This is a genomic window from Streptomyces sp. NPDC031479 (assembly GCF_055581065.1).
The window spans coordinates 1-56,505 of sequence record NZ_JBVIKC010000044.1; the positions used below are offsets into that span (position 1 = coordinate 1).

52 protein-coding genes and 2 pseudogenes (1 of these 54 only partly in view) are annotated in these 56,505 nt (G+C 72.6%); 23 read left to right on the top strand and 31 right to left on the bottom strand.

Going from position 1 to position 56,505, the window contains the following annotated elements:
* Positions 1-35 precede the first annotated feature (35 nt).
* Both ACZ5D2_RS32890 and ACZ5D2_RS32895 read right to left on the bottom strand, forming a co-directional pair.
* A complete protein-coding gene (locus ACZ5D2_RS32890) occupies positions 36-284 on the bottom strand; it encodes a type II toxin-antitoxin system antitoxin (protein WP_468934481.1) in 249 nt (82 codons plus the stop codon).
* A complete protein-coding gene (locus ACZ5D2_RS32895; protein ID WP_468934484.1) occupies positions 281-1,192 on the bottom strand; it encodes an SPFH domain-containing protein in 912 nt (303 codons plus the stop codon). Before ACZ5D2_RS32895 ends, ACZ5D2_RS32890 begins: the two co-directional genes overlap by 4 nt.
* A gap of 243 nt (positions 1,193-1,435) precedes the next feature.
* Here ACZ5D2_RS32895 and ACZ5D2_RS32900 point away from each other — a divergent pair, with 243 nt between their 5' ends.
* A complete protein-coding gene (locus ACZ5D2_RS32900) occupies positions 1,436-3,721 on the top strand; it encodes a transglycosylase domain-containing protein (RefSeq protein WP_371676870.1) in 2,286 nt (761 codons plus the stop codon).
* A gap of 110 nt (positions 3,722-3,831) precedes the next feature.
* Here the strand turns inward: ACZ5D2_RS32900 and ACZ5D2_RS32905 are convergent, their stop codons facing one another.
* The 3 genes from ACZ5D2_RS32905 to ACZ5D2_RS32915 form a co-directional block, all read right to left on the bottom strand.
* Positions 3,832-6,033, bottom strand: a complete 2,202-nt coding sequence (locus ACZ5D2_RS32905; protein ID WP_371676869.1) for a SpoIIE family protein phosphatase — start codon at positions 6,031-6,033, stop codon at positions 3,832-3,834.
* Positions 6,034-6,285: 252 nt separating this feature from the next.
* Positions 6,286-6,993 (bottom strand): cytidylyl-2-hydroxypropylphosphonate hydrolase, encoded by a 708-nt coding sequence (fomD, locus tag ACZ5D2_RS32910; protein WP_468934488.1) that lies wholly within the window; start codon positions 6,991-6,993, stop codon positions 6,286-6,288.
* Between the two features lie 102 nt (positions 6,994-7,095).
* Positions 7,096-8,499 carry a class II fumarate hydratase gene (locus tag ACZ5D2_RS32915; RefSeq protein WP_371676867.1) on the bottom strand — a complete coding sequence of 468 codons (1,404 nt, stop codon included), beginning with the start codon at positions 8,497-8,499 and terminating at the stop codon, positions 7,096-7,098.
* 131 nt (positions 8,500-8,630) lie between these two features.
* Here ACZ5D2_RS32915 and ACZ5D2_RS32920 point away from each other — a divergent pair, with 131 nt between their 5' ends.
* Positions 8,631-10,160 carry a ricin-type beta-trefoil lectin domain protein gene (locus ACZ5D2_RS32920; RefSeq protein WP_371676866.1) on the top strand — a complete coding sequence of 510 codons (1,530 nt, stop codon included), beginning with the start codon at positions 8,631-8,633 and terminating at the stop codon, positions 10,158-10,160.
* A gap of 178 nt (positions 10,161-10,338) precedes the next feature.
* Entirely contained in the window at positions 10,339-10,794 is a 456-nt protein-coding gene (locus tag ACZ5D2_RS32925) for a hypothetical protein (protein ID WP_468934491.1), read from the top strand.
* A gap of 10 nt (positions 10,795-10,804) precedes the next feature.
* On the opposite strand, the gene ACZ5D2_RS32930 is transcribed toward ACZ5D2_RS32925, so the two are convergent.
* The 8 genes from ACZ5D2_RS32930 to ACZ5D2_RS32965 form a co-directional block, all read right to left on the bottom strand.
* A complete protein-coding gene (locus ACZ5D2_RS32930) occupies positions 10,805-11,578 on the bottom strand; it encodes a glycerophosphodiester phosphodiesterase (RefSeq protein ID WP_468934493.1) in 774 nt (257 codons plus the stop codon).
* Between the two features lie 321 nt (positions 11,579-11,899).
* Positions 11,900-12,460 (bottom strand): hypothetical protein, encoded by a 561-nt coding sequence (locus ACZ5D2_RS32935; RefSeq protein WP_468934495.1) that lies wholly within the window; start codon positions 12,458-12,460, stop codon positions 11,900-11,902.
* A 120-nt stretch (positions 12,461-12,580) separates the two neighbouring features.
* The gene (locus ACZ5D2_RS32940; protein ID WP_468934497.1) at positions 12,581-12,793 is read right to left on the bottom strand and encodes a hypothetical protein; all 213 of its coding nucleotides are present in this window, start codon (positions 12,791-12,793) and stop codon (positions 12,581-12,583) included.
* A 268-nt stretch (positions 12,794-13,061) separates the two neighbouring features.
* Positions 13,062-13,280 carry a hypothetical protein gene (locus ACZ5D2_RS32945; protein WP_468934569.1) on the bottom strand — a complete coding sequence of 73 codons (219 nt, stop codon included), beginning with the start codon at positions 13,278-13,280 and terminating at the stop codon, positions 13,062-13,064.
* 159 nt (positions 13,281-13,439) lie between these two features.
* Entirely contained in the window at positions 13,440-14,270 is an 831-nt protein-coding gene (locus ACZ5D2_RS32950; RefSeq protein WP_468934500.1) for a helix-turn-helix domain-containing protein, read from the bottom strand.
* Positions 14,267-14,785 carry a DUF6879 family protein gene (locus ACZ5D2_RS32955; protein ID WP_468934503.1) on the bottom strand — a complete coding sequence of 173 codons (519 nt, stop codon included), beginning with the start codon at positions 14,783-14,785 and terminating at the stop codon, positions 14,267-14,269. The genes ACZ5D2_RS32950 and ACZ5D2_RS32955 overlap by 4 nt, the downstream gene beginning before the upstream one ends.
* Positions 14,775-14,972, bottom strand: coding sequence for a hypothetical protein (locus ACZ5D2_RS32960; RefSeq protein WP_468934506.1), 198 nt, complete (start codon positions 14,970-14,972; stop codon positions 14,775-14,777). Before ACZ5D2_RS32960 ends, ACZ5D2_RS32955 begins: the two co-directional genes overlap by 11 nt.
* Positions 14,973-15,161: 189 nt before the next feature.
* Positions 15,162-16,829 carry a fumarate hydratase gene (locus ACZ5D2_RS32965; RefSeq protein ID WP_468934509.1) on the bottom strand — a complete coding sequence of 556 codons (1,668 nt, stop codon included), beginning with the start codon at positions 16,827-16,829 and terminating at the stop codon, positions 15,162-15,164.
* A 162-nt stretch (positions 16,830-16,991) separates the two neighbouring features.
* On the opposite strand from ACZ5D2_RS32965, the gene ACZ5D2_RS32970 reads away from it, so the two are divergent.
* Both ACZ5D2_RS32970 and ACZ5D2_RS32975 read left to right on the top strand, forming a co-directional pair.
* Positions 16,992-17,666, top strand: coding sequence for a DUF1707 SHOCT-like domain-containing protein (locus tag ACZ5D2_RS32970; protein ID WP_468934512.1), 675 nt, complete (start codon positions 16,992-16,994; stop codon positions 17,664-17,666).
* Positions 17,667-17,842: 176 nt separating this feature from the next.
* The gene (locus ACZ5D2_RS32975; RefSeq protein WP_371676856.1) at positions 17,843-18,241 is read left to right on the top strand and encodes a WhiB family transcriptional regulator; all 399 of its coding nucleotides are present in this window, start codon (positions 17,843-17,845) and stop codon (positions 18,239-18,241) included.
* A gap of 174 nt (positions 18,242-18,415) precedes the next feature.
* Here the strand turns inward: ACZ5D2_RS32975 and glpX are convergent, their stop codons facing one another.
* The gene (gene glpX, locus ACZ5D2_RS32980; RefSeq protein ID WP_371676855.1) at positions 18,416-19,447 is read right to left on the bottom strand and encodes a class II fructose-bisphosphatase; all 1,032 of its coding nucleotides are present in this window, start codon (positions 19,445-19,447) and stop codon (positions 18,416-18,418) included.
* 237 nt (positions 19,448-19,684) lie between these two features.
* Here glpX and ACZ5D2_RS32985 point away from each other — a divergent pair, with 237 nt between their 5' ends.
* Positions 19,685-20,212, top strand: coding sequence for a DUF4245 domain-containing protein (locus ACZ5D2_RS32985; protein ID WP_468934572.1), 528 nt, complete (start codon positions 19,685-19,687; stop codon positions 20,210-20,212).
* Positions 20,213-20,391: 179 nt separating this feature from the next.
* On the opposite strand, the gene ACZ5D2_RS32990 is transcribed toward ACZ5D2_RS32985, so the two are convergent.
* From ACZ5D2_RS32990 to ACZ5D2_RS33005, 4 genes are all read right to left on the bottom strand, one after another.
* Positions 20,392-20,982: a malonic semialdehyde reductase gene (locus tag ACZ5D2_RS32990; RefSeq protein ID WP_371676854.1), complete on the bottom strand. Its 591-nt coding sequence runs from the start codon at positions 20,980-20,982 to the stop codon at positions 20,392-20,394.
* 98 nt (positions 20,983-21,080) lie between these two features.
* A complete protein-coding gene (locus ACZ5D2_RS32995; RefSeq protein WP_030226198.1) occupies positions 21,081-21,326 on the bottom strand; it encodes an exodeoxyribonuclease VII small subunit in 246 nt (81 codons plus the stop codon).
* A 53-nt stretch (positions 21,327-21,379) separates the two neighbouring features.
* On the bottom strand, positions 21,380-22,615 hold the full coding sequence (gene xseA / locus ACZ5D2_RS33000; RefSeq protein WP_371676853.1) for an exodeoxyribonuclease VII large subunit: 1,236 nt from the start codon (positions 22,613-22,615) through the stop codon (positions 21,380-21,382).
* 9 nt (positions 22,616-22,624) lie between these two features.
* On the bottom strand, positions 22,625-24,022 hold the full coding sequence (locus ACZ5D2_RS33005; RefSeq protein ID WP_371676852.1) for an APC family permease: 1,398 nt from the start codon (positions 24,020-24,022) through the stop codon (positions 22,625-22,627).
* 86 nt (positions 24,023-24,108) lie between these two features.
* Between ACZ5D2_RS33005 and ACZ5D2_RS33010 the strand changes: the two genes are divergently transcribed.
* Entirely contained in the window at positions 24,109-25,122 is a 1,014-nt protein-coding gene (locus ACZ5D2_RS33010) for a 4-hydroxy-3-methylbut-2-enyl diphosphate reductase (RefSeq protein WP_371676851.1), read from the top strand.
* Between the two features lie 32 nt (positions 25,123-25,154).
* The gene (ppgK, locus tag ACZ5D2_RS33015; protein WP_371676850.1) at positions 25,155-25,910 is read left to right on the top strand and encodes a polyphosphate--glucose phosphotransferase; all 756 of its coding nucleotides are present in this window, start codon (positions 25,155-25,157) and stop codon (positions 25,908-25,910) included.
* Between the two features lie 66 nt (positions 25,911-25,976).
* Here the strand turns inward: ppgK and ACZ5D2_RS33020 are convergent, their stop codons facing one another.
* Positions 25,977-26,435: a DUF6542 domain-containing protein gene (locus tag ACZ5D2_RS33020; protein WP_468934521.1), complete on the bottom strand. Its 459-nt coding sequence runs from the start codon at positions 26,433-26,435 to the stop codon at positions 25,977-25,979.
* Positions 26,436-26,584: 149 nt separating this feature from the next.
* Here ACZ5D2_RS33020 and ychF point away from each other — a divergent pair, with 149 nt between their 5' ends.
* Entirely contained in the window at positions 26,585-27,673 is a 1,089-nt protein-coding gene (ychF, locus tag ACZ5D2_RS33025) for a redox-regulated ATPase YchF (protein ID WP_266841964.1), read from the top strand.
* Positions 27,674-27,815: 142 nt separating this feature from the next.
* On the opposite strand, the gene ACZ5D2_RS33030 is transcribed toward ychF, so the two are convergent.
* The 4 genes and pseudogenes from ACZ5D2_RS33030 to ACZ5D2_RS33045 all read right to left on the bottom strand — a co-directional run bounded on the left by ACZ5D2_RS33030 (position 27,816) and on the right by ACZ5D2_RS33045 (position 30,248).
* A complete protein-coding gene (locus ACZ5D2_RS33030) occupies positions 27,816-28,619 on the bottom strand; it encodes a hypothetical protein (protein WP_468934523.1) in 804 nt (267 codons plus the stop codon).
* A gap of 86 nt (positions 28,620-28,705) precedes the next feature.
* A pseudogene (locus ACZ5D2_RS33035) lies at positions 28,706-28,837 on the bottom strand (type II toxin-antitoxin system RelE family toxin); the annotation flags it as partial.
* A 107-nt stretch (positions 28,838-28,944) separates the two neighbouring features.
* Entirely contained in the window at positions 28,945-29,526 is a 582-nt protein-coding gene (locus tag ACZ5D2_RS33040) for a Uma2 family endonuclease (protein ID WP_468934526.1), read from the bottom strand.
* A gap of 107 nt (positions 29,527-29,633) precedes the next feature.
* Entirely contained in the window at positions 29,634-30,248 is a 615-nt protein-coding gene (locus ACZ5D2_RS33045) for an HdeD family acid-resistance protein (RefSeq protein WP_468934528.1), read from the bottom strand.
* A 228-nt stretch (positions 30,249-30,476) separates the two neighbouring features.
* Between ACZ5D2_RS33045 and ACZ5D2_RS33050 the strand changes: the two genes are divergently transcribed.
* Positions 30,477-33,131, top strand: a complete 2,655-nt coding sequence (locus ACZ5D2_RS33050) for an AfsR/SARP family transcriptional regulator (protein WP_371676845.1) — start codon at positions 30,477-30,479, stop codon at positions 33,129-33,131.
* Between the two features lie 152 nt (positions 33,132-33,283).
* Positions 33,284-33,970, top strand: coding sequence for a DUF4232 domain-containing protein (locus tag ACZ5D2_RS33055; RefSeq protein WP_371676844.1), 687 nt, complete (start codon positions 33,284-33,286; stop codon positions 33,968-33,970).
* 96 nt (positions 33,971-34,066) lie between these two features.
* Here ACZ5D2_RS33055 and ACZ5D2_RS33060 read toward each other — a convergent pair whose 3' ends face one another.
* Positions 34,067-35,095, bottom strand: a complete 1,029-nt coding sequence (locus ACZ5D2_RS33060) for an SMP-30/gluconolactonase/LRE family protein (protein WP_371676843.1) — start codon at positions 35,093-35,095, stop codon at positions 34,067-34,069.
* A 78-nt stretch (positions 35,096-35,173) separates the two neighbouring features.
* Here ACZ5D2_RS33060 and ACZ5D2_RS33065 point away from each other — a divergent pair, with 78 nt between their 5' ends.
* From ACZ5D2_RS33065 to ACZ5D2_RS33080, 4 genes are all read left to right on the top strand, one after another.
* Positions 35,174-35,611 carry a MarR family winged helix-turn-helix transcriptional regulator gene (locus ACZ5D2_RS33065; RefSeq protein WP_371676842.1) on the top strand — a complete coding sequence of 146 codons (438 nt, stop codon included), beginning with the start codon at positions 35,174-35,176 and terminating at the stop codon, positions 35,609-35,611.
* 163 nt (positions 35,612-35,774) lie between these two features.
* Entirely contained in the window at positions 35,775-36,911 is a 1,137-nt protein-coding gene (locus ACZ5D2_RS33070; RefSeq protein ID WP_371676841.1) for an alpha/beta hydrolase, read from the top strand.
* A 200-nt stretch (positions 36,912-37,111) separates the two neighbouring features.
* Entirely contained in the window at positions 37,112-38,191 is a 1,080-nt protein-coding gene (locus ACZ5D2_RS33075; protein ID WP_371676840.1) for an alpha/beta hydrolase, read from the top strand.
* A complete protein-coding gene (locus tag ACZ5D2_RS33080; protein WP_371676839.1) occupies positions 38,188-38,976 on the top strand; it encodes a trypsin-like serine peptidase in 789 nt (262 codons plus the stop codon). Before ACZ5D2_RS33075 ends, ACZ5D2_RS33080 begins: the two co-directional genes overlap by 4 nt.
* A 20-nt stretch (positions 38,977-38,996) precedes the next feature.
* Here the strand turns inward: ACZ5D2_RS33080 and ACZ5D2_RS33085 are convergent, their stop codons facing one another.
* The 3 genes from ACZ5D2_RS33085 to ACZ5D2_RS33095 all read right to left on the bottom strand — a co-directional run bounded on the left by ACZ5D2_RS33085 (position 38,997) and on the right by ACZ5D2_RS33095 (position 42,147).
* Complete coding sequence (locus ACZ5D2_RS33085; protein WP_468934535.1) at positions 38,997-39,932, bottom strand: EamA family transporter; 936 nt, start codon at positions 39,930-39,932, stop codon at positions 38,997-38,999.
* 44 nt (positions 39,933-39,976) lie between these two features.
* Positions 39,977-40,795, bottom strand: a complete 819-nt coding sequence (locus tag ACZ5D2_RS33090; protein ID WP_371676837.1) for an isocitrate lyase/PEP mutase family protein — start codon at positions 40,793-40,795, stop codon at positions 39,977-39,979.
* Positions 40,796-41,034: 239 nt separating this feature from the next.
* Entirely contained in the window at positions 41,035-42,147 is a 1,113-nt protein-coding gene (locus ACZ5D2_RS33095) for a pyridoxal-phosphate dependent enzyme (protein WP_371676836.1), read from the bottom strand.
* 254 nt (positions 42,148-42,401) lie between these two features.
* Between ACZ5D2_RS33095 and ACZ5D2_RS33100 the strand changes: the two genes are divergently transcribed.
* Entirely contained in the window at positions 42,402-43,976 is a 1,575-nt protein-coding gene (locus tag ACZ5D2_RS33100; protein ID WP_371676835.1) for a S8 family peptidase, read from the top strand.
* 125 nt (positions 43,977-44,101) lie between these two features.
* On the opposite strand, the pseudogene ACZ5D2_RS33105 reads toward ACZ5D2_RS33100, so the two are convergent.
* Positions 44,102-44,659: pseudogene (locus ACZ5D2_RS33105) on the bottom strand (HAD family hydrolase); the annotation flags it as partial.
* 157 nt (positions 44,660-44,816) lie between these two features.
* Here ACZ5D2_RS33105 and ACZ5D2_RS33110 point away from each other — a divergent pair.
* The 7 genes from ACZ5D2_RS33110 (at position 44,817) to ACZ5D2_RS33140 (ending at position 51,618) form a co-directional block, all read left to right on the top strand.
* Positions 44,817-45,950: a DUF4190 domain-containing protein gene (locus ACZ5D2_RS33110; RefSeq protein ID WP_468934539.1), complete on the top strand. Its 1,134-nt coding sequence runs from the start codon at positions 44,817-44,819 to the stop codon at positions 45,948-45,950.
* A gap of 113 nt (positions 45,951-46,063) precedes the next feature.
* A complete protein-coding gene (locus tag ACZ5D2_RS33115; RefSeq protein ID WP_371676833.1) occupies positions 46,064-46,816 on the top strand; it encodes a GntR family transcriptional regulator in 753 nt (250 codons plus the stop codon).
* A gap of 208 nt (positions 46,817-47,024) precedes the next feature.
* A complete protein-coding gene (locus ACZ5D2_RS33120) occupies positions 47,025-47,474 on the top strand; it encodes a hypothetical protein (protein WP_468934543.1) in 450 nt (149 codons plus the stop codon).
* 94 nt (positions 47,475-47,568) lie between these two features.
* Positions 47,569-47,763 (top strand): SPOR domain-containing protein, encoded by a 195-nt coding sequence (locus ACZ5D2_RS33125; RefSeq protein ID WP_371676831.1) that lies wholly within the window; start codon positions 47,569-47,571, stop codon positions 47,761-47,763.
* Between the two features lie 27 nt (positions 47,764-47,790).
* Entirely contained in the window at positions 47,791-48,201 is a 411-nt protein-coding gene (locus tag ACZ5D2_RS33130) for a (deoxy)nucleoside triphosphate pyrophosphohydrolase (RefSeq protein ID WP_468934547.1), read from the top strand.
* Positions 48,202-48,365: 164 nt separating this feature from the next.
* Entirely contained in the window at positions 48,366-48,794 is a 429-nt protein-coding gene (locus ACZ5D2_RS33135; RefSeq protein ID WP_266844006.1) for an ATP-binding protein, read from the top strand.
* 238 nt (positions 48,795-49,032) lie between these two features.
* Positions 49,033-51,618, top strand: coding sequence for a SpoIIE family protein phosphatase (locus ACZ5D2_RS33140; protein ID WP_371681169.1), 2,586 nt, complete (start codon positions 49,033-49,035; stop codon positions 51,616-51,618).
* A gap of 311 nt (positions 51,619-51,929) precedes the next feature.
* Here the strand turns inward: ACZ5D2_RS33140 and ACZ5D2_RS33145 are convergent, their stop codons facing one another.
* The 3 genes from ACZ5D2_RS33145 to ACZ5D2_RS33155 all read right to left on the bottom strand — a co-directional run.
* Entirely contained in the window at positions 51,930-52,649 is a 720-nt protein-coding gene (locus ACZ5D2_RS33145) for a PspA/IM30 family protein (RefSeq protein WP_468934550.1), read from the bottom strand.
* Between the two features lie 135 nt (positions 52,650-52,784).
* A complete protein-coding gene (locus ACZ5D2_RS33150; RefSeq protein ID WP_468934553.1) occupies positions 52,785-54,884 on the bottom strand; it encodes a TPM domain-containing protein in 2,100 nt (699 codons plus the stop codon).
* A gap of 43 nt (positions 54,885-54,927) precedes the next feature.
* Positions 54,928-56,505, bottom strand: the 3' portion of a protein-coding gene (locus ACZ5D2_RS33155) for a protein kinase domain-containing protein (protein ID WP_468934556.1). 1,785 nt of this gene lie beyond the right edge of the window; 1,578 of the gene's 3,363 nt are visible here — the last part of the coding sequence; the start codon falls outside the window, past its right edge — the gene reads right to left on this strand; the stop codon is at positions 54,928-54,930.

The following is a 56,505-nucleotide window of genomic DNA, read 5'->3' on the forward strand; positions in this document are numbered from 1 at the left end:
GGCCCTTGGGGTCCGCGCTTTTCTGTCTTGCGGCTCTACTCCCCCCCCCCCCCCCCCCGCGGCGGGATGGGGGCGGCGCCGCCCGGGAGACGGCCCGTCTCCGACAGGGCCCGGCGCAGCACGAACTCGATCTGCGCGTTGGCGCTGCGCAGCTCCTCGCCGGCCCAGCGCGCGAGCGCGTCGTAGACCTGCGGGTCCAGGCGCAGGAGCACCTGCTTGCGCGCCTGCCGTGCCGTCCGGGGTGCGGGCCGGCCCGTACCCGGGTCCTCGCCGCCGGGGGTCACTGGTAGAGGGTGCCCGTGTTGATGACGGGCTGGGCCGCGCGGTCGCCGCAGAGCACCACCATCAGGTTCGACACCATGGAGGCCTTGCGCTCCGGGTCCAGGTCCACGATCTCCTCCTCGGCCAGCCGCGTCAGGGCCAGTTCCACCATGCCCACCGCGCCCTCGACGATCTGCTTGCGGGCCGCCACGACCGCGCCGGCCTGCTGGCGCTGGAGCATCGCGGAGGCGATCTCCGGAGCGTACGCGAGATGCGTGAAGCGGGACTCGATGATCTCCACGCCCGCCGTCTCCACCCGGGTGGCCAGCTCCGCCGAGAGCTTCTCGGTGATCTCCTCCGCGTTGCCGCGCAGCGAGAGCCCGCCCTCGTCGTGGGCGTCGTAGGGGTACTCGATCGCGATGTGCCGCACGGCCGTCTCGGTCTGCGTCTCGACGAACTCCGTGAAGTCCTCGACCTCGAACACCGCGCGCGCGGTCTCGGAGACCCGCCAGACCACGACGGCGGCGAGCTCGATCGGGTTGCCGTAGGCGTCGTTGACCTTCAGGACGGCCGTCTCGTGATTGCGGACCCGGGTGGAGATCTTCCTGTGGGAGGTCAGCGGGTTGACCCAGCGCAGTCCGTCCGCCCGGATCGTGCCGCGGTAGCGGCCGAAGAGCTGGACCACGCGGGCCTCGCCGGGGGCGACCGTGTTCAGTCCCATCATGGCGAACAGCGAGCAGAGGACCAGCAGGATCCCGGCCGCGATCATCGCCGCCTTGGGTCCCGTCGCGGTCGCCGTCGCACCGAAGGCGATCAGGGCCACCCCGGCCGCCGTGCCCAACAGGCCCAGTAGCAGGGCCAGTCCGCCGCCGACGCTGTGCGCCGCGAACTCCCGGACCTCACTCGGCCGGCGGTCGACTGCGGTTGTCATGGAATACCCCCGTTTGATGTGGGGCGTCCGGCCGTGGCCGACCGAAGCGCCTAGCAAAGTGATATCACTTTTTGCGTTCACCGCAACCCTTCAGGTCTCATGGGCGTCGGTTCCATCGGAGTGGGTGCTGATTCTCACGTCCGAATTGACCGGTATTGATCAGGGTTAGCCGTCCTTTGTCACAGCCTGCGGTGTTAGTTTTCTGAGCTGACGTCGGGGGGGTAATCGAGCGGAGCGGGAGCGATGGGCCGAGCAGAGGCGCGACGGGCGCAGCAGCAGCGCGGTGCGCGGAAAGCGCCGAGCGGGCGTGCGGGCAAGTCGACCGGGAAGACCGGGGGGAAGCGCAGCGGCATACGTCGCTTCCTCAACTGGAAGACGATCCTGGGGACTTTCCTCGGAGGTGCCCTGCTCCTCATCATCGGAGCGGTCGCCCTCTACTTCTCCGTGGACCCGCCGGACCCGAACAAGAACGCGATCCTCCAGAGCAACACGTACAAGTACGCCGATGGCTCGATCATGGCCCGCACCGGCCAGATGAACCGCGAGATCCTCCCGATCGACAAGATCCCCGAGGACGTGCGGACGGCCTTCATCGCCATCGAGAACAAGTCCTTCTACCAGGACAGCGGCGTCGACGCGATCGGTGTCGCCCGAGGCCTCTTCAACACGGCCACCGGCCGCGGCAAGGCCGGCGGATCGACGATCACCCAGCAGTACGTCAAGAACTACTACCTGACCCAGGACCAGTCGGCGACCCGAAAGCTCCGTGAGCTGGTGATCTCGATCAAGGTCGACCAGCGCATGAAGAAGAACGAGATCCTCGCCGGTTACCTCAACACCAACTTCTACGGCCGCAACGCCTACGGCATCCAGGCCGCGGCCCAGGCCTACTACGGCATCGACGCCGAGAAGCTGAACCTGGAGCAGGCCGCCTACCTCGCCGCCGTCATCCAGGCCCCCAGCCAGTACGACTGGGCGATCGCCGGCCCCAACGGCAAGCGGCTGGTCATGATCCGCTTCAACGCCGTCCTCGACAACATGGTCGAGATGGGCAAGCTGGACCAGGCCAAGCGGGCGACCCTGAAGTTCCAGGAGCCCATCAAGCCCAAGCCGCTCCCGGGCATGGACGGACAGAAGGGCTACCTGGTCCAGGCCGCCAAGCAGGAGCTGAGCCGCCAGGGCATCAAGGACGCCGACATCACCGCCGGCGGCTGGACCATCACCCTGAACGTCGACAAGAAGAAGCAGGCCGCGCTGGAGAAGGCCGTCGACGACGAGCTGGAGTCCAAGCTCGACCGCAAGAACACCAAGGACCGCCCCCAGGACCAGAGCGTCCAGGCCGGCGCCACCTCGGTCGACGCCAAGACCGGCGCGATCGTCGCGATGTACGGCGGCGTGGGCCTGACGGAGAAGGCCGAGAGCAACGCCCTGCGCACCGACTTCCAGCCGGGCTCGACCTTCAAGCCGGTCGTGCTGGCCACCGCCCTGGAGACCGGCGCGAAGACCCAGGACGGCCGTCCGATCACGCCGAACGCCCTCTACGACGGCACCAGCAAGCGCGCCGTCGTCGGCAGCGCGACCGCCTTCGCCCCGCAGAACCAGGACAACATCAACTACGGCGACCCGATGCTCACGGTCCAGGAGGCCACCAACTCCTCCGTGAACTCCGTGTACGCGCAGATGATCGTCGACGCCAAGCCGGAGAAGGTGAAGGAGACCGCGCTCGCCCTCGGCATGCGCGACCGCGACGGCTGGCCGGCCGACAGGCCCGCCATGTCGCTCGGCACCATGAGCGCCAACACCGTCGAGATGGCCGGCGTCTACGCCACCTTCGGCAACCACGGCAAGAAGGTCACCCCGACCATCGTCAAGAAGGCCGAGCACGCCGACGCCGATTTCAAGCCGGTCAACCCGATCGGCGGGCAGGTGCTGACGGCCAAGACCGCCGACACCGTCACCAAGGTCCTCACGGGCGTGGTCGAGGACGGTTCCGGCAAGGCCGTGCGCAGCTCCGCCTACGAGGCCGCGGGCAAGACCGGCACCACCGAGTCCAACGTGGCGGCCTGGTTCACCGGCTACACCCCGGAGCTCGTCACCGTCGTCGCGATGTTCGGCGAGGACCCGAACTCGCACAACCAGGTCACCCTGACCGGCACCGCCGGCAAGGGCCGCGCGGGCGGTTCCAGCTTCCCCGCCCAGATCTGGCAGGCGTACACCACGGCCGCGCTCCGGGGCCAGACCACCGGCCAGTTCGACCTGGAGGACGCCGAGATGGGCACCCCGCCGGCGCCGACCCGCAGCCCGTCGCCCACCGCGTCGAACCAGACCGTCGCCCCGACGCCGACCAGCTCCAGCACCCGCCCCACCGGCTCCCCGGACCCCACGGGCAGCTCCGGCAAGCCGGACCCGACCGCGCCGACGAAGGACCCGACGCCGACGAAGAAGCCCACGCCGCCGACGAAGGACCCGACGCCGCCCACGAAGGACCCGACGCCCCCCGGGCCGCCGAACCCGCTCCTGGGCCGGTAGGCACCCCGGCACCGCGACGCACCGCCGCCCCGCAGCGATCATGCTGCGGGGCGGCGGTGCGTCGTGCGCAGGGGACCGGTTCCGGGATCCGGGAGCGGCCGGATGGGACGTCAGCGGCGGTCGTGCGCCCCCGGCAGCGGGAGCTCGAACCAGACGACCTTCCCGCTGCTCAGCCGGGTGGCGCCCCAGCGCCGGGCCAGCCGGTTGACCAGGAACAGGCCGCGCCCGCCCTCGTCGGTCTCCCGCGCCCGCCGCTGGCGCGGCAGCTGCGGGGAGTCGTCGCCGACCTCGCAGCGCAGTACGTCCGTGCGCAGCAGGCGCAGCGTCACGGGCCGCTCGGCGTACCGGACGGCATTGGTGACCACCTCGCTGACCAGCAGCTCCAGCGAGTCGCTCAGCTCCTCCAGGCCCCAGCGGGTCAGCGCGCGCCGGGCGAAGCGGCGGGCCCGGCCGGGAGCGGTCTCCTCCGGGTCCAGGAACCAGTACGCGACGTCGCTCGGCGCGATGCCCTCGAAACGTGCCGCGAGCAGGGCGATGTCGTCGTCCCGGTCGCCCGGCCCGAGCATGTCCAGCACGTCGTCGCAGAGGGCCTCCAGCGGCGGCGAATGGTCCAGCCCCGTCAGCTGCGCGGTGGTCGCGAGCCGCTCGCGCAACTGCTCGATGCCGGTCCACACGTCCCGCAGCCGGGACTCCACCAGCCCGTCCGTGTACAGCAGCAGGGTGGCCCCGGCCGGGGCGTCCAGCTCGACGGCCTCGAAGTCCACGCCGCCGACCCCGATGGGGGCGCCCGGCGGGACGCGCAGCACCTCGGCCCGGCCGCCCAGGTGCAGCAGCACCGGCGGCGGGTGGCCGGCGTTGGCGATGGTGATCCGGTGCGAGACGGGGTCGTAGACCGCGTACAGGCAGGTCGCCATGCGGTCGGAGCCCAGCCGCTGCGCCTGCTCGTCCAGGTGGTGCAGCACCTCGGCGGGCGGCAGGTCCAGCTGGGCCAGGGTCTGCGCCGTGGTGCGCAGCTGGCCCATGATCGCGGCGGAGGTCATGGAGTGGCCCATGACGTCGCCGACGACCAGCGCGACCCGGCTCCCGGGCAGCGGTATGGCGTCGTACCAGTCGCCGCCCACCCGGGCCGTCTCGGCGGCGGGCAGGTAGCGCGAGGCGAGCCGCACCCCGGTGGGCTGGGGGAGGCTGTCCGGCAGCATGGTGCGCTGCAACTCGTCGGCGATGTAGGCCTCGCGGCCGTAGAGCACCGCCTTGTCGATGCCGAGCGCGGTGTGCGTGGCCAGCTGGGCGGCGACGAGCAGGTCGTTCTGCTCGAAGGCGTCCCGGTCCGGGGTGCGCAGGAACACCGCCGCGCCGATGACGCGTCGGCGGCCCCGCAGCGGGGCCAGGATGGCCCGCTGGCCGCGCGGCACCGGGTGGTCGGACCCCAGCAGCTCCGGGAGCGCGTCGCGGGCTCCTGCGGCCGATCCGAAGACGGGCCGTACGCCGCGCAGCACTTCGGCCAGGGCCCCGCCGGGGCGGATCTCGCAGAGCTCGGCCGCGGGCAGGTCACCCTGCGGGCCGACCAGCGGCAGCTGGCTGAAGTCGAGCTCCCCGGCGGCCCCCGCCGCCCCCGTGCCCTCGCCCTCGGCCAGCGCCAGGTCGTCGATCGGCCGGAGCCGGTCGGTGCGCCGGAGCCTTAAAACGACCGGGCCGACGGGCCGCTCGTCGCCGACGGGCAGCGGGTCGCGCAGGTAGACGAGGATGGCGTCGGAGAAGGTGGGCACGGTCGCCCGGCACAGGCCCAGCACGATCTCGTCGAGGTCGATGCCGCGCGCGATCCGCCGGGTGGCGGCGCCGACGAAGCGCAGCCGGTCGCCCTCGCGGCGCGCCACGCTCACCTCACCGGGACCGGTGGCACCCGTCCCGGAGCCGGCCCCCGGTACCGGGGGCGCGCCGGTGACCGGGGCCGCCGCGGGATCCGTGCCCGCCGCGCCCGGGGCCCTGGCGGCGGCCGTCACCGGGCCGCCGGGGAGCGGCTCGCCGCCGCCCGCGTCCCGCCGCCCGGCGTTGCGCGCGGCCTCGCCGTCGCGCGCGCGGGCGCCGGCCGGGCCGGTGTCCGCCGCGTCGTGGCCGGAGGCCCGGGTGCCCTGCGGTCCGCCGTTCCCGGCGGCGCCGCGCGGGCGCGGGAGGTCGGCTGCCGGAGTCTGCGCATGCGTGCGTACGGCCTCGGCGGCCGCGATGGGGGCCTTGCCGTGGCCGGGCTCGTCCGTACCTCCGCCTGAGGCGACGGCGGGCTGCGGGCCCTCCTGGGAGGTGGGGTACTCCGTCACGCGTGGAATTCCGTCCGTTTGCGCTGGATGTGCGCTGCACTCAACTCGGTCAGTCGCGGTATACCCGCTCAGCGGCGGGGGCACCATCACCCCCGGGATCCGCGTCCCGCTCGTTACCTCTCGTTCGGCGTCGACCTCCGGTCAAGTCCCGGTCGCCGCAGGTCATTTGCGCTTACGGGGGCCGGTCGGCCCCCCGCGCACGACCGGCGGAGGACGATCCTACGTTTGAACCCCGGGGGCGCATCAAGGGTCTCATGACGTCATATGCGCCGGGGTGCGGTCCCAGTCCTCGGGCAGGGCCGGAACGCCCCAGGCCGGATCGGGCCGCCAGTCCTGCCAGCCGTCGCGGAACGGGGACCCCCAGGCCTCGATCACCCCGACCGCCTGCCGCCCGGCCTCCTCCACCCGCCGGGCCTGGTCAGGGTCCATCAGGCCGGTGCGCTGGGCCTGCGCGAACTCGTCCTCGTCCCGCCAGTTCCAGCTGCGGTCCGGGTGGACGGAGATGTCGAGGAAGTGGTCCACCGAATCCACTCCGCCGGACCAGCGGACGAGAGGCTCTTCGAGGTTCACGTACCAGTTCTTGAAGCGCCAGCCGTGGTCCCAGAACAGCCAGACCGACCACGGCTCCCCGGGACGGGCCAGCTTGAGCACGCCCGCCCCGAACCAGCGCGAGCGCACGGTGGTCCGCGGCGCGGTGTAGCGGGTGGCGAGCGGCTCCTCGTGCACGGGGGTGCCGTCCGCGAGCACCGGCTTGACGCATTCGGTGCCGGGGGCCATCCACACCGCCAGCAGCTCGGCGGTGTCCCGCACCACGGTCACCGGACGGGCGATGTGGACCTGGCCCTTGAGCCCCGGGGCGTGGTCGCGGTAGCGCCAGAGGATCCGGTCCCCGGGCGCCCAGTGCGCGTCCTGCGCGGGGCGGTGCCCCGCACCGCTCACGGACCTGTGGGTACCTGTCATGCGCAGATCTTAGGGCGGCTGCCCCCGAACTGGCTGCGTTGCAGGTCACGGAGGGGTGCGGGGACGGTAAACGACCGGATTCGGCCCCTGGGAGGGGGCCGTTCAGGGCCGGGTCATCCGCAGGACGTCCAAGGCCTCGTCCAGCTCTTCCAGGGTGAGCGCGCCCCGCTCGACGTAGCCGGACTCCAGGACGACCTCCCTGATCGTCTTCCGCTCGGCGAGGGCCCGCTTGGCGACCTTGGCCGCCTCCTCGTAGCCGATGTAGCGGTTCAGCGGGGTCACCACGGAGGGCGAGGACTCGGCGTACTCCCTGGCCCGCTCGGAATTGGCGGTGATCCCGTCCACCGTGCGGTCGGCCAGCAGCCGGCTGCCGTTGCCGAGCAGGCGGATCGATTCGAGGAGGTTCCTGGCCATCACCGGGAGCATCACATTGAGCTCGAAGTTGCCGGCCGCGCCCGCCACGGCGACCGCGGTGTCGTTCCCCGTCACCTGCGCGGCGATCATCAGGACGGCCTCCGGGACCACCGGATTGACCTTTCCGGGCATGATCGAGGACCCCGGTTGCAGATCCGGCAGATTGATTTCGGCCAATCCGGTGCGCGGGCCCGAGGCCATCCAGCGCAGATCGTTGCAGATCTTGGTGAGCGAGACGGCGATGGTGCGGAGCATCCCGGAGGTCTCCACCAGCGCGTCCCGGGCCCCCTGGGCCTCGAAGTGGTTGCGGGCCTCGGTCAGCGGCAGTCCGGTCGCCGCGGCCACCTCGGCGATCACCGCGGCGGAGAACCCGGGAGGGGTGTTGATGCCGGTGCCGACCGCCGTGCCGCCCAGGGGCAGTTCGGCCAGCCGGGGCAGGGCGGCGCGCAGCCGCTCGACGCCGTGGCGCACCTGGGCGGCGTACCCGCCGAACTCCTGGCCCAGGGTGACCGGGGTGGCGTCCATCAGGTGCGTGCGCCCGGCCTTGACCACCTCGGCGAACGCGGCCTCCTTGCGCTCCAGGGCGGCGGCGAGGTGCTCCAGGGCCGGGATCAGCTCGCCGGTGACGGCGGCGGTGGCGGCGATGTGGATGGAGGAGGGGAAGACGTCGTTGGAGCTCTGTGAGGCGTTGACGTGGTCGTTGGGGTGCACGTCGCGCCCGAGCCGTTCGGTGGCCAGGGTGGCGATGACCTCGTTGGCGTTCATGTTGGACGAGGTCCCGGACCCGGTCTGGAAGACGTCCACGGGGAAGTGGTCGTCCCAGCGGCCGTCGGCGACCTCGGCCGCGGCGGAGCGGATGGCGCCCGCCGTGTCGGCGTCCAGCACGCCCAGTTTCTCGTTCACCGCGGCCGCGGCCGACTTGATGCGGGCCAGGGCTTCGATGTGGGCGCGCTCGATCCGCTGCCCCGAGAGCGGGAAGTTCTCCACGGCGCGCTGGGTCTGGGCGCGCCACTTGGCGTGCGCGGGGACGCGTACCTCGCCCATGGAATCGTGCTCGGTCCGGAACGCTTCGGACCGCTGGTCCTCTGTCATGTTCGTTGCCTCCTGAAAAAGTTGAGCAATTGTCTTGTTCGAAGTGTTCCCAACTCCCCTACCGACCAGTAAATACCGTGGGTAACACCACGGGTGACACCACGGGTAACACCGCAATCGGGGAGGCGTTCATGGCACGTGCGCGTACGAAACCCAGGCTCAGATCTACCTTCGCCGCCATCGCGGCGATCGCGGCCGCCCTCGGGGGCGTCACCGCCATCACCCCCATGGCCCAGGCGGCACCCGCCGCCGGCGGCTCGATCACACCCCTCTCGCCGGAACTCGAAGCCGTCCGGGCCGCCGAGGCCACCAAGCTCTACGGAGACCCGGCGATCCGCCCGCTGAACGAGCGCAAGACCGGGCTCATCTCGCTCGGCGACAGCGAGATCTCGGGCGAGGGCGTCGGCAACTACGACCCGGCGACCAACACGTCCGCCAACCAGTGTCACCGCTCGCCGGACTCGGCGATCCACCGCACCGGCATCCCGGCCGACCTGACCTTCAACGTGGCCTGCTCCGGCGGCTACACCGGGAACATCAGGATCGGCGGCAGCAAGCAGTACGCCGACGAGCTGGTCCAGAGCGACAGCCTCGCCGTCAAGGCCCGCAACACGAAGATCAAGATGGTGCTGCTGGTCGCCGGGGCCAACGACGACCTCCAGTTCGGCCCCGTCATGACCGACTGCGTCACCCGCTGGGTGCTCAGCCAGGGCACCTGCGAGCCCAAGTACGGCCCCGGCTGGCAGGCCCGCGTCGACGGCCTGAAGCCGAAGGTGGAGGCCACCGTCGCCGACCTCAGGACGGTCATGCGCGACGCCGGCTACGCCGACTCCGACTACAAGCTCGTCGTGATGGGCTACCCCAGCCCCATCGGCCCCGACTTCAACGACAACCCCGACTTCCCCGGCAAGCTCCCCGGAGGCTGCGCCGGATACGACTCCGACGCCGCCTGGGGCCGCAACTACGCGGTGCCCACCTTCGAGAAGGGCATGCGCGAGGCCGCCCGCGCCTCCGGCGCCCTCTACCTGGACAACTCGCGCCTCTTCCAGGGCCACGAGGTGTGCATGGAGGACACCTGGGCCCGCGGCCTCTACCTCGACGTCGGCGACCACTTCCCGTGGGACGAGAACACCGCCCGCCAGTCCTTCCACCCCAACTACCGCGGCCACGGCGCCTTCGCGTCCTGCCTGACCCAGCTCTACGACTCCGGCCTGCGCGAGGCCTCCTGCGCCGACCCCGCCAGCACCGGGACGCCCGTCCTGCAGGCCGGCGCCTGGGACGACCTCTACAAGCCCCTCAAGAACGAGGCCACCGGCAACTGCCTCGACGACTTCGGCGGCTCCAGCGCCAACAACACCAAGGTCGTCGGCTGGGACTGCCACGGCGGCCGCAACCAGGGCTGGTGGTACGAAGCCGCCCGCGGCGCCGTGCACACCGAACTCACCCAGGACCGCTGCCTGGACGTCCCCGGCGCGAACTACGGGGCCGGCACCGGTCTGATCCTGTGGAACTGCCACGGCGGCGCCAACCAGAAGTTCGTCCGCGACGGCGCCACCCTGCGTCCGGCCGCCGCCACCGGCATGTGCCTGACCGTGGCCGCCGCCCACGAACCACTGCGCCTCCAGCCCTGCAACGGCTCGGCGAACCAGCGCTTCGCGTAACCCCGCCATCCCCTCGGACCCCCCACACCCGGCCGGCTCGCCCGGCCGGGTGTTCCCACCTCCGCAACCGGACGGCCCGGACGTACGTCCGTAGTCTCCGGCAGGCGCGCCGCGGCACCAGGTCCCCGGCGCACACAGATCTCCGCAAGGGAGCAGTTCGATCGTCACCGCCCTCCTCATGGCCGCCCTCGGTCTCCTCGCCCTCCTCTTCCTCCTGGGCAAAGGAGTCCACCTGCTGGCGACCCGCAAGCCGGCCGTGAGCGCGAACCCCCTCGGCAGGTGGGTGGAAGCGGCGGCACTGTGCCTGAGCGCGGCGGCCCTCCTGACCGCCGTCGGCGGTCTCACGGGCCTCGACTCCCGCCCCGTACGGCCCTGCGTGCAGGCGCTCGCCGAACACCAGGGGCCCGGCGGGTACCGCACCCCCGACGCCGACATCACCGTCACCCGGACGCTGCTGCCCGCCTCGGTGCTCTGCGAGTTCCCCGGCGGCACCCACGTGGAACTCGTCTCGCCCTGGGTGAACCCGCTGCTCGCGCTGTCGCTGGCCGGCGCGGCCGGCTGCACGGCCGGCTGCGTCCGCGCAGTCCGGGCCACCCGGCGCGGCGCGCCGCGGAGCGGGCACCCGGCGTACTGAACGGCCGCCCTCAGCGGGCCCGCGCCCCGAGCAGCCCGCGCACCTCGCGCGGCCGGTTGGTGATGATGGTGTCCACCCCGAGCCGGACGCACAGCTCCACGTCCTCGGGCTCGTCCACGGTCCACACCCGCACCGCCAGCCCCTTCGCCTTCAGGCGCCCCACGAGTCCGGGGTCCTTGCGCACCAGGTCGATGCCGGGGCCCGCGTGCGTCGCGAACGGGGGACGGACCGGCCTGACCCGGCGCTCGATCAGGTACACGGCCGGCAGCCCGGGGGCGAGCCGGTGCATCCGCGTCAGCGCGGTCCGGGAGAAGCTCATCACCTCGACGAGCCCCGACGCCCCGTCGGCCAGGCCGTGGTCGCGCAGCACCCGCACCAGCTCGGCCTCCAGGCGCCCGCCGGCCCGGGTGGGGTGCTTGGTCTCGACCGCCAGCCCCACGGGCCGGTCCGCGGCCAGCGCCTCCTTGAGCAGGTCCTCGAAGAGCAGCACCCGCGCCCCGCGGTGCGCGTCGCCCTTCCACCGGCCGAAGTCGAGCGCGGACAGCTCCTCGTACGTCATCTCGGAGACGACGCCGCGGCCGTCGGAGGTCCGCTCCACCGTCCGGTCGTGCACGCACACCAGCCGCCCGTCGGCACTCAGCCGCACATCGCACTCCAGCGCGTCCGCGCCGTCGGCGATGGCCTGCCGGTAGGCCTCGATGGTGTGTTCGGGGTGCGCGTACGAGGCCCCGCGATGAGCGACGACGCGCACGTCGCGGGCGGTGGGGGAGGACAGCTCAGTCATGCCGCAGACGTTATCCGGATGCGCGGCCCGACCCGTTACGGGATGCTCCACCGATGGCTGAACAGTTCGTGACGCTCCACTGCGAGCCCTGCGACGCGTGCCGCTCCGAGGCGTGGCAGCGCGTCGTCGGGGGACGGCTGCGCTGGGAGGAGCAGTCCTACTGCACCGCCCCCCTGACGGCGTTCCAATACTGCGACGGCGGCTGGGGCCCGCCCCCACCATGGGTCCGCGAGCGGATCGTCGCGACGGAGGGCACCGTACGCCTCGCCGTCGGCGGTCCGGACGGGGTGCCGCTGAAGGCCGTCCGCGCGATGTACGGGCTCACACTGCCCCAGCTGCGCGAGGCGCGGGCGAACGGTCTGCACGCCACCCCGGTGGAGGCCGAGCTGCTGCGATCCACTGCTGTGGACCAGGGGGAGAGGCCGATCCGCGCCGGGTCGACAACTCACGCCGGGCCCGGTAGATGGTGGGCCGCTCCGCCACCTGGTCCGGGGTGAGGCCGTCCACGGTCATGTTGCCCGTCCAGAGGTGGTCGCGGTTGGCGTAGGTCGCCTCGAAGCCGATCCGCTTGCCGCCGGGCTCAAGTTTCCAGCCCTGCCGGTCGAACTGCGCGATGCGGTCACTGCCGCAGACGAACGAGCGGGTCGCCTGGGCCAGAATCCACTGCGCCAGCTCGGCGTCCTTGGCGGTCGGCTTTCCGCAGGTGCGGGCCATCTGCCAAAGGCGTGGCCACTCCGCCCCGGGCGTCAGGGGGCCGACGACGGCCACGTCCCCGATCTGCCGCTCGTCAAGGTGGTGGGTGGCGTACCCGAAGACCACACCGAACATCGTGAACACCGTGACGCGGCCACGGCCGGTCAGTCCCTCGTCATTCGTTGCCATCACTGGAACCCTTGGGTGTGGTGCGACCCGGGGCGCAATGCCCGCGCCCCGGGTCGCGTCCTGATCGGGTGGGTCAGGGAGGGCTGAACCGGCCTGCCAGGTGATCGCTGCGCGAACCGCTCAGCAGCCGTCGCCGTCGCCGCAGCAGGCCGGGGGGTTGCACTCCTTCGCGGAGCCCCACAGCCGGTCGTCGACGTAGAACCCGGCTGCCTTCACGCGGTCGACCACGGAACCGATCAGCGGACGCGTGCGGACGGTGGCCTTGGGCTCGTGACCGAGGAAGAACCCGAACTGCTCCTGACACCAGGCGGCGTACGCCTGCGTGTGCAGCACGAACGCGTGCCAGCCGGGGTCCACGGTGTCCGACGGGGGAGTCCGGCATGGTCGTCATGTGCACCTCCTGTTGTGTGGGGTCACGTGGCGGGCGGGGGCGGGAACTGGCCTCCGCCGGTCCCTCCGTCTCCCGACTCGTCTCCGGGTTCGTTGCGCATGCGTGCACCTCCTGCCGGCTGTGTCTTGCTGTCCGCCCGCGGCGGGCTGAAGGCCTCGTGCCTGCCTCACGCCGGGACGTGGGGACGGGGACAGGGGTTCTGCCGGCGCCTCAGTGCGCCGAGGGCGACCGAAGGGCTTCGGCGATCTGCTCCACCGCTTCGGTCGGGAGCTTTCCGAGGTCCACGTACGCGCGGCCGGTGCCGGTGACCGAGGGCCTGACGCCGCACCACGCGGACTCGGGGAGACCGAGGGCGGCAAGGGCCGCACGTATGGACTCCGAGGCGCTTTCGGCCCGGTCCCACGCGTTTCTCCAGGCCTGCATCTCCATCACGCGGCCATTCCGCGACCGGGGCGCTCCTCCGCGTGCCGGTAGATCACCAGAGGCGGACCTGAAGCCCACTCGTCCGTATCGGTCGCCATTGCGCACCCCTTCGCCGCTGTCTCCGGGAATCGACAACCAATGATGTCCGGGCTACGGGGCGTGGTTCTAGCCGGTTTCCTGTTCGCGCAAGAACTCTTGCCGAACAGCCTCAAGCATGGCGCGCGCTTCGTCGCCGGAAAGCGCCAGCGTTGCGAAGCCCTCGAACTTGCGGACGTACAGAGCTACATCCCGTGGGTCTGTTACCACGATTTCAGCATGCGTGGTTTCGACGGTCACCGTCCGATCGTCTCGGACCACAAAGGCGTGATTGGCTATGTCGTGCTGCCGTGCCGAGAGCGGAACGATGCGGATGTTTATATGAGGCAGGCGGGAGAGGGAGGCGATCCGGTCCATTTGCTCTGCCATCCTGGACGCCGTCACAATTCGCCACCGCAAGACAGGCTCCGTGATGACGAACTGGAGTTCCTTCCCTGTGTCGTACAGTGCCTGTTGCCGTTCCAGGCGGGCACTGATTGTTTTGGTAAGTACCTCCTCGCCGAGGTCATGTCGCGACAGAATCGCCCTCATGTACTCAGGCGTTTGGAGCAGGCCCGGAACGAGGGCCGGCTGGAAGAGCCGTAGGAGCGTCATCTGGGATTCGAGAGCCCTTGTTTGCTGCTGGGCCTTGTGTACTCCCATGCGGCGGATGAGGCGCCACGCTGTGGCTTCTGTCGCCGCTGCCCTGACAGCCTCCAGATACTCCTGCTTCACCTCATCCGAAACGCCTATGGCCGTAAGGATGCGCTCAACGTCCGCAGCGGACGGAACAACCTTGGCCGTCTCGATTTTGCTCAGCTTGCTCGCGGACATGACGGCGCTGCGGGCGACGGCCTTGGCTTCCTTCCCGGATGCTTGCCGTAGCGCCCGCAACGCGGCCCCTAGCTGTCCTTTGTTCACTCGCCGTGCTTCGCCCACCATTCGGAGAACGCCACGGCATGACTCATCGCCGTGTCTCGGTACGCACGGAATTCATCCGCCCGATCCTCGGGAAGAATGTCAACTCCGAGGAACGATCCATCGTCCGAGTAGTTCATTACGCCTGGAGTTGCGCTGTCCATCAACCAGAAATCGGGAACGCGTTCCAGCGGGTTGGGTTTTCCGGTGACGTCGAGGATGAAGAATTCTTCGCCGCCCGTCACGTTCTTCCGGTAGCCCCAGCCCAGTTCGAACCGTAGGTACGGAGTGAGGGGTCGGGACAGGATGTGCACACGATAAATGCGCTTCCCCCTGCTGGTGTGGGAGAGCAGCTCTGACACCCAATCCTCGTTGTAGTCGGCCGGCTGGGGCTCGCCGGCCAGGAAATCCGCGTAGGCCTGCGTGTTGCCCGACTTGCTGTAATCGTCCAGCGTCTCCAGCCGAAACGCCTCTTGCTCGAAGGTGTCGAAGAGCTCCCCGAGGGTCTTAGGCGCCACGGAGGCCCTTCCGGATGAGATCGAAGATCAGCTGCTCTGGGATCTCGACAACGGTTTCGTGCGCGGGAATCTCCAGACCGTGGTCGGTCGGGGTTTCGCCCTGAACCAGCAGGGTGCCTCTGTCGGTGAGGTAGATCGTCGGACAGTCCTGCAGGTCACAGGTGCTCACAATCTTGGTGACCTTCACAGCTTCCCCTTCCGGCCTGCGTCGGTGTGCCGTGATCGATCCTGGCGACCAACTCGGGGAAGGTGCAAGGGTTTCGAGTTTCCGGAACAGGAAACGCGCAGCCCGGCCCCCTGCCGTCCGGTGCGGGGGCAGGTACGGCGAGAGCCCCCGGCGGGGCGCCAGAGGCTCTCTCGGCTCGTGGGGGCGGGGTTACGCCAGGCCGGGGCCGCGGACCGGGATGTGGGTGAACGTCGGCTCCGGGGCCGGGTTCTGGAAGAAGTCGTTGCCCTTGTCGTCCACGACGATGAACGCCGGGAAGTCCTCGACCTCGATCTTCCAGACCGCCTCCATGCCGAGCTCCTCGTACTCCAGGACCTCGACCTTCTTGATGCAGTCCTGGGCCAGGCGCGCGGCCGGGCCGCCGATCGAGCCGAGGTAGAAGCCGCCGTGCGTGCCGCACGCGTCCGTCACCTGCTGCGAGCGGTTGCCCTTGGCCAGCATGACCTTGGAGCCGCCCGCCGCCTGGAACTGCTCGACGTAGGAGTCCATGCGGCCGGCCGTGGTCGGGCCGAAGGAGCCGGACGCGTAGCCCTCGGGGGTCTTCGCCGGGCCGGCGTAGTAGACCGGGTGGTCCTTCAGGTACTGCGGCATCTCCGCGCCCGAGTCCAGCAGTTCCTTGATCTTGGCGTGCGCGATGTCGCGGGCCACGACCAGCGGTCCGGTCAGGCTCAGCCGGGTCTTGACCGGGTGCTTGGTCAGGGTCGCCAGGATGTCGTCCATCGGCTGGTTCAGGTCGATCGAGACGACGTCCGAGGCCGAGTCGAGGTGCGAGTCCTCGGTCTCCGGCAGGAACCGCGCCGGGTCCGTCTCCAGCTGCTCCAGGAAGACGCCCTCGGCGGTGATCTTCGCGGTGGCCTGGCGGTCCGCCGAGCAGGACACCGCGATGGCGACCGGGAGGGACGCGCCGTGGCGGGGGAGGCGGACGACGCGGACGTCGTGGCAGAAGTACTTGCCGCCGAACTGCGCGCCGATGCCGATCTTCTGGGTCAGCTCGAAGACCTGCTGCTCCAGGGCCTCGTCGCGGAAGCCGTGGCCCAGCGCGGAGCCCTCGCGGGGCAGCTCGTCCAGGTAGTGGGCGGAGGCGTACTTGGCCGTCTTCAGCGCGTGCTCGGCGGAGGTGCCGCCGACGACGATCGCCAGGTGGTAGGGCGGGCAGGCCGCCGTACCGAGGGAGCGGATCTTCTCCTCCAGGAACTTCATCATGGAGGCCTCGTTGAGGACCGCCTTGGTCTCCTGGTAGAGGAACGACTTGTTGGCGGAGCCGCCGCCCTTGGCCATGAAGAGGAACTTGTACGCGCCGCCGTCGGTCGCGTACAGCTCGATCTGCGCGGGCAGGTTCGAGCCGGTGTTCTTCTCCTCCCACATGGTGAGGGGGGCCATCTGCGAGTAGCGCAGGTTCAGGCGGGTGTACGCGTCGTAGATGCCGCGGGAGAGGGCGGCCTCGTCCGCGCCCTCGGTCAGCACGTTCTGGCCGCGCTTGCCCATCACGATCGCCGTGCCCGTGTCCTGGCACATCGGCAGGACGCCGGCCGCCGCGATGTTCGCGTTCTTGAGGAGGTCGAGCGCGACGAACTTGTCGTTCGAGCTCGCCTCCGGGTCGTCGATGATGCGGCGCAGCTGGGCGAGGTGCGCGGGGCGCAGGAAGTGCTGGATGTCGTGGACGGCCTCTTCGGCGAGCTTGCGCAGCGCCTCCGGCTCGACCTTGAGGAACGTACGGCCGTCGGCCTCGAAGGTCGAGACGCCCTCCGAGGTCACCAGCCTGTACGGGGTGGTGTCCTCGCCCAGGGGGAGCAGATCGGTGTACGCAAACTCTGGCATGACGGCAGTCATTCCTCACTCGGCAGACGGCGCTGGCGACCAATTTGGCAGCGCGGTTAACCAGCGTAGGACCTCCCCCGGGGGCTTTGTCTGTGAGGTAAGGCTCAGTCGGCCCCGGCGAGGGAGTATCGCGATCTATCGTGTCTCGCTATGCTGGTTGACGTGGACCTGGAAAAGCACCCTGCCGCCCCCGCCCCCGTGGCCGCCGCCCCCGCCGGGCTGCGCGCCTCCGACGCCGATCGGGACCGGATCGCCGAGATCCTCTCCCACGCCCTCGCCGAGGGCCGGCTGACCGCAGAAGAGCACTCCGAGCGCCTGGACTCCCTCTACGCCCTGAAGACGGTGGGGGAGCTGGACGTACTGGTGAGCGACCTCCCGGCCGGCGCCGCGGCGGCGTCCGGCCCCGCCGCCCCGTCGGCCGCGCTGCCGGCCGTGGCCGCGTCCGGCCCGGTCGAGACGGTGGTCGCCGTGTGCAGCAGCTCCGCCCGCAAGGGCCGCTGGCGCCCCGGGGCCCGCACCCGCGCGGTCTCGGTCCTCGGCGACATCACCATCGACCTCACCGAAGCGGTCTTCGAACAGCAGGTCACCGAGATCAACGTGACCTCTGTCCTCGGCAACGTCGAGGTGCTGGTGCCGGAGAACGTCACGCTGCGCGGCTACGGCAGCGGGGTCCTGGGCAACTTCGAGGTACGCGGCGAGGGCGGCCCGAGCGACCCGCAGGCACCGGTGGTCATCGTCCGCGGATTCGCGCTGCTCGGGAACATCGAGGCCTACCCCAAGCCCGGATCCCGCCTGGTCGACCTGGCCCAGAAGCTGCGCAAGCGGCTCGACGGCTGAGCCGCCGCGCGGGCCCTGCCGCGGGCCCCGGGGGCCCCGTGCGGCGGGCGTGTGCCTGCGGCGTATTTCGGTCGAACCTCCCATCGGTGACGGTGCACAGTGCTTAGTGGCACGCACAGCGGGTAGGGACTGGTGCATCGTCTCTCGCTCGCGTATACGTCGTCAGGAGTAGACCCGTGCCGCATCCGCCGCATCAGTCCCTGCAGGCAGCCGCCGTCCAGAGTCTTCAGGCGCGTCCGGCCGCGGTGCCGAAGCCACGGATGCCGGCGCGCGAAGAGGACGGCCCATGGCATGCGGAGGCGGTGTGCCGCAGGGACGAGGCGGGCCTCTTCTTCGCACCCTCCAAGGAGCCGACCGCGGCCCGGCTCGCGCGCGAGGAGGCCGCCAAGCGGGTCTGCGCGCGCTGCCCCGTGATGGTCGCCTGCCGCGAGCACGCACTGCTCCAGCCCGAGCCCTACGGAGTCTGGGGCGGCCTCACCGCCGCCGAACGCCGCGTGGTCCTGGGGCGCAGGCGCCGCCGGGCCGCCGAGCTGCTCCCCGGGGCGGGTACGCCGCCCATCGCCGCCGCCGGCTGAGCCCGTACGCGCGCGCCGGTCCCGTACGCGCGAACGGGTCCCCGTACGCGCCGGTGGGCCCCCGTGCCCCCACCGGAAATCCCCGTACGACACGACAGTCCCCGTACGACGAAGGGGCGGTCCCCCCGCACCGGGACCGCCCCTTTCGCCGTGCCGTCGCCGGCCCGGCCGCTCCTACTGCGCCCGGTCGAAGTCGATCGCGCTGTACGCGCGCAGCTTCGAGAGGCGGTGGGTGGAGTCGATCTGCCGGATCGTGCCCGACTTCGAGCGCATGACCAGCGAGGACGTGGTCGCGGTCTCCGAGCGGTAGTGGACGCCGCGCAGCAGCTCGCCGTCGGTGATGCCGGTGGCGACGAAGAAGACGTTCTCGCCGGACACCAGGTCGTTGGTGTGCAGCACCCGGTCCAGGTCGTGGCCCGCGTCCAGGGCCTTCTGGCGCTCGGCGTCGTCCTTGGGCCACAGCTTGCCCTGGATCGTGCCGCCGAGGCACTTGATGGCGCAGGCCGAGATGATGCCCTCGGGGGTGCCGCCGATGCCCAGGAGCAGGTCGACGCCGGTGCCCTCGCGCACCGCCATGACCGAGCCCGCGACATCGCCGTCGGAGATGAACTTGATGCGGGCGCCGGTCTCGCGGATCTCCTTGACGATGCCCTCGTGGCGGGGGCGGTCCAGGATGACGACCGTGACGTCCTCGACGGCCATGCCCTTGGCCTTGGCGACCCGGCGGATGTTCACCGAAACGGGCGCGTTGATGTCGACGAAGTCGGCGGCCTGGGGGCCGGTGACGAGCTTGTCCATGTAGAAGACCGCGGACGGGTCGAACATCGTGCCGCGGTCGGCGGCCGCCAGGACGGCGATGGCGTTGGGCATGCCCTTGGCGTTGAGGGTGGTGCCGTCGATCGGGTCCACGGCGATGTCGACCTCGGCACCGGTGCCGTCGCCGACCTGCTCGCCGTTGAAGAGCATCGGGGCTTCGTCCTTCTCGCCCTCGCCGATGACGACGACGCCGTTCATCGAGACGGTGGAGATCAGGGTGCGCATGGCGTTGACCGCGGCGCCGTCCGCGCCGAGCTTGTCGCCACGGCCGACCCACCGGCCCGCGGCGAGTGCGGCGGCCTCGGTGACCCGGACGAGTTCCAGGGCGAGGTTGCGGTCGGGGGCTTCGGGAGAGACTTCGAGCTGGGGCGGCAGGTTGTGCTCGGTCATCGGAGCGCACCTTTCTGTACGACGACGGCCGGGATGTGAGGGTGCTGGAACTCTATCGGTACGTCGACATATTGAGCAGAGCGGGTCACTTATGAGCGGAATATCGGTCAACGGGACGGGCTGAGCGGACACATCCCCCGCCCCTCCCGTCCCGTACGGGTCTTCTTCCGCACCCGCCACGCCGACCCCGGCGCTGATCGCCCCCGGGCATGCGGGACGATGGGGGGCGTGGCAGGTATGAAAGGCAAGCAGACGGTCTGGGACATGGTGCGGTCGCTGGTGGTGATCGGCGTCGTCGTGGCGGGGATCTACATCTTCCTCCCCCATGACGACTCGGCCGACCCGACGCGCACGGTGGACTACCGGGTGGAGACCATCACGGCGCGGCGCGCCGCGTCGTACCCCGTCGCGGCCCCGGTGGGGCTGCCGAAGGAGTGGCGGGCGACCTCGGTGACGTTCGAGCGCAAGGAGGCCAACGCCTGGCACCTGGGCTTCCTGGACCCGGACAAGCAGTACGTGGCGGTGGAGCAGTCCAGCGACGCCTCGGCGAAGTTCGTGGAGGGCGTCACCCGGGGGGCGAAGGCCACCGGGCAGACCCAGCAGGTCGGCGACCGCGCCTGGGAGCGCTGGGACGGCGAGAAGTACGACGCGCTGGTGCTCCAGGAGCAGGGCTACGTCACCGTCGTGACCGGGACGGCCTCCTTCGAGCAGCTCGGTGCGATGGCCGCGGTGCTGGAGTTCAAGCAGGGGGCGCAGGCCTCGTAGGCCCTGTCGGCCCGCGGCGGGTCCGGCGCGCGGCGCCGGGTACCCGGCCGGGCGCGAAGAGCGCGAAGAGCGCGAAGAGCGCGAAGAGCACGAACAGCACGAAGAAGGCCGCCCGCCCCGGGGGAACCGGGGCGGGCGGCCTTCTTCGTGCGTCCGTTCTGCTCTGCGCGGGGCAGGACTCAGACGGTGGTGACGACCTGGTCGAAGTCCAGGCGCGGGGAGCGCGGGAACCAGGCGTTCTCGCCCGGCTTGCCGATGTTGACGACCATCAGCGGGGTGTGGTCGGCGTCCAGGAACTCCTTCTGGACGCCGGCGAAGTCCAGACCGGTCATCGGGCCGGCGGCCAGGCCGGCGGCGCGGACGCCGACGATGAAGTAGGCGGCCTGCAGCGAGGCGTTGACCAGGGCGGACTGCTCGCGGACCGGGCGCTCGGAGAAGAAGGCGTCCTTGGCCTGCGGGAAGTGCGGCAGCAGCTGGGGGAGCTCCTCGTGGAACTCGTTGTCGGCGGAGAGGATCGCGACCAGCGGGGCGGCGGCGGTCTTGGGCTGGTTGCCCTCGGCCATGTGCTTCACGAGGCGCTCGCGGGCCTCGGGGGAGCGGACCAGCGTGATGCGCAGCGGGGTCTGGTTGAAGGCCGTGGGGCCGAACTTCACCAGGTCGTAGATGGCCTGGACCTGCTCGTCGGTGACCGGCTCGTCGGAGAACGAGTTGGCGGTGCGGGCCTCGCGGAACAGCAGGTCCTGAGCAGCGGCGTCGAGCACGAGAGACATCGGTAAGCCTTCTTCTGTACGGAGGTGAAGCGCGACGTCTCCGACTCTACGACGAAAGTAGATGAAATTTCAACTAAATTGGCCTGGCGAGACCTGGATCACTCTTCGCGGCCCCCCTCGCGGCCGTCGCCGTCCCCGGCCGCCTCCCGGGCCGCCAGCGCCGAGTCCAGCCGGGCGCGGGCCCCCTCCAGCCAGTGCCGGCAGACCTGCGCCAGCTCCTCGCCGCGCTCCCAGAGCGCGAGGGACTCCTCCAGGGAGGTGCCGCCGGCCTCCAGCCTGCGGACGACCTCGACGAGTTCGTCGCGGGCCTGCTCGTACCCCAGCGCGGTGTCGCTCTCAGTCATTCCCGTTTCCTCATCGTATCTGTGCACTGCAACGAATCCGTTGCCGGAACTTGTCATCCTCTAGCGGCTTTTGAGGCGGTCTCCGGCGTGACCTCCACCGCGAACTCGCCCGCCGCCACCCGCGCCCGCAGTACCTGCCCCGGCTCGACCTCGTCGGGCGCCCGCACCACATGCCCGTCCGCCCGCTGGAGCACGGCGTACCCCCGTTCCAGGGTGGCCGCGGGGGACAGCGCGAGGACCCGGGCCCGGGTGTGCTCCAGCTCGGAGTCGGCCCGGTCCAGCAGGTGCCCGAGCGTGCGCCGGCTGCGGGCCAGCAGCGCGTCCAGCTCGGACTCCCGGTTCTCCACCATCCGCTGCGGGTGCACGAACACCGGCCGGGCCAGGGCGTGCGCGAGCCCCCGCTCCTCCCGGTCCAGCAGCCCGCGCAGCGCGCGCAGCCCCCGGCCCTGGAGCTGGCGCACCCGCTCCATCTCCTCCCCGACGTCCGGGACCACCTTCTTCGCGGCGTCCGTCGGCGTGGAGGCCCGCAGGTCCGCCACCAGGTCCAGCAGCGGCGAGTCCGGCTCGTGCCCGATCGCCGAGACCACCGGCGTACGGGCCGCCGCGACCGTCCGTACGACCTCCTCGTCGGAGAAGGGCAGCAGGTCCTCCACGCTGCCGCCGCCGCGGGCCACGATGATCACGTCCACATCGGGCCGGGCGTCGAGCTCCTTGACCGCCTGCACCACCTGCGGCACCGCGTGCACCCCCTGCACGGCCACGTTGCGCACCTCGAAGCGCACCGCCGGCCAGCGCCGCCGGGCGTTCTCCAGCACGTCCCGCTCGGCCGCCGAGGCCCGCCCCACCACCAGCCCGATCAGCTGCGGCAGGAACGGCAGCGGCTTCTTGCGGTCCAGCGCGAACAGGCCCTCGGCGGCCAGCGACCGCTTCAGCCGCTCCAGCCGGGCCAGCAGCTCCCCGATGCCGACCGGGCGGATCTCGGTGACCCGCAGGGACAGCTGCCCGCGCGGGGCGTACCACTCGGGCTTGGCCAGGACGACGACCCGCGCGCCCTCCGACACCGTGTCCGCCACCTCCTCCCAGACCTGCCGGAAGCAGGTCACGCTGACGGAGATGTCGTGCGACGGGTCCCGCAGCGTCAGGAACACCACCCCCGCCCCCGGCCGCCGGGACAGCTGCGTGATCTGCCCCTCCACCCACACCTGACCCAGCCGGTCGATCCAGCCCCCGATGAGCCGGGACACCTGACCGACCGGCAACGGCGCATCAGCCGACGTATTCAGACCCATGCACGCAGGCTAGCCGCCGGGGCCGACACCCGTACCGGGCCCGTCGGCCGCGGCCCCGGCGCGTCGGCCGCGCTGGGCGGCCAGGACGCACAGCCCCACCAGCAGCCACACCGCCCCCACGAGCTGCGCCGTCCAGGACGCCTCGACGATCACGGCCACGGTCACGGCGGCGCCCAGTACGGGGAACACCAGGTGCTTCCACCAGATCGGCGGGCCCTCCATCCGCCGCACCACGAACCAGCCCACCACCGAGGCGTGCAGCAGCGTGAAGGCCGTCAGCGCTCCGATGTCCACCACGGAGACCAGGTGGTCGAGCCCGTCGTCGCGGCGGGCCGCCCACACCGCCGCCACCAGCGTCACCGTGGCCGCGACCAGCAGCGCCGCCCTCGGGGTGCCGCCCGAGGTGCGCGCCAGAACACCCGGCAGCCGCCGCTCCCGGGCCATCGCGAACAGCAGCCGCCCGGCCGCGGCCTGCCCGGCCAGCGCCGCGAAGGCCGCCCCGACCGCCTTGCTCGCCGCCACCAGGTCGTGCAGCCACCCCCCGACCGAGGCCTCGACGGCGTCGTAGAAGGCCGGCCCCTGCAGCGCCGGGTCGGCGGCCAGCTCCGCCGAGGAGACCGGGGTGAGCAGCGCCGCGAGGTAGGTCTGGACCAGGAACAGCACTCCGGTCAGCGCCAGGCAGAACAGCACCGCCCGAGCCACCCGGGCCGAGCCCCCGGTCACCTCCTCCGCGAAGGAGACGATGGCGTCGAAGCCCAGGTAGGACAGGACCGCGATCGACACCGCGCCCAGGACGGCGGCCGTCGAGAAGCCCAGCGAGCCGTCGCCGGTCAGCGGCGACAGCCAGCCGCGCCGGGCCCCGTCCCGGACCAGTACGGTCACCGCCGAGACGAGGAAGACGAGCAGGACCAGGAGCTCCACGGCGAGCACCGCGAAGCCCACGCGCGCGGCCGCCCGTACGCCCCACAGGTTCAGCAGGGTGGTGACCGCCACCGCCAGCGCCGTCCACACCCAGCGGGAGACCTCCGGGACCAGCGCGTTCATCGCGATCCCGGAGAAGAGGTACGCGACCGCCGGGATCAGCAGGTAGTCCAGCATCGCCATCCAGCCGGCGATCAGCCCCGGCCCCTCGCCCAGCGCCTTGCGGGCGTAGGTGAACACCGAGCCCGCCTGCGGGGCCACCCGCACCATCTGCGCGTACGAGAAGGCCGTCAGCGCCATCGCGGCCGTCGCGACGAGGTACACGAGCGCGACGGAGCCGTGCGACCTGGCGTCCAGGGTGCCGAAGACCCCGACCGGGGCCATGGGGGCGATGAAGAGGAGGCCGTAGACGACCAGGTCCCGGAATCCGAGGCTCCGACGCAGGGCGGTGGGCGGGACGGTGGTGGAATCCGTAGCGGATGCCATCGTTCCTCCGAGGGATCGCCGGTATGGACGTTCGACCAAGTGTGTGCCGAACGGGGGACGTACGGCCTGCTGGAGACCCCCGTACGATGGAGCGTATGACTGCTCCCGCCCCCGCTTCCGCATCCCGCCGCGTCCTGCTCGCCGCCCCGCGCGGCTATTGCGCGGGAGTGGACCGCGCCGTGATCGCTGTCGAGACGGCCCTCCAGCAGTACGGTGCGCCGGTCTACGTCCGACACGAGATCGTGCACAACAAGTACGTCGTCCAGACGCTGGAGAAGAAGGGCGCCATCTTCGTCGAGCGGACGGAGGAGGTCCCGCCCGGCTCCATCGTGATGTTCTCCGCGCACGGCGTGGCGCCGGTGGTGCACGAGGAGGCCGCCCGCGGCAGGCTCGCGACGATCGACGCGACGTGCCCGCTGGTCACCAAGGTGCACAAGGAGGCCATCCGGTACGCGAACGAGGACTTCGACATCCTCCTCATCGGCCACGAGGGCCACGAGGAGGTCATCGGCACCTCCGGCGAGGCCCCGGACCACATCACCATCGTCGACGGCCCGGACGACGTCGCGAAGGTCGAGGTGCGCGACGAGTCGAAGGTCGTCTGGCTCTCGCAGACCACGCTCTCGGTCGACGAGACGATGGAGACGGTCGACGCGCTGAAGACGAAGTTCCCCCTGCTCGTCTCCCCTCCCAGTGACGACATCTGCTACGCCACCTCCAACCGGCAGGCCGCGGTCAAGGTCATGGGCTCCGACTCCGACCTGGTCATCGTGGTCGGGTCGAAGAACTCCTCGAACTCGATCCGGCTGGTCGAGGTCGCCCTCGACGCCGGCGCGGGCGCCGCGTACCTGGTCGACTTCGCGAGCGAGATCGACGAGGCCTGGCTGGAGGGCGTCACGACGATCGGCCTGACCTCGGGCGCCTCGGTGCCGGAGGTCCTGGTCGAAGAGGTCCTGGAGTGGCTGGCCGCCCGCGGCTACGCCGACGTGGAGATCGTCAAGACCGCCGAGGAGTCCATCGTCTTCTCCCTCCCCAAGGAGCTGCGCCGCGACCTGCGCGCGGAGGCCGCCGAACTGGCTGCCGGGGGCGCCGACGAGTAGCCTGCCGGGCCCGGCGTTCGTACGGTGAGTCCATGCAGATCTTCGGTGTGGACATCGGCGGTTCCGGGATCAAGGGCGCTCCCGTGGACCTGGACCGCGGCGAGCTGGCGCAGGAGCGCCACAAGGTACTGACACCGCATCCGGCCACCCCCGAGGGGGTGGCCGGATGCGTAGCGGAGGTGATCGGCGCGTTCTCCTGGAAGGGCCCGGTGGGGGTCACCTTCCCGGGTGTCGTCACCGGTGGCGTCACCCGCTCGGCCGCCAACGTCGACAGGGCGTGGGTGGGTACGGACGCCGCCGCCCTGCTCTCGCGGGAGCTCGACGGCCTGCCGGTCGCCGTCCTCAACGACGCGGACGCGGCGGGCGTCGCGGAGATGACGTACGGGGCCGGGCGCGGCCGGGGCGGCACCGTCATCCTGCTCACCCTGGGCACCGGCATCGGCAGCGCCCTCTTCACGGACGGGCGGCTCGTGCCGAACTCGGAACTCGGCCACCTGGAGCTCAAGGGCCACGACGCGGAGACCCGGGCGTCGGTGAAGGCCAAGGAGGACGGCGACCTCACCTGGGAGCGCTGGGCGCACCGGCTGCAGAAGTACCTGGCCCACGTCGAGATGCTCTTCTCCCCGGACCTCTTCATCCTCGGCGGCGGGGTCAGCCGCAAGCCGGAGAAGTTCCTCCCGCTGATCCAGGACATCCGGGCGGAGATCGTCCCGGCGAAGCTCCAGAACAACGCGGGCATCGTCGGGGCGGCGATGGCCGCCCGCGACCTGGCGCGGCAGGCGGGGTAGGCGGGCCGGCGGCCGGACGGGTCGGGCGGGTCGGGCGGGTCGGGCGGGTCGGGCGGGTCAGGCGGGTCAGGCGGTGCTGCGCCGGGCGGCGCGCCGCCGCCCGCTCAGCGCGGCGCGCCGCACCAGGGCGATCAGGGCCGCGACCAGCGTGCCCGCGTACAGCCAGCCGGCGTGCAGGGACAGCGCCGACACCACCCCCATCAGCTGCCCGCCGGCGCCGCCGGAGGCGCCCGACACGGGCCAGACCCCGGCGGCGAAGGCGATGGGTACGGCCACGGGCGCGGTGACCAGGTCGGCCGGCCGCACCCACGCGGCGGTCGCGGCGGCCACGGGGAGGAAGAGCAGCCCGTACGCGAAGAGCGAGGAGTCGAAGAGCAGCCAGGAGATCCCGGCGGCCAGGAGCATCGCGACGCAGGCGAACAGCCCGCCGCCGAGCCCGGTCAGCCGGGGCCGGGGCAGCCGCCGCCCGCCCCGGGCCGCGGGGGGCCGGGAGCCGCGCACCTGAGGGTGACCTGTCGAACGCATCCTGTATTGCTCCACCCCACCAACCTAGGCGGGAGGCCCCCCGGATCGGCCCCCGGACACGCGTACATCCACCGGCGCTCATCGGAAAGTAAACTGTCCGACGGCCCACTCCGGGCCGCCGCCCCCTCCAGCTACGGGAAGTCGCCAACGTGTCGCTCACGATCGGAATCGTCGGCCTGCCTAATGTCGGCAAGTCGACCCTTTTCAACGCCCTGACCAAGAACGACGTGCTGGCGGCCAACTACCCGTTCGCCACCATCGAGCCGAACGTCGGCGTCGTCGGCGTCCCGGACCCGCGCCTGGCCGTCCTGGCCGGCATCTTCGGCTCGCAGAAGGTCCTCCCCGCCACGGTCGACTTCGTCGACATCGCGGGCATCGTGCGCGGCGCCTCGGAGGGCGAGGGCCTCGGCAACAAGTTCCTCGCGAACATCCGCGAGTCGGACGCGATCTGCCAGGTCATCCGCGCCTTCAAGGACGAGAACGTCGTCCACGTCGACGGCAAGGTCTCGCCCAAGGACGACATCGAGACGATCAACACCGAGCTGATCCTCGCGGACCTCCAGTCCATCGAGAAGGCGGAGCCGCGCCTGACGAAGGAGTCCCGCCTCCAGAAGGAGAAGGTCGCGGTCCTGGCGGCCGTCGTCGAGGCCAAGAAGATCCTCGAAGCGGGCGACACCCTCTTCTCGAAGGGCATCACCAAGGGCACGGAGCAGGGCGACCTCCTCCACGAGCTGCACCTCCTCACCACCAAGCCCTTCCTCTACGTCTTCAACGTGGACGAGGACGAGCTGACGGACGACGCCTTCAAGGCGGAGCAGTCCGCCCTGGTCGCCCCGGCCGAGGCCATCTTCCTGAACGCGAAGCTGGAGCAGGACCTCTCGGAGCTGGACGACGAGGAAGCCCTGGAGCTCCTCCAGTCGGTCGGCCAGGACGAGCCCGGCCTCGCCACCCTCGGCCGCGTCGGCTTCGCCACCCTGGGCCTCCAGACCTACCTGACGGCAGGCCCGAAGGAAACCCGCGCCTGGACCATCAAGCAGGGCGCCACCGCCCCCGAGGCCGCGGGCGTCATCCACACCGACTTCCAGCGCGGCTTCATCAAGGCCGAGGTCATCTCCTTCGCGGACCTGGTCGAATGCGGCTCGGTCACGGAAGCCCGCGCGAAGGGCAAGGCCCGCATGGAGGGCAAGGAGTACGTCATGCAGGACGGCGACGTGGTGGAGTTCCGCTTCAACGTCTGATCGTGTCGTCACTGCACGCTGGGCGATTCGTTAAGCGTGCAGGTCGCAAGGGGTCGACTCCTGATGGAGTCGGCCCCTTCGTCGTCACCGTGCTGGATGGGTGCCGGATGTTCTGACGCCGGATCAGGCGGTCGGGCCCGACCTACTCGGTAGACCGTTCGAGCATCGGCTCGAAGGTGGACTCCTCGTCATCGGGAACGTGGGGGAGGAATCCGTCGGGGACGGTGCGGGCGGCGGTGGTGGGCGGGCGGTCCAGGACTTCCCTGCCGGAGGAGACCTCGGGGTGTGCCTCGATCCTGTGGAGCAGGGCGCTGTCCGGGAGGACGGCCGGGTTGAGGGCCCGGGCGATCGCTGGGGTGAGGGGGCGTCCGGCGAGGACGTGGCGGATGGCATCGAGGGGGACGGGTCGCTCGTAGTAGTCCTCGAAGTGGGCCTGGACGGCCTCGGGAGAGCGGTCGGTGAGGAGGTGGAAGAGGAAGCCTGAGCCGTCCGGGTCCTCGCTGCCGGCGGGGAAGGGGATGGTCGAGCCGGCGCTCCAGGCGGTGTCGCAGGTCTCCCGCCACAGGCATGCGGTGACCCGGGGCGTATCGATCCCTTCATCGCGGAAGGCGGGCTCGTCGAGCACCGGGCGCAGTGCGGCGGGCACGTCGTCGATGACACCGGGCCAGACCTGCTCGTCGTCCGTCCCGTACGGGCTCATCTCCGACTCGTGGGCGAAGCCGCGTATGAGCACGCCGGCTGGGGTGAAGAGGATGGAGAAGTCGTCCCCCGAACCGTTCTCCATCAGGGCCGCCTCGACGCCGGGGCTCCAGGTGGTGTCGAAGGTGTACTGGGAGAACTGCGGATCGTCCCCGATCGTGGCGTCCAGGACGGCCAGTGCGCGCAGATGGGCACGGAGTTGGGGCGGGTCGGGGAGGAGGGCGGCGGTCTCGTACACAGTGCTCATGGCGGCATGGAAGCAGCCGCCACTGACAGTCCGGCGCGACCAGCCCGGACGGTGATGCCGCCGCCTCCTGCGGATTCCGACGGGTATCAGGTGTCGTAAGCGGTGGAGCGGTGTCCGACGTGAACCACCCAGACCACCAGTTCCCCGTTGTGGATCGTGTAGACAACGCGGTAATCGCCGACTCGCAGGCGACGGCGGTCAGGCTGCGACACGAGGGCTCGGTACCACTACTGACCGCGTGTGAGCCGGCCTCGCCAAGTGTGCAGGTCAGCAGGGGTGGGACTCTGGGTGAGTCCCACCCCTGCTGTCTTCCCCTGCTGACTTGTCAGTTGCTTCGTGGCGGAGTGAGCCGGTCGAGATCAAGGCTCATCTCGAAGGGCACCGGGCGCTGGAGGGTGCCCCGGAAGATCCCGGCGGGTGCGTAGGCGCCGGTCGGTTCGTCGAGCTCGTAGACGTGTACGACGGGTGCTCCGTCCTCGTCCTCGATGCACCAGTAGTGCGGGATGCCGGCCTCCGCGTACTTGCGGAGCTTTACTGTGCGATCGCGATGGGCGGACTCCGGGGAGACGACCTCGATGACGAGCCGGACGTCCTCCGGTGCGAACCAGGTACGGTCGCCGTCGAAGTCGGCCGTCGTGACCAGCAGGTCCGGTTCGGGGCGGTTGCGCGGGTCGAGCTTGATGGTCATCTCGCGGCCGACTCTCACGTCGGCGGGCACCTGCTCCATGAGTGCGACGGTGAGCATGGTGACGAGGTGGCCGTGCCACCACCTCTGGGGCGACATCATGAAGACGAGGGCTCCATCGATCAGCTCGGTGTGGCGGGGTGCCTCGGGGAGGCGGTCGAGGTCCTCCGCGAACCAGCCTTCCGCGCGCGGCGGGCGCATCCAGTCGGGCAGTGCGGTCATGGCTTCACGGTAGCGGCCCGTAGCTCAGGCTGGGGAGCCAACGATCCCGGCCGGAGGTTTTTCGGCAGCTTGCCGCACCGCGACCGGCCGGATCGTGTAGACGGCACTCACTCGCCGTGCGGTGGTATCGCCCGGCGGGTCGCGGAGCGCAGTGCGAAGGCCATCACCACTTCGAACACGCCGAGCAGGACGAGCCAGAGGCCCAGCAGTCGCGTCAGGGCGACCGCGGAGTCCACCGGGAAGCAGAGCACGACGATTCCGGCGATGACGCCCAGGGCGCCCAGGCCGAAGAGCAGGCCGCGGTGTACGAGGGCGTGGTCGGCGATCGCGGTGTACGCCGTGAGCACTCCGCTCAGCAGCCAGAACACCCCGAGGATCAGGGACAACGCGCCGATCGTCTGCATCGGATGCCGCAGTACCAGGACGCCCGCCAGGAACGCCAGCATGGAGATCAGGACGCCCGCCAGTCTGCTGCCGCCCCGGTCGCCGCCGTGCGAGAAGGCCGAGACGAAACGGAAGGCGCCCGCCACCAGGAGCTGCAGGCCGATGATCACGGCCAGGACGTGCAGGGTCTCGTCGGGCCAGACGAGGATCAGGATGCCGGGGATCAAGGTCGCGAGGGCGAAGCCGAGTGCCCAGTGCCAAGAGCTTCCGAGCTGCTTGAGGACGTCCTCGGGGTCGCTGTGCGCGTACTGCGGCGTCGCGTCGGGGGATACGGTCATCACGCCTCCTGGGCCAGCCGCGCGGCCCGCGGGGGCGCCCTGGAGCCGCCGGACATGCCGTGACTGCTTTTAGGCCATTTTAGGTTGATATGGGCTTGCCTGCTGATCCGGCGGCCCGGGGGTGTCCGCAGGTCCGGTGGGGATCCGGTGGGGAATCCGGTGGGAGTCCGGTGGGTGGATCTTGGTGCGTATCCTCGGGGTTCGCAGGGGGAGCGTGGGAGGCAACAGGTGGAGATCCGGCTGCTCGGGACCGTCGCCGTCGTGACGGAGGGCGGGGACCTCGCGCTGGGGCCCGCCAAGCGCTCCAGCCTGCTGGCCATGCTGGCGTTGCGGCCCAACACCGCGGTCCGGGTGAGCCGGCTGATCGAGGCCCTCTGGGAGGACGAGCCGCCCGCCCGCGCCCGGACCGTGCTGCAGGGGCACGTCTCGCGGCTGCGCGCCCTGCTGGCCCAGTGCGGGGCCCCGGCGTACGGGGTCGAACTCGCCACCCAGGGCACGGCGTACGTACTGCGGATGCCGGAGTCCCTCGTGGACGCGCACCGCTTCGAGGAGCTCGTCGCCCTGGCCGGGGTGCAGTGCCGGCCCGCCGACGCCGTCCTGATGCTGCGCGAGGCGCTCTCCTTCTGGCAGGGGCCCGCGCTCACCGGAACCGTGCAGAGCCGGCACCTGCAGGCCGGGGCGAGCGGCCTGGAGGAGCTGCGGCTGGCCTCGGTGGAGGCGCTCGCCGGGGCGTACGGACGGCTCGGCGAGCACGCCATGGCCGCCGCCGTGCTCCGTACCGAGGCCGTCGCGCACCCGCTGCGCGAATCCCTGGCGGCCGCGCTGATGCTGGCCCTGGGCCGCTCCGGGCGGCAGTCGGACGCCATCGGCTGGTACCACCGCACCCGCCGGATGCTCGGCGAGGAGCTCGGCGTGGACCCCGGGGAGGCGCTCGACGCCGCCTACGCGGAGCTGCTGCGTTCGGCCGGCCCCGCGTCGCGGAGGCGGTCCGCCGCGCCCGCCCCGGCCGCCGAAGCGGTGGTTCCCGAGCTGCTGCCGCGTCCGCCGCGCGGGTTCACCGGGCGGGACGCCGAACTGGCGGAGCTCACCCGGGCCGCCGGGGCGGGTGGCGGGGCCGTCCGCCTGGTCACCGGGCCCGCCGGAGTCGGCAAGACCGCCTTCGCCGTGCACTGGGCCCACCAGCGGCGCGCCGACTTCCCCGAGGGCCGGCTCTTCGCCGACCTCCGCGGATTCAGCGACGGCCAGCCGCCCGAAACCGGCGCCGTCCTGCGGGAGTTCCTCCTGGCCCTGGGGGTGTCGCCGGAGGGGATGCCGGAGACGGCCGACGCGATGGGCGCGCTGTTCCGCTCGCTCACCGCGGGGCGCCGGCTGCTCCTCGTACTCGACGACGCGCGCTCCTCAGAGCAGGTCCGGCCCCTGCTCCCCGGCGGCGACCACTGCGCGACGCTGGTCACCAGCCGCAACCGGCTCGGCGGACTCATCGCCTCCGACGCCGCCCGGCCGCTGCCCCTGGGCCACCTCCCGCCGGCCGACGCGCGGGCCCTGCTCGCCGACGTGCTGGGCGCGCCCCGGGTCGAGGCCGAACCGGAAGCCGCCGCCCGGCTGGCCGCCCTCTGCGACGGGCTCCCGCTGGCGCTGCGGGTGACGGCCGCCCGCCTGGCCGAGCGGCCGGAGTGGGCGCTCGGCGCCATGGTCGGCGAACTGGCCGACGAACAGGGGCGGCTGGCGGCCCTGAACGTCGAGGACACCGGGGTCTCGGCGGCGCTGCACCTCACCGTGCGGCAACTGCCCGAGTCCGCGGCCCGGATGTTCCGCGCACTCGGCCTGCACACCGCGGGCGACCTGGACCGCTTCGCCGCCGGCGCGCTCGCCGGGACCTCGCCCGCGCAGGCCTGTGCCGACCTGGACCGGCTCGCCGCGGCCCACCTGATCGGCGAGCCCGTTCCGGGCCGCTGGTCCTCGCACGACCTGGTACGGCTCTACGCCCGCGAGCTCGCCCCGCAGGCGGACCCCGAGGGCCTGCGCCGCCTCCTCGACCACTACCTCTACACGGGACTCGCGGCCGATGCCGCGGCCGAGCCGGGCTCCCAGCCCTGCTACGCGCTGCCCGCCGGCTTCCGCAGGCCCCCGGCGATCCGGGAGTTCGAGGACCGCCGCGCCGCACTGGCCTGGTACGAGGCGGAGCGCCCGGCCCTGGAGGGGGCGGTCGCCGCCGCCGCTGCCCTGGGCCTGCACGACCGGGCCTGGCGGCTGGCCCTCGTACCGTGGCCGCTGGTGCTGTGGCGGATCGGGGACGGCTGGGTACCGCTCCTGGAGGCCGGGCTGCGCTCGGCGGAGCACGAGGAAGACCCCGACGCGCAGTCGCGCACCCGGGCCCTGCTCGGCTGGGTGCTGCACGAGGAGGGCCGCGACGCGGAGGCCCTCGTACACCTGGAGCAGGCGCCGCCGCTGGCCGCGCGGGCCGGTGACGGGATCGGCGAGGCCATCGCCTACGCGAACCTCGGGGCGGTCCTGGACTCCACCGGGCGGCACGAGCGGGCCGGGGAACTGATGTCCCGGGCGGTCGGGCTCGCCGAGATGACCGGCCACCCCTCCACGCGGGTGCTGACCCTCCAGCACCTGGCCCGGCACTGTCTGCGGACGGGGGCCCACGAGGAGGCGCTCGCGCACGTCGTGCGCGCGCAGGGGCTCGTCCCCGCCGGGATGGAGGTCGGAAGGGCGCAGCTGCAGATCGTCCGGGGCGAGGCCCTGGCCGGTCTCGGCCGGGTCGAGGAGGCCGCCGGCCAGCTCGGACGGGCCGCGGCGGCGGCGGACGCGGCAGGGTTCACGGACGGTGCGCGGCGGGCGGGGGAGCTGCTGTCGCGGTTGGCAGCGGATCGTTAGCGGCGCGCAAGCGGAACGGCAGCGCCCGGCCGGAGGCTGTGGTCAGCACCGCACACGTGCCCCGCACAAGTGCACCGCCTACGTGCACCGCCTACGTGCACCGCCTACGTGCGCCGCCCACGTGCGCCGACCGATCGTTCCGGGGAACCACCATGCCTGCCTGCCGCAAGAACACCGTCCTGGCCGCTGCCGCTGCCGCCGTCGCCGTCCTGTCGCTGGGGCTGACCGCCTGCGGCGGCGGCCACGAGGCCCCGAAGGCCGCGGCGGACCAGGCCGCCCCGCAGGGTGCCCCGCAGCCAGCGTCCGGCAAGGCGGGCGCCGCGTCGGGCGACCAGGCCGCAGGCAAGAAGGGCGCGGCCGCGGGCGGCGCGTCGTCGGGCGGCGGCGCGTCGACGGGCACGGTGAGCGTCCCCGCCTGCACCCCCAAGGACGTGAAGATCACGGTGGCGAAGGCCGAAGGGACCCCCACCGAGCACGTCACCCTGACGGCCGCCAACACCTCCGGCCACTCGTGCCGCCTCTACGAGTACCCGCTGATCGCCTTCGGGGACGTCCAGACCGCCAAGGACGTCCCGGCCGTCGCGAAGAGCAAGCCCGCCGCCCCGGTCGTCCTGAAGGCCGGCGTTCCGGCATACGCGAACGTACGCGTCGCCGCCGGGGGCGCGCACGAGGACAACAAGGTCGTCACCCGCTTCAACGTGAACCTCTTCGCCGCCGACGGCCCGGCCGAGGGCAGCGTCGTCGTCACCGCGCCCGCGGGCGGCCTCGCCGTGGACGAGGCCGTCGCGAAGACGGGCTACTGGACCTTCGAACTGCGGGCCGGTGCCGACGAGTTCTGAAGGGACGGCCCGGCCGGATGCCGCCACCCGCACCCGAGGCGCGGCCCCCGGTGCTCGCGCCCGGCCCGTTGAGGCCCGGCCCGCCGGGGCCCGCCGTCAGAGGCCGTGGACCTCGGCGACCGTGAAGGTGGTCGGGGTGCCGCCGGTGGGGTTCATGGGGCCGCCCTGGTCGAACTGGGAGCGGACCACCAGGGTGCGGCCCCGGGTGTGGGTGAGGGTGGTGGGGATCTGGAGCGAGGGGTCCGTCAGGGTGCGGGTCAGGCGGGCGCGGGTGCCGTCCGCGCTGAGCTGCCAGCGGGTCAGGGTGTTGGGGAGGTTGTGGGCCACGCGCAGGGTGCCTTCGGGGGAGAGGTCGAGGCCGTCGGCGGCCTTGAGGTCGCCGCCGGTCAGGGCGACGCGGCTGATGGCGCCGGTGCGCAGGTCCACGCGGTGGAGGTCGCCCGCGGTCATGTCGACGGCCAGCAGGTAGCGGCCCGCCGGGTCGGAGACGATGCCGTTGAGGGCGAAGCTGCCGGCGGGTGCCGGGGTGAGGTGCCCGGTCAGGTCGTGGGCGACGGTCAGGGCGCCGGAGCCCGCGCGCAGCTGGGCCGGGGTGACCCGGTAGATCACGGGGCGGGCGCTGTCGGTGAGGTAGGCCGTGCCGTCCGGGGTGATGGTCAGGTCGTTGATGAAGCGCGGCCCGGTGCCCGGGACCTCGAAGTGGGCCAGGCGTGCTCCGGTGCGGGTGTCGTACACCGCGACCCCGGTCGTGGAGTCGGTGACCCACAGCCGGCCCCGGGCGTCGACGCGCAGGCCGTTCGCCGTGTGCCGGCCGTCGGCGCCGGCGGGGAGGAAGACCTCGGCGGTGCGGACGCCGGGCCGGGCGCGGTAGACGGTGCCGTCCGCGTACGAGCCGACGTAGACGGTGCCCGTACGGGGGTCGGAGGCGATGCCCTCCGGGTAGACCTTCGCCCCGGGCAGGGTGAACGCCGTCGAGATCCGGGGGGCGGGCGCGGCGGTGGCGGGCGCGGCGGTGGCGGGCGACGCGGGAGCGGGCGCGGCGGCACCGGCCGGAGTCGCGGCGGCCACGGTGAAGGCCGCCGACACGGCGAGGGCCACGGCGAGGGGCTTCGACAGCTTAGGCATGGGTGCATCCTTCTTGTCAGGTGAGTTCGAAGAGTAGTTAGAGTTCTAATGATTGGCAAGGGTCGTAGGATTCCCTCCATGACGTCCATGCCCCCCGAGGCGCGCATCGGCTCGCACATCAAGCGCGCCGAGCAGGCACTCCTCGCGGCGAAGAACACCGCGTGCCGGCCGGCCGCCGTGACGGTGCCGCAGTACGCGGCCCTGCTCTGGCTCGCCGAGAAGCCCGGCATCTCCGCCGCCGCCCTGTCCCGGCTCTGCGGGGTCACGCCGCCGACGATGAACACGGTCCTGAAGAACCTCCAGGAGCGCGGGCTGATCGAGCGGACCCCCCACGAGTGGCACCGCAACGTGCTGGAGACCCGGCTCACCGAGGAGGGCCGGGCCGTGATGGAGCGGGCGGACGAGGGCGCCGTCCGGGTCGAACGGGCGCTCGCCGCGGCCCTCTCCGCCGAGGACCGGGAGCGGCTCGTGGAACTGCTCGGACGCTGTGCCGAGGTGCTCGACACCCTGAAGTGACCCCGAAGTGACCGGGGGATCCGGGCACGGCCACCGGAAGTTCCGCCCCTGTTTTTGCGCGGATTCGGAACTTTCCAGGACACTCGCACATCAGGACCAGTGGATGTGTGTCCAGCCGTTCTGCCCCGCCCCGGGGCAGCCCCGACCGTTCGGAGCGAAGTCCGTGCACGAGTACCCGCAGCAGCCGTCCGGCCCCGACCCCGAGCCGGGGCGGGGCCGGGGCCGCTCCCGGCGCGCGATCTGGATCGGCGCGGGCGTGGCCTGCGCGCTGCTCCTCGGCGGCGGGGGTTTCGCCGCCTGGAAGAACGAGTGGTTCTCCGGCAACGGGGAGGCCGTCAGCTTCGGCCCGGCGGCCGACCGGGCCGCCCCGGCGGCCGGCGGCTCCGGGCAGAAGTCCCCGAGCGCCGCCCCGGTGGCCCCGCCCAAGCCCACCGGCGACCCGGACGTGCTCATGCCGTCCGGCCCGAAGTCCGACTTCAAGCAGACCACCAAGCTCGACGACGGCACCGTCATAGCCAAGACCCGCCTGACGGGTGCCAAATCCGGCTTCGAGGGTGACGTCTGGGTCTGGGCCCCCAAGGAGTACGACGACCCGAAGTACGCCAAGAGCGCCTTCCCGGTCCTGATCGCGCTCCCCGGCGGCAACGGCTACCCCACGAACTACTGGGCCGACCGCAGCCTCGGCCTCCAGAAGGCCATAGCCGAGGGCGTCGAGGCCGGCACCAGCCTGCCGTTCATCGTGATCATGCCGGTGCTCAACCCGGACAACAAGTACTACTACGACGGCGCCGACATACCCGGCCAGCCCAAGATGGGCACCTGGATGGCCGAGGACGTCCCGGACTTCGCCCGCGCGAACTTCCGTACGTACAAATCCCGCGACGGCTGGGCCTTCATGGGCTCCTCCTCCGGCGCCTTCGTGGGCATGAAGACCGTCCTGCAGTACCCGGACCGCTTCAAGGCGGTCATCGCCAGCGGCGGCGAGATCACCCCGGACTCCCCGCTCTGGAAGGGCCACCAGGCCGAGATGGACGCGAACAACCCGGAGAAGCTCGCCCAGAAGCTGATCGACTCCAACGGCCCCGAGGTCTACATCAACTTCCAGGTCGGCACCAAGGAGACCGGCAAGGACCGGATGACGAAGTTCGTGCGCGAGTACGGCAAGGGCCCCGTCAAGACCACCATCCGCGACATCCAGAACGGCGAGCACAACGGCTGGCACTACGTGCGAGGCATGAAGGAAGGCTCGCTGGAGTGGGTCAGCAAGGTGCTGAAGGGCCCGAAGCCCGAGGCCGGCTGACCCGCCCCGCCCCGGACGCCCGCCCCCACCCCCGAAGCCCGCTCCACCCGAACGCCCGTCCGCCACGTGGCCCTCGCCACGTCGCACCGGTCCCAGGCAACCCCTACGGTCGTTCACACCTCTGTACAGGTGTGTAAGGGGGACCTATCGGTCCGACCCGTGCCCAACCAGGGCGCCGGAGAAGGAACGGGAACGAATCCGTGCAGTATGACCATCAAGGCGACGGCGGCCCCACGACCGAGGGCGGCCGTCGCCCCAAGCGCCTGCGCCGGGCCCTCATCGGCGGTGCGGTCGCGCTCGCCCTCGCCGCCGGGGGCGGCGCGGCGTACGCCTTCGGGCTCTTCTCGGACATGGGCGACCCGGTGTCCTTCGGGAAGATCCAGGAGTCGGCCGCCGCCCAGGACATCCGGCCGGGGGTGCTGATGCCGACCGGCCCCAAGGCCGCGTTCGTGCGCACCAGCAGGCTGCCGGACGGCACGCAGATCGGCATGACCACCCTGACCGGGGCGAAGTCCGGCTTCACCGGCGACGTGTGGGTGTGGGCGCCCAAGGAGTACGACGACCCGCGCTACGCCAAGAGCGGCTTCCCCGTGCTGATCTCCCTGCCGGGCGGCCGCGGCTACCCCAAGAACTACTGGGGCACCGGCCCGGGGCTCGGCCTCCAGCAGGCCGTGATCGACGGCTTCAAGGCCGGGACCAGCCTGCCCTTCATCCTGGTCATGCCGGTGATCAACGCCGACACCAAGCACCACTTCGACGGCTCCGACATCCCCGGAGAGCCCAAGATGGGCACCTGGATGGCCGAGGACGTCCCCGATTTCGCGAAGGCCAATTTCCGCACCTTCACCTCCCGCGACGGCTGGGCCTTCATGGGCTCCTCCTCGGGAGGGTTCGGCGCCTTGAAGGACGTGCTGAAGTACCCCGAGCGCTTCAAGGCCGTCATCGCCAGCGGGGTCGACATCGTCCCCGATTCCCCGCTGTGGAAGGGGAACCGGCAGGCCATGGACGCGAACAACCCCGAGAAGCTCGCCGAGAAGCTGATCAGGGAGGGCGGCCCGGACGTCTACGTGAACTTCCAGATCGGGACCAAGGAGAGCGGCCGGGAACTGGCCGAAGGCTTCATGCGCACCTACGGAAAGGGCCCCGTGCACACCCGCCTCCAGGTGATCCAGGATGGTGAGCACAATGGGAAGTCGTACGTACGTGGCATGAGGGAGGGCTCCCTGGCGTGGATCAGCAAGGTGATGCAGGGACCTACGCCCGATCCCGCCGTGCGATGAGCCCGGTGGTGAAGGGGGCGTCGGCGGCCGCCGCCGCGGGCATCGCGGCGCTGTGCGCCGTCGTGTTCCTCAGGGCGTCGGGCGACCAGTCGGTGCATCCCTTCCCCACCGTCGGCGTGCTCATGGCCAACGGGGAGCACTGGTGCACGGCGAGCGTGGTCGACAGCCCCCGGGGCAACGTCGTCGCGACCGCCGCGCACTGCGTCGCCCCCGCCGGCGAGGACGGGCACATCGGCGAGGTGGCCCACGACGGCCTCGCCATCGGCGAGCTCTCCTTCGCCCCCGCCTTCTCCGGGGAGGGCGCGGGCACCCAGCCCCTCGGCGTGTGGAAGGTCCGTTCGATCCACGTGGACGAACGCTGGACGAAGTGGGGCGACGAGACCGCCGACTTCGCCTTCCTCACCATCGAGCCCGACGAGGACGGCCGCAGCCTGCAGCAGCGGGTCGGCGCGGGGGAGGCGCCGAAGCCCGACTGGACCTCCGGGTACGAGCGGGACGTCACCGTGATCGGCTATCCGGAGTCGGAGCACAACCCGCAGAACAAGCCCGTCTCCTGCACCACCCAGACCCGCCACGACGTGAACGACCCCGACATGCTGTACATCAGCTGCGCGGGTTTCTGGACGGGCACCAGCGGCAGCCCCTGGATCGCCGACCGGGGCGGCACGGGGCAGCCCGGCCGGCTGATCGGAGTGCTCAGCGGCGGCGACACGGACGTGGACTCCACCGCCGCGCTCTACGACGAGAAGGCCAAGGCCCTCTACGAGCAGGCGGCCCGCGGCTGACGCGACGCCCCCCTGCGGCGCTACTTCCCGCGCTCCGTACTGACGATCACGACGACCCCCGCCACCACGATCGCCCCGCCGAGCACGATCGGCCAGGTCAGGGCCTCGTCGAGGATCAGCGCACCGAGCGCGACCGCGACGACCGGATTGACGTAGGCGTACGTGGACACCAGCGAGAGCGGCGCCGACCGAAGCAGCCATGCGTACGCGGTGAAACCGACGACCGACCCGATCAGCACGAGGTAGCCCAGCGCCAGCCAGGAGGCGGGGGAGAAGGCACCCGGGTCGAGGCCGTGCTGCTCCCCGCGCAGCAGTCCCACCAGCAGCCCGCCCGTGCCGCCCGCGAGCATCTGGTAGACGCTGCCGGTGAAGGGGTTGCCCGGCGCCGGGAGCTTCGACCCCGAGAAGGAGCCGAGCGACCACAGTACGGAGGCCGCCAGCACCAGCAGCACCCCCGACAGCCGGACCTCACCGCTCAGCCCCGGGCTGGTCAGCACCGCCAGCCCCGCGAACCCCACCAGCACCCCGGCCAGGGTCCGCGCCGGCGGTCGGTCCCCGGTGGCCGCCCGCAGTACCACCAACCACATCGGCACCGCCGCCACCAGCAGGGCGGCCAGTCCCGACGGCAGCGAGGTCTCGGCCAGCACCACCAGGCCGTTGCCGCCCAGCACCAGCAGCAGGCCCACCAGGAACGCCGAGCCGATCTGCGAGCGGGTCGCGCGCAGCGCGCCCGGCCCGTACCGGCAGGCGACGACGACGGCCAGCACCAGTGCGGCGGTGAGGAAGCGCACCCCCGCGGACAGGAACGGCGGCATGGTCTGCACGACGATCCGGATGCCGAGGTACGTCGAGCCCCAGACGACGTACACGAGGCCGAGGGCGGTCCACACCGCGCCGTTGGTCCGGCGGCGCGGGGCGGTCTCGGACTCGCCCACCAGCGGGCTCGGGGTGCTCATGGCCGGATCCTATGGTCGTTGCCGTCTGCACGCTTCCCGGTATCTCACCCCTTGAGCAGGGCGTTCACCTCGCCGTACGGGAGCGCGTGCGCGAGGGAGCCGTAGGTGCCGCCGGCGAGCAGCTCCTCGGTGGCGCGCCGGACGACGGCGTACGCGGCCTCGGCCACCCAGGACCCGAGGCTGACCCGGGCCACGCCGAGCGCGCCGAGTTCGGCGACCGGCGGGGTGGCGGGACCGGCGAGCACGTTGAGCGGGGCGTCGATGCCCTTGGCCAGTTCGGCGAGGACGGCGGGGTCGTGGACGCCGGGGACGAAGATGCCGGAGGCGCCCGCGTCGAGGTAGGCGGCGGCCCGCCTCAGGGTCTCCTCCAGACGGCCCTCCGGCGCGCCGAGCCCGCGCAGGTAGGTGTCCACGCGGGCGTTGACGTACAGCGGGACCCCGGCGGCAGCGGCGGCGGCGCGCGCCGCCGCCAGGCGCTCCGCGTGCTCGGCGGGGGCGCGGTCGCCGTCCTCGATGTTCACGCCGACCGCGCCGGCGGCCAGCACCCCGGTGACGGTCTCCCCGACGGCGGCGGCGTCCGCGCCGAAGCCGCCCTCGATGTCGGCGGTGACCGGGACGGGGACGGCCGCGGCGACGCGGGCGATCAGGTCCAGGGCCCGGTCCCGGGCCAGGGCGTCGCCGTCGGGCGCCCCGAGGGACCAGGCGACGCCGGCGCTGGTGGTGGCCACGGCGGGCGCGCCGGCGGCGAGGGCGATGCGGGCGCCGGCGACGTCCCAGACGTTGGCGAGGGCGAGGGGGGCGGCGGGGGTGTGCAGACGGGCGAAGGCGGCGGCCCGTGCGGCGAGGTCGGCTGTCGTGGTCATGACCCCAGTCCAGCAGACCGGACGATCGGGGGCTGGCGAATTTCCGCCGTCCACGGCGGCCCGGCGGGACCGCTGTCCGGGACCGCCGGCCGCGCCCTGCTGCCCGCGCCCCGCCGATCGGGTCCCGCAGGCCGGCCCCGCTGCTCGCGCCCCACCGGTCGGGCTCCGCCGTCGGCCGGGGTCCCGCCGGTCCGGATCGTTCCCGGAGCCCGGCGGGAGCCCGGCGGGGCCCGGCAGGGTCAGGCGGCCAGGCCCGTCTTCGCTCCCGCGCCGCACAGGGGGAGGACCGCCGTGCGGCCCTGGAGCGGGTCGCCCGGGGCGTCGGGGCCGACCGCGGCCCAGCAGGCCGCCGCCGTCGGTTCGACGAAGAGGCCGCGCCGGGCCAGGTCCCGCTGGGCCGCGCGCAGCCGGTCGTCCGGGACCGTCAGGAAGGTCCCGCCGGACTTGCGGACCGCCGCCAGGATCTGCCGGGCCCGCGGCGGCGCCGGGATCGCGATGCCCTCCGCCAGGGTGGGGAGCTGGGGCACCGGCTCCGCGTCCTCCGCGCCCGCCGCGAAGGCGGCCGCCAGCGGGGACACCGCCTCCGCCTGCACCGCGATCAGCGCGGGTGCCCGTACCCCGCGCCGGGCCAGCTCCTCCACGGCCAGCGCCGCGCCCAGCAGCAGCGTGCCGTTGCCGACGGGGACGACGAGGGCGTCGGGGAGGCGACCGCCGAGCGCCTCCCAGATCTCGTACGCGTACGTCTTCGTGCCGTGCAGGAAGTAGGGGTTGAAGACGTGGCTCGCGTAGAAGACCCCCGGCGCGTCCGCCGCGGCGCGGGCGGCCTCCGCGGTGGCCTCGCGCCCGCCGGGGACGATCCGCACGGCCGCCCCGTGCGCCCGCATCTGTTCCGTCTTCTTCGCCGAGGTGCCCTCGGGCACGAAGACTTCACAACTCAGCCCGGCCCGCGCGCAGTACGCCGCCACCGAGGTCCCCGCGTTGCCGCTGCTGTCCGCGATCACCCGCTCGGGACCCAGTCGCCGGGCCAGTTCGGCGAGCATCACCGCGCCCCGGTCCTTGAAGGACAACGTCGGCATCAGGTAGTCGAGTTTGGCGTGAATCCGCTCCGCGAGCGGGACCATCGGAGTGTGCCCCTCCGCGAGGGAGACGGAGAACGCCCCCGGCAGCGGCAGTACGGGCGCGTACCGCCACAGGGAGGGGGGACCGGCCGCCGGTTCCAGCGGGGCGGCCGGATCGGGCGTGAAGTCGAGGTCCCACGGACCTCCGCACAGGGGGCAGCACCACGGCGCGGTCCGCACGTCCGCGCGCGTGCCGTCCTCGGGGCAAAGGTAACCAGGGAGTGCGTGCGTCACGTGCGGACCACCTTTGCTCGTTCATGGCCGGTATATGGCACGGATGTTACGCGTCCGTTGTCCTCTTGTGGGATGGCGCACGGGTGGGTCAACCTTTCGGAGGCGACGGCCCGTTGGGCCCAATGCATTGTCATGACCACGCCAAAAGAGCCTTCGGTGGGCCCTACGGATTCCCGCTCGGCCCCGCGCACAGAACCCCGCACAGAACCCCGCACAGACCCCCGCAGCGCACCGCCTATGAGGAGGACCCTCACATGTCCGTGATGCGTCACACCCGCCGGAAGACCGCCGGCGTCAGCGCGATCGCCGTCGTGGCCCTCGCGCTCGGCGCCGCCGCCGCGTTACCCGCCTCGGCGGCCGACCGCGGCGCGCAGGGCGTCATCGAGAACGCGGGGGCCGCCGGGTCCGTCCCCGGCAGCTACATCGTGACCCTGGACGACTCCGCGGCCCGCTCCACCGCCGACAGCGGCAAGGCCGTCGCCAAGCGGTACGGGGCGAGGATCGACCGGACCTACAGCGCCGCCCTCAACGGCTACTCCGTCGAGGTCTCCGAGGCGCAGGCCAGGAAGCTCGCCGCCGACCCGGCCGTCAGGTCGGTCGTGCAGAACCGCGTCTTCACCGTCGACGCCACCCAGCCGAACCCGCCGTCCTGGGGCCTGGACCGCATCGACCAGCGCGCGCTCCCCCTCGACCAGAGCTACACCCACCCGGACAAGGCCGGCGAGGGGGTGACGGCGTACATCATCGACACCGGCGTCCGGATCACCCACCAGGACCTCGGCGGGCGCGCCTCCTACGGCTACGACGCCATCGACAACGACAACACCGCCCAGGACGGCCACGGCCACGGCACCCACGTGGCCGGCACCGTCGCGGGCACCACGTACGGCGTGGCCAAGAAGGCGAAGATCGTCGGCGTCCGCGTCCTCGACAACAACGGCTCCGGCACCACCGCCCAGGTCGTCGCCGGCATCGACTGGGTGACCCGCAACGCGGTCAAGCCCGCCGTGGCCAACATGTCGCTCGGCGGCGGGGCGGATTCCGCGCTCGACACCGCCGTGCGCAACTCGATCGCCTCCGGCATCACCTACGGCGTCGCCGCGGGCAACGAGTCCACCGACGCCTCCACCAAGTCCCCGGCGCGCGTCGCCGAGGCCATCACCGTCGGCGCCACCACCAACACGGACGCGAAGGCCAGTTACTCCAACTACGGCTCCGTCCTGGACGTCTTCGCCCCCGGCTCCTCCATCACCTCCTCGTGGGGCACCGGCGACACCGCCACGAACACCATCTCGGGCACCTCGATGGCCACCCCGCACGTGGTCGGCGCCGCGGCCCTCTACCTCTCCCAGAACCCGGCCAGCACCCCGGCGCAGGTCCGTGACGGCCTCGTCGCGGCGGCCACCCCGAACGTGGTGACCGGCCCCGGCACGGGCTCCCCGAACCGCCTGCTGAACGTGGGCGCCGGCACCACCCCGCCGAACCCGGGCACCCGCTTCGAGAACGCCGCCGACTACGCGATCAACGACAACTCCACCGTCGAGTCGCCGATCACCGTCAGCGGGATCTCCGGCAACGCCCCGGCGACGCTGAGCGTGCCCGTCGACATCAAGCACACGTACGTCGGTGACCTCAAGGTCGACCTCGTCGCCCCCGACGGGACCGTCTACAACCTCCGCAACCGCACCGGCGGCAGCGCCGACGACATCGTCCAGACCTTCACGGTGAACGCCTCCTCCGAGGTCGCCAACGGGGTCTGGAAGCTTCGGGTCGCCGACCTCGCCGGCGCGGACACCGGCAAGATCGACTCCTGGGCCCTGCAGTTCTGACCCGAACCCCGCCCGGACGAACGGCCGGGCACTTCGTGAATCCCGCACAGTGAGAGAGCAGATGGGGTCCGGTTCGAACCCGGGCCCCATCTGCGGTGGTGTCCGGGCGGCCGGTGGGGCGTGGCCCGCTCGAAGCCGCGGCGAGGGTCCGCGGTGTGCGTGCCTGCGGCTGCGCCGGGGCGCAGGTCGTTGTCGACACGGTCGCCGACGTACAGGATCTCGTCGTTGGCGTACGGGACGACGTCGGCGACGCGCTCGAAGAAGGCGATGTCCGGCTTGCTGGCGCCCCAGTCGTCGGACGTGCCGATGAGGTCCACGTCGGTGGTGAACAGGTCGCGCAGCAGCCCGCCGGCGCGGACCGTTTGATTACCCGCGATGCCCAGCCACAGTCCGGCCGCCCGCAGGGCCGCCGGCGCCGGCCGTACGTCGGGGCAGAGGTCGTCCTCGCCGAACCATTCCGGTTTCCCGGCTGCCGCGCGAGCCTCCCGCTGCTCCGTGAGGTCGAAGCCGGGCCGGAACTCCTGGAACACGTCCCTGCAGTCGCGGCCCTGGGTGATGACGGCGCCGAACATCGCGGCAAACGTGTGCCTGGGGACGCCAAGCCAGTCCGCCCATGTGCCGTATTCCCGGGTCTCGTCGACCAGGCACTCTCCGGCATCGAACACCACGGCGCGAATCGCCATGTGAACCACCCTAGTCAGGGGCCCGGAGCCGCGAACGTGTCTCCTGCCGCCCGAAGGCGAGAGGGGGGTGTTCGTCTGCGCGGATGGCTCGCTGCGTACTATTTCGCGCGTTCGTTCGCCCCCTCCCCGCATCCCCCTCGATGGAGCACCTCACCCCGTGAGCACCCCGCCCCCGTACCAGCCCCCCGTGGTTCAGGGCCCGTTCCGGCCGGCCCTCAACGGGTTCGCACTCGCCTCCCTGCTGGTCGGGCTGCTGTGCCTGCCGCCGTTGGGGATCGTCTTCGGGGTCGTGGCGCTGGTGCAGATCGCGCGCAAGGGGGAGCGCGGCAGGGGGCTGGCGGTCGTGGGCCTGGCGGTCTCCGTGGCAATGACGGTGGTGCTCGTCCTCGGCGCGGGCCGCTACGGGGGGACGGTCCTCGGGCGGCTCGGCCCGGCGTGGGAGCCGGCGCGCGTCGAGGGGGAGCTGACGGGCATCGGCGAACTGCGCGCGGGCGACTGCTTCAACGTCCCCGGCGGCGACCTCCTCGAAGAGGACCCCTTGATCCACCGCATCGGCTGCGAGCGGGTGCACGACGCCGAGGTGACGTCCACGGGCCCCCTCGGACTCACGGGATCCCCCGGCACGACGCAGCTCAAGGAGGCGGCGGCGCAGGCGTGCTGGAAGGCGCAGGACGCGTACGCGATGGACACGTGGGCGCTGCCCCCGTACGCGGAGATGTTCTACTTCGCCCCCACGGGCGAGACCTGGCGCGACGGCGACCACGGGCTCCTGTGCGTGATCGGCACCTCGGGCCGCGAGCACCGGGGCAGTCTCCGCAAGGACTCCGGGATGCTCACGGTCGATCAGGTGGCCCTGCTGAGCGTGCTGAACGAGTCCGACCAGGTGCTGGGCGACAATCCCCGGCGCGAGCCAGGCGTGGCGCTGGCGGAGTACCGGTCGTGGGCGCGCGAGGTCGACGGGGCGCTGGGCGCGGAGGCCGGGCTGCTGCAGGAGGTCGCGTCACGGCCGGGCGTGGGTCCGGCGGCGGAAGCCCTGCTGAAGGAGGTCGGGGCGGCGCGCGAGCAGTGGCAGCGGGCCGCGCGGGCGGGGAAGGCGGAGGAGTTCCAGCGGGCGTGGGACGCGGCGCTGGGGGCCACGACGATCGACACGGAGAAGGCGCTGCGGGGTGCGTACGGATTGTCGACCCGGGTTCCGGAGTGGCTTGAGGAGTTCCCCGCAGACTCGGGCCAGGGCTCGGGGAGCGGGTCCGGGTCGGAATCGGCCCGAGGCCTCGTGGGTAACGCGCGGTAACGGGTTTGAGTGACCAGGCTTCATCACTTCGAGTGAAACTCTGGCCCGTGCTTGCGCACTTCAACGGTGGGTTGCCAGGGTGTAGCTGTCTGTCAACCTGATGGGAGTGGCCCGTGACTTTCGGTGAGCAGCCGGCCTATCTGCGCGTCGCCGGGGAGCTGCGGCGGAAGATCGTCGATGGGTCCCTGCCCCCGCACGCCCGGCTCCCCTCGCAGGCCCGGATCCGAGAGGAGTACGGGGTCTCCGACACGGTCGCGCTGGAGGCCCGCAAGGTCCTCATGGCGGAGGGGCTGGTCGAAGGCCGCTCCGGGTCCGGTACGTACGTGCGCGAACAGCCGGTCCCGCGGCGGGTCGCCCGCTCCGGCTACCGCACGGGCGGCGCCTCGACCCCGTTCCGGCAGGAGCAGGCCGAGGCGGGCGCGCGCGGCACGTGGGAGTCCAGCAGCGAGCAGACCGGCGCACCGGCGGAGATCGCGAAGCGGCTGGGCATCGAACCGGGCGACCGCGTCATGCGCACCCGGTACGTCTTCCGCGACGCGGGCGAGGCGATGATGCTGTCCACCTCCTGGGAGCCGCTGGCCGTGACGGGCCGCACCCCGGTGATGCTGCCCGAGGAGGGGCCGCTCGGGGGCTCGGGGGTGGTGGACCGGATGGCGGCGATCGACGTGGTCGTGGACAACGTGGTCGAGGAGGTCGGCGCCCGGCCCGGCCTGGCAGAGGAGAGCATGTCGCTGGGCGGCGTCCCGGGGCACGTGGTCCTGGTCGTGAGCCGGACGTACTTCGCGTCGGGGCGGGCGGTGGAGACGGCCGACGTGGTCGTTCCGGCGGACCGCTACCGCCTTTCGTACCACCTGCCCGTCCGCTGACCCGGCCCCGGCCGGGCCTGGCCGGGCCCTCCGGGGCCCCGCCGGGGGGCCGCGCCGGCCCGGACTGTGCCGCCGGGCCGCGCCGTTCGCCGCCGTGCCCGCCGTGCCCGCCGACCTCGTGATCGACAGGCGGCGCGGACTCGGCCCGTCCTGCGCGGAGTTCGAGCGGGCCTGCCCGTAGGCCGTCGACCCGGCGGGTTTCGGCGCGATGGTGATCGGCTCCACCGCCTCGACGCTCGCTTCCTCCGGCCTCTTCGGCGCCCGCGCCGGGGCCTTCTCCGCCTTCCTCGCCGGCGGACTCGCCCTGCTGCTGTGCCCGTTGACCGCCCGGGCGTCGGGTGGGAAGCGCCGCCTGGCCAGCCCGGACACCGTCGACGACCCGGACGCGGCGGTCGCGGACGTCATCGCGACCCCTGCCCGAGCCGCGTGCGAGACGGCGTACGCGCTCCCGGACGTCGCCGACCGCCCCGCGTGGCCGGGGCCGGTCCGTTCGCTGCGCCGTTCCCCCGATGCGACCTGCGGGGACGTCTGCCGCAAGGGGGCGCGGGCCGGTCCGGTGGCCCTGCGGGCAGCGCCCGCGCGCCCGGTCCGAACCGGCGCGCACGGCCCCCTCGTACGCCTGGCCGGATGCGTACGCCCCCTAGGTACCTCTTTGTGAAAAACCGTATCCGCTGAGTAAAGGTCGGGCGTAAGCTCCGGCATATGCGCAATGCGGTTTCCTGGGCATGTACATCGGCGGAGGGTGAAGCGCGATGAACGACAGCGGTGCCCTGCTTCCATGGCTGGTCATACGTCAGGACGACAACGGCAACCGCTACCGGGTGGGCCGGTACCCCACCCGGGCCGAGGCCCAGAAGGTCGTCGACAGCCTCGACGACCGGGGACACGAGCAGCTCTACTGGGTCGAGCGGATCGAACAGGGCAGCCAGACTGCCACGATGAACTGACAGTCGGCGCTGGCATAGGCTCCGCTCATGACCGTACGTGTGGTTGTGGGCGGAGCCCTTTGTCTTGACGGGCGGCTGCTGGCCGCACGGCGCAGTGCGCCCCCCGAGGTCGCGGGCCGGTGGGAGCTCCCGGGCGGCAAGGCCGAGCCCGGCGAGTCCGTGCCGGAGGCGCTGGTGCGCGAACTCCGCGAGGAGCTCGGCGTCGAGACCGAGGCGGTGGAGCGGATTCCGGGGGAGTGGCCGGTGAGGCCCGGACTCGTCCTGCACGTGTGGACGGCACGGCTGCTCTCGGGGGAGCCCGAGCCGCTGGAGGACCACGACGAGCTGCGCTGGCTCGGGCCGCACGAGCTCGACTCGGTGGACTGGCTCGACCAGGACCGCCCGGCCGTCGCCGAAGCGGGCCGGCGGCTGCGCACCGGGGCGCACCGGGGCGCATGAAGCGCACGCTGTAGGCCGTCTGCGCCACAGTGCGCCGGTGCCGGGGGGATCGGGCGGGATCGGGTGGTACGACGCCTCAAATATCGGGTATGTCGCTATTAGTCCCTATCTCGTCCCCCTTTCGTCCCCGACGAACCGGACTGGGGTCGCTGGTGGCCCGGGAAGTGATCGGCGTGATCGACACAGACGGTGAATGCGCCGAGTGGGCCTTTCCCGCCGAGCCCGGTGCCGTCCGGACCGCCCGCCACGCCGTGCGCGGCACCCTTCGCTCGTGGGGGCTGGATTCCGTGGGCGACGTGACCGTCCTGCTGGTCAGCGAGCTGGTGACCAACTCCCTGCGCTACGCCTCCGGTCCCATCGGGGTCCGTCTGGTGCGACGCGGTCCCGCCACCCCCGGTCTGGCCGGAGGCCCCGCCCTGTTGGTGGAGGTTTCCGATCCGCTTCCGGATCCACCCCGCGAACGGGTCGCGCAGCCGGACGACGAGGGCGGGCGCGGACTGCATCTGGTCGCCGTCTCGGCGCAGCGCTGGGGAACCCGTCACGGGAAGTCGGGCAAGACCGTGTGGTTCGAGTTGGCTCTTCCTGGTGAGTAACAAGGTGAAGGGCGGCAGGGGGTCTCCCGGAGGACGTCCGGTGGAGACCCACCGGGCGTGGCCGGAAAACAACGGGACCCTTTTGTGATCGTGAACGCCGTGCCGTACGGGGCCGTGGTGCTGAATACTTCGGTCATGGCCGGTCCGGTTGCGGTGAGCTGGAGGGGACGGTCGCGTGAGCGAGATACCTGCGCAGGCACATCAGGCCCGAGTGCCCGGGGAGACGTGGCACGACTCCTTGTGGCACAGCAGCCCGCCTGGCTCGATATATGACTACATAAAGGTCGCTTCTTTCTCGATCGGGCCCGACGGGCTCATCGATCAGTGGAGTCTGCGCGCGGAAGAGCTGTTCGGGCTCACCGCGGCCCAGGCGGTGGGGCGCGATCCGGTGGACGCCTTCATGCCGCCGGAGCTGCGCGCCGGCGGGCACCGCAAGGTCGCGGAGATCCTCGACGGCAAGGAGTGGACCGGCCTGGTCCCCTTCCGTATCCCGGGCGGTGACGGCGAGCACGGAGTGGCCGAGATCTATGTGATGCCGACCCAGACCGAGACCGCCGAACGGGCCGCGCTGTGCGTCGTCGTCGACGTGCGCGCGCTGCGGCGCATCGAGTCCGACCTCGCCGCCTCGCAGGCCATATTCGGCCAATCTCCCTTCGGGTTCCTGCTCTTCGGCACGGACCTGACCGTGCAGCGCGCCAACCGCCGCTTCGCGACCGTCTTCGGCGGGGCGGCGGAGGAGCACCGCGGCCGGACCGTGCACGACTACCTGCCGCCGCACGAGGCCGACCGGATGGCCGAGGCCCTGCGCCGGGTGCTGGAGACCGGCGAGTCCGTGACCGACCTGCGGATCACCGGCGCGGCCCCGGGCAGCCGGGACCACCGGCACTGGTCCATCAACCTCTACCGCGTGCACGGCGGCACCGGCCGTCCGATCGGTATCGCCGGCCTCGGCACCGACGTCACCCGCCGCCACCTCGCCGCCCGCGAGGCCGCCGGGGTGCGGCGCAACCTCGCCCTGCTCAACGAGGCCGGGCACCGGATCGGGAACTCCCTCGACCTGGAGACCACCGCCCGCGAACTCCTCGACGTCACCGTCCCCGGCTTCTGCGACCTGGCCGCCGTCGACCTCTACGAAGGGCTCCTGCTCGGCGACGACGACCGGCCCGCCCGCCCGCAGGGCCCCGGGGTGCCCTCCCTGCCCGGCCAGGGGGCCGGCCGGGCCCCGTCCGCGCCGCTGCGGCGGGTGGCCTTCGCCTCCGCGGTGTCCGACGCACCGCTGTCGGGGCCCGGCCCGCTGGTCTCCGTAGGGGAGACCCACCGCTATCCGGCGGCGTCGCCCGGGGCGCTGGCCCTGCGCACGGCGCGCCCCCGGCTGATCGAGGGGGGAGCGCCGGACGGGCTCGTGCAGTCGACCCTGATCGTCCCGATGGTCGCCCACGACACGGTGGTGGGCCTCGCCCAGTTCTCCCGCACGAAGGGCAGCGAGCCCTTCGGCGAACGGGACCGGGCCGTCGCGGTGGAACTGGCCGCGCGCGCCGCCGTCTGCATCGACAACGCCCGCCTCTACCGGCGCGAGCACGAACGGGCCCTGATCCTGCAGCGCAGCCTGCTGCCACCGGGTGACCCGGAGGCGGCCGGACTGGACATCGCCTGCCGCTACCTGCCGGGGAACGCGGCCACCGAGGTCGGCGGCGACTGGTTCGACGTCATCGAGCTCCCCGGGCACCGCACGGCACTGGTCGTCGGCGACGTGATGGGGCGCGGACTGCGGGCCGCCGTCGCCATGGGCGAACTGCGCACCGCCGTACGGACCCTGGCGCTGCTGGACCTGGAACCGGCGGAGGTGCTCACCGCCCTCGACGAGGTGGCCCGCGGCCTCGGCGCCCACGGGGGTCCCCCGGGCGCCGCGGGGGGCGGCTCCCAGCAGGCCTCGCGCGCGGCCCTGCACGCACGCGACGCCGACCGCTCCGAGGTGTACCTCGCCACCTGCGTGTACGCCGTCTACGACCCGGTGACCCGGCGCTGCACCATCGCCAACGCGGGCCACATGCCGCCCGTGCTGGTCGAACCGGCCGAGGAGGGCGGGGTCCCGCGCCCCGGCCTGCTGCTGGAGATCCCGACCGGGATGCCGCTCGGGGTGGGCGGCGAACCCTTCGAGGAGGTGGAGGTGGAACTCCCCGAGGGGGCGCTGCTCGCCCTGTACACGGACGGGCTCGTGGAGTCCCGCGACCACCCCCTGGAGGAGGGGCTGCGCGGGCTGCGGGACGCGGTCGCGGATCCGGCCCGGCCGCTGGAGGAGATCTGCGACCACGTCCTGAACACCCTGCACACCCGGCACGGGGAGGACGACATCGCCCTGCTGATGGCGCGGGTGCAGGGGCTGCCGGTGGACGCCGTCGGCGACTGGCAGCTGCCGCGCGAGGCCCGCTCGGTGGGCCGGGCCCGGGAACTGGCCCGCACGAAGCTTCCGGCCTGGGGTCTGGAGGGTCTGCTCGACACCACGGAGCTGCTGGTCAGCGAGCTGGTGACGAACGCCCTGCGGTACGGGGAGGGCGAGATCCGACTCCGCCTGCTGCTGGACCGGACCCTGGTGTGCGAGGTGTGGGACGCGAACCTGGCCCAGCCCCGCCGCCGCCGGGCCCGGGACACCGACGAGGGCGGCCGCGGCCTCCAGCTCGTCGGCCTCCTCTCCGCCGGCTGGGGCACCCGCCGCACGCACCGCGGCAAGACGGTCTGGTTCGAACTCCCCCTCCCCATGCCCGGAGGGCCGGGAGAGACCGTCACCGAACTCTCCGCGGAGCAGCTGCTGAGCATGTACGGGTGACCCGCGAGCCCGGGGCGCGCCGGCAGCCGGTGGCCGCCGCGCTCCGGGCCCCGGTGCGGCCCGGGGCGACCGCCCGCCGTCGCAGGGGTCCGGCTGGTCGGGGATTCCGCGGACATCGATCTACACAAGCGTATTGAACAAGACGCAACAGCCAGGCCCTGCCCGCCGGGCAGGCCGCCGCTATGGCGCGGCGGCGGCCCGGGACGGCCTGCGTGACGCTGGAGGCGGACCACTTCGTCCAGCTCCAGGACCCGGCCGGGGTCGAGTCCGCCGTCCGGGCCTTCCTCGCCGGGCTGTGACGGCGCGGGGGACTACGCCGCCGTGCCTGCCTTGAGCGCGGCGAGGCGGGCCTCGACCTCCGAGGTCCTGCCCAGGTCCTCCAGCGATTCGAACTGGGCGTCCAGGGAGGAGGCGGCCAGCTCCTGCCTGCCCGTCGCCATCGCCTCCTCGCGGCGGACCTTCTCCTCGAAACGGTTGAGGTCGCTGGTCGGATCCATGACGTCGATGTTCTTGACCGCGTCCAGCATCGTGTTCTGCGCCTGCGCGGTCCTGGCGCGCGCCACCAGCTCGTCACGCTTGGCCTGGAGCTCCGTCAGCTTGCCCTTCATCGAGTCCAGGCCCGCCTTGAGCTTGTCCACCACCTCCGTCTGGGCGGCGATCACCGGCTCCGCCGTCCGCGCCTCCCTCTCCGACTGCAGCTGGCGGCCGAGGGCCACCTTGGCGAGGTTGTCGAACTTGTCGGCGTCCGGCGTGGACCCCGCCGCCCGCAGTTCGTCCGCCTTCCGGCTGGCCGCGAGGGCCTTGACGCCCCACTCGGCAGCGGCGTCCACGTCCTCCTTGTGGTCGGCCTCCAGCATCCGCAGGTTGCCGATGGTGGTCGCCACTGCCTGTTCGGCCTCCGAGATGTTGTTCGAGTAGTCGCGGATCAGCTGGTCGAGCATCTTCTGCGGATCCTCCGCCTGGTCCAGCAGCGCGTTGATGTTGGCCTTGGCGAGCTGGGTGACACGGCCGAGGATGGTCTGCTTGCTCATGACGGGTTTCTCCTGAAGGGGTCCGTGCGGCTCCGTGCGGGGCCTGTGGGGGCCGTGGGTCCGTGGGATCCGGGGGCCGTGGGGTCCGTGGGGGCCGTGGGGTCTGTGTCCTGGGTCCTGCGCCGCCGCGCGGCTTCAGAAGCGGCCGCCACCGCCCATCCGGCCCCGGGTGCCGCCCCCGCCGAACGACCCCGGGCCGCTGCCGCCGCCCCCGCCGAAACCGCCGCCCCGCCCGCCCCCGAAGCCCCCGCCGCCGCGCAGGATCTCGCCGAGGATGATCCCGCCGAGCACCGCCCCGCCCCGCCCGCCGCCGGAGCGCCGACCGGCGTACGGGTCCTGGTAGGCCCGTACGTCCTGCTCCGCCAGCTGCTGCGCCTGCCGCGCCATGGAGTCCGCCTGCTGCGCCTCCGCGAGGGCGCCCGCCGGGTCCTGGCCGGCCAGGGACGCCGACCGCTCCAGGTGCCGCTGCGCCTCCGCCAGCCGGGTGCGGGCCTGGCTGCCGACCGCGCCCCGGCTGGTGGTGACGTAGTCCGTCGCCGCGCCGATCGCACTGCGGGCCGACAGCAGGGCCTGGTCCAGCAGGGCCGCCGCCCGCTGCCGCCCGCCCTCCCGCTCGCGCGCCCCGGCCAGCGCCTCGTCCAGGGCGGCGTCGGCCTCCTCGATCCGGCGCAGGGCGTCGATCGGGTCGTAGCGGCCGGCCGCCTCCTCCCGGCGCACGTCGGCCAGGACGGACTCGGCCCGGCCGATCCGGCCCCGCAGGTCGCCGGTGGAGGAACCCTCCGCGGTACCCGTGAGCAGCCCGCGGGCGTCGGCCAGGTCGCCCTCCGTCTCGGTCAGGGCGCCCGGCAGCTTCCCGGCCGCCTCCGCCAGCTCCCGGGCCCGCCGCTCGACCGCGTCCACCAGGGTCGCCGCCTGGTCCACCGCGCCCTCCGCCGCCCGCACGTGCACGGCCGCCCTGCCGTTGTCCCCGGCGCCGACCGCCGTCCGCGCCTCGCCGAGACGGGTGGTCGCGAACAGCAGCCGGTCCTCGGCCTGCGCGGCGTTGGAGGCGACCGGCGCCGACGCCGAGTCCGCGTAGCGGCCCGCCAGCGCCGTCAGGGTCGCCTCGGCGACCGTCGTCCGCCCGCTCAGCGCGCCGAACCGCGCCTCCACCGCGGCCAGGGCCTGCGGGGCGTTCCTCTCCAGGTCCCGCAGGCGGTCGAAGTCCGCCGACTCCGCGTCGAGCCGCCGGTTCGCCTCCGTGCAGCGCGCCACGATCTCCTCCAGCATCCGCCGCCGCGTGGCGTCGTCCTCCGGGTAGGCGTCGTCCAGCTGCTGGCGCAGCCGGAAGGCGTGGGTCAGCTCGTCCTTGGCGTACTCGACGGCCCCGGTGAAGGCCGCCACCGCCTCCTCGCCGAACTGGGCCGTGGCGAAACCCAGTTCCTCGGTGCTGGTGCGGACCGCGTCATCGGTCTCCACCAGCAGCGCCTTGGCCCGGCCGTCCAGCTCCGGCAGCGGCGTCGGCTCCGCCCTGGCGCCGTCCCAGCCCGGATGGGCCGTCGTCGTACCGCGGCCGCCGCCCCCGCCGCGCTTGCGGCGCGTGTACGCGTACACCCCCAGGGCCCCGGCCGCGCCGACGACGACCACCGGCAGCACGAAGTCCCCGGCCCCGCTCCCGCCGCTCTGCCCGCCGCCGGGGTCGGGCTCGCCGGGCGTGATCGTCGGCACCGGGACGGGCTGCCCGCCGAGCACCGCGCCGTAGCCGTTGGCGGCACCGATGGCCGCGCCCGCCCAGTCGTTCTGCCTCAGGGCCGGCTCGATGGCGGTGCGGGCGACCGTCGCGAGCTGCTCCGGCGTGAAACCGGAGTCCACATCGGCCGAATAGGCGTACTGGCGGGCGCCCGTCGCCACCGCCAGCAGCACGTCGTTCCGGCCGAGGCCGTTCTTCTGCGCGGTGGCGTCCGCCCAGCTCTGCGCGGAACGGCCGGAGAAGTCGTGCACGTACGTGACGAACAGCTGGATCCGGTGGTCGGCGTACAGCCTGTCCAGCGCCGCCGCGACGGCGGGCTTCCGGTCGCCCAGCGCCCCCACGCGGTCGGTGATCTGCCCCTGCGCGGACAGGGTGACGGGATCCTCGGCCCGGGCGGGCGGCGCCCCGGCGACCCCCCACCCGCCGAACGCCAGCAGCGCGGCCGCGAGGGCCAGCCCGGTCCGTACGGATATCCCGGCGGTTGCCCGTGTTCTCGACGCAGTCACATTTGGGAGGGTATGGGGGCTTGCGTACCCACGCACCCGGAGCCTACGGGAGGGCGACGCCCGTCAACTCCGGGAGGGGGAGGGCCAGCGTGTCGGGGGTCAGGGCCGGCCGACGGCCGGCGAGCGCGGTGTGGTCCCACTGCCAGCAGGGCTTCCCCCCGTCCAGGTCCAGACCCGTCACGAACGGCGGCGCCGTACGGCCCAGCAGGCCGCGGCGTCCGCCGCGCAGCGACCTCACGTGGAGCACGCCCCGCCGCACGCCGAGCAGTTCGAGCGCGCAGCCGGGCCCGTCGTGCCGGGTCACCGGCCGCTGCCAGCGCACCGCGCCCGTCTCCGCGTCCAGCGCGAACACCACGTCCCAGCCCTGCTCCGCACGGTGGGCGGCCACGTACACCACCCCGTCCGCGGACAGCAGCCGGGCCGCCGGCGTGCCCGGGTCGAAGCGCCACAGCTCGTACCCCTTGCGCCGGTCCAGGGCGCGCACGACACCCCCGTCCAGCACGGGCACCGCCCCCGCCGGTACGTCCGGCACCGCCCGGCCCCCGCCCCCGGACCCGTACCCGCGGGGCCAGGACCACAGGGGCACCCCGCTCGGCAGGTGCAGCGCCCGCAGCTGCCGGCCGTCGCCGAGGACCAGGCACTCGCCCGCCACCGTCACCGTGCGCGGGCCGTCGCCCGCCAGCGGATGCCGCCAGGCCGGCTCACCGCTCGCCTTGTCCAGCGCGGTCAGCGCACCCTCCGACGCCCACAGCACCAGGCCTCCCGTCAGGGTGAGGGGCGCACCCGGGCGGGCCCGGTCCAGCTCCCGCCACCAGCGCACCCGCCCGTCCGAGGGCTCCCGCACCACGAGCCGCCCCCACGGCCCGCCACCCGACTCCACCACCACGCACACGCTGGCCGCGTCGGCCGCGCACCACACCCGCTCCGGCTCCGGCAGCGGCGGCGCCGCGACCCCCTCGTCGGACCAGGCCGTCCAGCGCGCCGCCCCGGTCGCCGCCCCCACGACACCCACCTCGGCGCCCGCCGTCCACACCACGGCGTCCCCGGCCGCGTGCACCGACTCCGGGCGGACCCCCGACCGCCACCGCTCCGTGCCGGGTCCGGCCGGCCGCGAGGGCCGTACCGGCAGCCGGGACTCCGGGCTCAGGGTCACCGCCACCCCGTGCGGCGGCGGGGTACCGGGATCGGACGCGGCCCCGGCCAGCCAGGGCGCGCCCGCCGTGCAGTCCCTGGCGATCCAGGCCAGCTCCCGCCCCCGCTCGGCGGCCCCGGCCAGCCCGCGCGCGGCGGCCGCCCGCTCCCGGGCGCCGGCCGGGCGGAGCACGGAGCCCCGGCCCCGGCCGTTCAGCTCCCGGGCGGCCTCCAGGGCCGCGCGGGCCGTGTCCACCTCCTCGTCGCCGGTGTCGGGGAGGTCCGGCCGGCGCGGGGCGTCCGCCCGCTCGCGCAGCCGCGCGGCGCCACCCTCGACGGTGTGCCGCGGGGCCTGCCCGCGCAGCCGGTCCGCGCGGCCCGCCACCAGCTCCGCGAGGGTCCGCTCCGCCGCGCCGAGGGCCTCGGCCGCGCCCGCCCGGTCCCCGACGGCGGAGCGCTCGCCGGCCACCCGGCACAGTGCCCGCACCCG

Coding starts and splice junctions, on each gene's coding strand:
- ACZ5D2_RS33020 (WP_468934521.1), bottom strand. CDS start 26,435: ATGCGTTCGACAGGTCACCCTCAGGTGCGCGGCTCCCGGCCCCCCGCG.
- ACZ5D2_RS32990 (WP_371676854.1), bottom strand. CDS start 20,982: ATGTCTCTCGTGCTCGACGCCGCTGCTCAGGACCTGCTGTTCCGCGAG.
- ppgK (WP_371676850.1), top strand. CDS start 25,155: ATGCAGATCTTCGGTGTGGACATCGGCGGTTCCGGGATCAAGGGCGCT.
- fomD (WP_468934488.1), bottom strand. CDS start 6,993: ATGACAGGTACCCACAGGTCCGTGAGCGGTGCGGGGCACCGCCCCGCG.
- ACZ5D2_RS33030 (WP_468934523.1), bottom strand. CDS start 28,619: ATGAGCACTGTGTACGAGACCGCCGCCCTCCTCCCCGACCCGCCCCAA.
- ACZ5D2_RS33130 (WP_468934547.1), top strand. CDS start 47,791: ATGACCGTACGTGTGGTTGTGGGCGGAGCCCTTTGTCTTGACGGGCGG.
- ACZ5D2_RS32995 (WP_030226198.1), bottom strand. CDS start 21,326: ATGACTGAGAGCGACACCGCGCTGGGGTACGAGCAGGCCCGCGACGAA.
- glpX (WP_371676855.1), bottom strand. CDS start 19,447: ATGACCGAGCACAACCTGCCGCCCCAGCTCGAAGTCTCTCCCGAAGCC.
- ACZ5D2_RS32965 (WP_468934509.1), bottom strand. CDS start 16,829: ATGCCAGAGTTTGCGTACACCGATCTGCTCCCCCTGGGCGAGGACACC.
- ACZ5D2_RS33005 (WP_371676852.1), bottom strand. CDS start 24,022: ATGGCATCCGCTACGGATTCCACCACCGTCCCGCCCACCGCCCTGCGT.
- ACZ5D2_RS33125 (WP_371676831.1), top strand. CDS start 47,569: ATGAACGACAGCGGTGCCCTGCTTCCATGGCTGGTCATACGTCAGGAC.
- ACZ5D2_RS33010 (WP_371676851.1), top strand. CDS start 24,109: ATGGAGCGTATGACTGCTCCCGCCCCCGCTTCCGCATCCCGCCGCGTC.
- ACZ5D2_RS32920 (WP_371676866.1), top strand. CDS start 8,631: ATGGCACGTGCGCGTACGAAACCCAGGCTCAGATCTACCTTCGCCGCC.
- ACZ5D2_RS33100 (WP_371676835.1), top strand. CDS start 42,402: ATGTCCGTGATGCGTCACACCCGCCGGAAGACCGCCGGCGTCAGCGCG.
- ACZ5D2_RS32915 (WP_371676867.1), bottom strand. CDS start 8,499: ATGACAGAGGACCAGCGGTCCGAAGCGTTCCGGACCGAGCACGATTCC.
- xseA (WP_371676853.1), bottom strand. CDS start 22,615: ATGGGTCTGAATACGTCGGCTGATGCGCCGTTGCCGGTCGGTCAGGTG.
- ACZ5D2_RS32945 (WP_468934569.1), bottom strand. CDS start 13,280: ATGGAGATGCAGGCCTGGAGAAACGCGTGGGACCGGGCCGAAAGCGCC.
- ACZ5D2_RS33085 (WP_468934535.1), bottom strand. CDS start 39,932: ATGAGCACCCCGAGCCCGCTGGTGGGCGAGTCCGAGACCGCCCCGCGC.
- ACZ5D2_RS33090 (WP_371676837.1), bottom strand. CDS start 40,795: ATGACCACGACAGCCGACCTCGCCGCACGGGCCGCCGCCTTCGCCCGT.
- ACZ5D2_RS32935 (WP_468934495.1), bottom strand. CDS start 12,460: ATGGCAACGAATGACGAGGGACTGACCGGCCGTGGCCGCGTCACGGTG.
- ACZ5D2_RS32930 (WP_468934493.1), bottom strand. CDS start 11,578: ATGACTGAGCTGTCCTCCCCCACCGCCCGCGACGTGCGCGTCGTCGCT.
- ACZ5D2_RS33060 (WP_371676843.1), bottom strand. CDS start 35,095: ATGCCTAAGCTGTCGAAGCCCCTCGCCGTGGCCCTCGCCGTGTCGGCG.
- ACZ5D2_RS33055 (WP_371676844.1), top strand. CDS start 33,284: ATGCCTGCCTGCCGCAAGAACACCGTCCTGGCCGCTGCCGCTGCCGCC.
- ACZ5D2_RS33065 (WP_371676842.1), top strand. CDS start 35,174: ATGACGTCCATGCCCCCCGAGGCGCGCATCGGCTCGCACATCAAGCGC.
- ACZ5D2_RS32985 (WP_468934572.1), top strand. CDS start 19,685: ATGAAAGGCAAGCAGACGGTCTGGGACATGGTGCGGTCGCTGGTGGTG.
- ACZ5D2_RS33120 (WP_468934543.1), top strand. CDS start 47,025: ATGGTGATCGGCTCCACCGCCTCGACGCTCGCTTCCTCCGGCCTCTTC.
- ACZ5D2_RS33040 (WP_468934526.1), bottom strand. CDS start 29,526: ATGACCGCACTGCCCGACTGGATGCGCCCGCCGCGCGCGGAAGGCTGG.
- ACZ5D2_RS33145 (WP_468934550.1), bottom strand. CDS start 52,649: ATGAGCAAGCAGACCATCCTCGGCCGTGTCACCCAGCTCGCCAAGGCC.
- ACZ5D2_RS32925 (WP_468934491.1), top strand. CDS start 10,339: ATGGCCGCCCTCGGTCTCCTCGCCCTCCTCTTCCTCCTGGGCAAAGGA.
- ACZ5D2_RS32900 (WP_371676870.1), top strand. CDS start 1,436: ATGGGCCGAGCAGAGGCGCGACGGGCGCAGCAGCAGCGCGGTGCGCGG.
- ACZ5D2_RS32895 (WP_468934484.1), bottom strand. CDS start 1,192: ATGACAACCGCAGTCGACCGCCGGCCGAGTGAGGTCCGGGAGTTCGCG.
- ACZ5D2_RS33080 (WP_371676839.1), top strand. CDS start 38,188: ATGAGCCCGGTGGTGAAGGGGGCGTCGGCGGCCGCCGCCGCGGGCATC.
- ACZ5D2_RS33045 (WP_468934528.1), bottom strand. CDS start 30,248: ATGACCGTATCCCCCGACGCGACGCCGCAGTACGCGCACAGCGACCCC.